General features: G+C 74.0%; 48 protein-coding genes and 1 pseudogene (1 of these 49 cut by a window edge). 21 read left to right on the top strand and 28 right to left on the bottom strand.

All coding sequences use genetic code 11. From position 1 onward, the window contains the following. Positions 1 to 1,477: the 3' portion of an aminopeptidase P family protein gene (locus BS72_RS16005; RefSeq protein ID WP_051951160.1), read on the top strand. Its footprint begins 47 nt before the window's first position; the window shows 1,477 of its 1,524 coding nt (coding positions 48-1,524); its start codon lies off the left edge, out of view; its stop codon occupies positions 1,475 to 1,477. Between the two features lie 204 nt (positions 1,478 to 1,681). Here BS72_RS16005 and BS72_RS16010 read toward each other — a convergent pair whose 3' ends face one another. After that, the gene (locus BS72_RS16010; protein ID WP_037911262.1) at positions 1,682 to 2,125 is read right to left on the bottom strand and encodes an ATP-binding protein; all 444 of its coding nucleotides are present in this window, start codon (positions 2,123 to 2,125) and stop codon (positions 1,682 to 1,684) included. A 573-nt stretch (positions 2,126 to 2,698) separates the two neighbouring features. Here BS72_RS16010 and BS72_RS16015 point away from each other — a divergent pair. From BS72_RS16015 to BS72_RS16060, 9 genes and pseudogenes are all read left to right on the top strand, one after another. Next, on the top strand, positions 2,699 to 3,658 hold the full coding sequence (locus tag BS72_RS16015; protein ID WP_232792429.1) for a hypothetical protein: 960 nt from the start codon (positions 2,699 to 2,701) through the stop codon (positions 3,656 to 3,658). Between the two features lie 300 nt (positions 3,659 to 3,958). Continuing rightward, positions 3,959 to 4,738: a YcnI family protein gene (locus BS72_RS16020; protein WP_051951161.1), complete on the top strand. Its 780-nt coding sequence runs from the start codon at positions 3,959 to 3,961 to the stop codon at positions 4,736 to 4,738. 163 nt (positions 4,739 to 4,901) lie between these two features. Next, a complete protein-coding gene (locus tag BS72_RS16025) occupies positions 4,902 to 5,564 on the top strand; it encodes an SCO family protein (RefSeq protein ID WP_037911264.1) in 663 nt (220 codons plus the stop codon). After that, a complete protein-coding gene (locus BS72_RS16030; protein ID WP_037911266.1) occupies positions 5,561 to 6,076 on the top strand; it encodes a copper chaperone PCu(A)C in 516 nt (171 codons plus the stop codon). The genes BS72_RS16025 and BS72_RS16030 overlap by 4 nt, the downstream gene beginning before the upstream one ends. A gap of 7 nt (positions 6,077 to 6,083) precedes the next feature. Next, positions 6,084 to 8,254, top strand: a pseudogene (locus tag BS72_RS32400) (copper resistance CopC/CopD family protein). A 427-nt stretch (positions 8,255 to 8,681) separates the two neighbouring features. Next, positions 8,682 to 9,986 carry an iron uptake transporter deferrochelatase/peroxidase subunit gene (efeB, locus tag BS72_RS16045; RefSeq protein ID WP_407639044.1) on the top strand — a complete coding sequence of 435 codons (1,305 nt, stop codon included), beginning with the start codon at positions 8,682 to 8,684 and terminating at the stop codon, positions 9,984 to 9,986. Between the two features lie 101 nt (positions 9,987 to 10,087). Continuing rightward, entirely contained in the window at positions 10,088 to 11,017 is a 930-nt protein-coding gene (pheA, locus tag BS72_RS16050; protein WP_037911272.1) for a prephenate dehydratase, read from the top strand. A 727-nt stretch (positions 11,018 to 11,744) separates the two neighbouring features. Then, positions 11,745 to 13,031, top strand: coding sequence for a serine--tRNA ligase (gene serS / locus BS72_RS16055; protein WP_037911273.1), 1,287 nt, complete (start codon positions 11,745 to 11,747; stop codon positions 13,029 to 13,031). Further along, positions 13,028 to 13,903 carry an HAD family hydrolase gene (locus BS72_RS16060; protein WP_037911274.1) on the top strand — a complete coding sequence of 292 codons (876 nt, stop codon included), beginning with the start codon at positions 13,028 to 13,030 and terminating at the stop codon, positions 13,901 to 13,903. Before serS ends, BS72_RS16060 begins: the two co-directional genes overlap by 4 nt. Before the next feature lie 36 nt (positions 13,904 to 13,939). On the opposite strand, the gene BS72_RS16065 is transcribed toward BS72_RS16060, so the two are convergent. The 4 genes from BS72_RS16065 to BS72_RS16080 are packed head-to-tail and all read right to left on the bottom strand — an operon-like array spanning position 13,940 to position 17,535. Then, positions 13,940 to 14,779, bottom strand: coding sequence for an ABC transporter permease (locus tag BS72_RS16065; RefSeq protein ID WP_078901406.1), 840 nt, complete (start codon positions 14,777 to 14,779; stop codon positions 13,940 to 13,942). A 14-nt stretch (positions 14,780 to 14,793) separates the two neighbouring features. Beyond that, a complete protein-coding gene (locus BS72_RS16070) occupies positions 14,794 to 15,711 on the bottom strand; it encodes an ABC transporter ATP-binding protein (RefSeq protein WP_037911275.1) in 918 nt (305 codons plus the stop codon). Next, positions 15,708 to 16,628, bottom strand: coding sequence for a hypothetical protein (locus BS72_RS16075; protein ID WP_051951162.1), 921 nt, complete (start codon positions 16,626 to 16,628; stop codon positions 15,708 to 15,710). The genes BS72_RS16070 and BS72_RS16075 overlap by 4 nt, the downstream gene beginning before the upstream one ends. Next, positions 16,615 to 17,535 carry an ABC transporter ATP-binding protein gene (locus tag BS72_RS16080; protein WP_037911277.1) on the bottom strand — a complete coding sequence of 307 codons (921 nt, stop codon included), beginning with the start codon at positions 17,533 to 17,535 and terminating at the stop codon, positions 16,615 to 16,617. The genes BS72_RS16075 and BS72_RS16080 overlap by 14 nt, the downstream gene beginning before the upstream one ends. Positions 17,536 to 18,076: 541 nt before the next feature. On the opposite strand from BS72_RS16080, the gene BS72_RS16085 reads away from it, so the two are divergent. From BS72_RS16085 to BS72_RS16095, 3 genes are all read left to right on the top strand, one after another. Further along, positions 18,077 to 20,032 (top strand): SDR family oxidoreductase, encoded by a 1,956-nt coding sequence (locus tag BS72_RS16085; RefSeq protein ID WP_037911282.1) that lies wholly within the window; start codon positions 18,077 to 18,079, stop codon positions 20,030 to 20,032. A 218-nt stretch (positions 20,033 to 20,250) separates the two neighbouring features. Next, a complete protein-coding gene (locus BS72_RS16090; protein WP_051951163.1) occupies positions 20,251 to 21,183 on the top strand; it encodes a metal-dependent hydrolase in 933 nt (310 codons plus the stop codon). Between the two features lie 4 nt (positions 21,184 to 21,187). Beyond that, positions 21,188 to 22,294: a MerR family transcriptional regulator gene (locus BS72_RS16095; protein WP_037911285.1), complete on the top strand. Its 1,107-nt coding sequence runs from the start codon at positions 21,188 to 21,190 to the stop codon at positions 22,292 to 22,294. 171 nt (positions 22,295 to 22,465) lie between these two features. Here BS72_RS16095 and BS72_RS16100 read toward each other — a convergent pair whose 3' ends face one another. Further along, positions 22,466 to 22,654, bottom strand: a complete 189-nt coding sequence (locus BS72_RS16100; protein ID WP_037911287.1) for a hypothetical protein — start codon at positions 22,652 to 22,654, stop codon at positions 22,466 to 22,468. Positions 22,655 to 22,991: 337 nt separating this feature from the next. On the opposite strand from BS72_RS16100, the gene BS72_RS16105 reads away from it, so the two are divergent. After that, a complete protein-coding gene (locus tag BS72_RS16105) occupies positions 22,992 to 23,978 on the top strand; it encodes a helix-turn-helix domain-containing protein (RefSeq protein WP_037911290.1) in 987 nt (328 codons plus the stop codon). A gap of 80 nt (positions 23,979 to 24,058) precedes the next feature. On the opposite strand, the gene BS72_RS16110 is transcribed toward BS72_RS16105, so the two are convergent. The 12 genes from BS72_RS16110 to BS72_RS16165 form a co-directional block, all read right to left on the bottom strand. Continuing rightward, positions 24,059 to 24,553 carry a rhodanese-like domain-containing protein gene (locus BS72_RS16110; protein WP_037911292.1) on the bottom strand — a complete coding sequence of 165 codons (495 nt, stop codon included), beginning with the start codon at positions 24,551 to 24,553 and terminating at the stop codon, positions 24,059 to 24,061. Positions 24,554 to 24,569: 16 nt separating this feature from the next. Then, positions 24,570 to 25,106 carry a hypothetical protein gene (locus tag BS72_RS16115; RefSeq protein WP_037911293.1) on the bottom strand — a complete coding sequence of 179 codons (537 nt, stop codon included), beginning with the start codon at positions 25,104 to 25,106 and terminating at the stop codon, positions 24,570 to 24,572. Positions 25,107 to 25,802: 696 nt separating this feature from the next. Further along, positions 25,803 to 27,509: a class I tRNA ligase family protein gene (locus BS72_RS16120; RefSeq protein WP_051951164.1), complete on the bottom strand. Its 1,707-nt coding sequence runs from the start codon at positions 27,507 to 27,509 to the stop codon at positions 25,803 to 25,805. A 233-nt stretch (positions 27,510 to 27,742) separates the two neighbouring features. Then, positions 27,743 to 28,411, bottom strand: a complete 669-nt coding sequence (gene epsC / locus BS72_RS16125; RefSeq protein WP_078901408.1) for a serine O-acetyltransferase EpsC — start codon at positions 28,409 to 28,411, stop codon at positions 27,743 to 27,745. Beyond that, entirely contained in the window at positions 28,398 to 29,606 is a 1,209-nt protein-coding gene (locus BS72_RS16130; protein ID WP_037911296.1) for an NAD(P)/FAD-dependent oxidoreductase, read from the bottom strand. The genes epsC and BS72_RS16130 overlap by 14 nt, the downstream gene beginning before the upstream one ends. Next, positions 29,603 to 30,100 carry a cupin domain-containing protein gene (locus BS72_RS38365; protein WP_265736825.1) on the bottom strand — a complete coding sequence of 166 codons (498 nt, stop codon included), beginning with the start codon at positions 30,098 to 30,100 and terminating at the stop codon, positions 29,603 to 29,605. The genes BS72_RS16130 and BS72_RS38365 overlap by 4 nt, the downstream gene beginning before the upstream one ends. Next, complete coding sequence (locus tag BS72_RS16140; protein ID WP_051951165.1) at positions 29,991 to 31,520, bottom strand: SidA/IucD/PvdA family monooxygenase; 1,530 nt, start codon at positions 31,518 to 31,520, stop codon at positions 29,991 to 29,993. The genes BS72_RS38365 and BS72_RS16140 overlap by 110 nt, the downstream gene beginning before the upstream one ends. A gap of 152 nt (positions 31,521 to 31,672) precedes the next feature. Then, entirely contained in the window at positions 31,673 to 33,112 is a 1,440-nt protein-coding gene (locus tag BS72_RS16145) for a diaminobutyrate--2-oxoglutarate transaminase family protein (protein ID WP_051951166.1), read from the bottom strand. Positions 33,113 to 33,322: 210 nt separating this feature from the next. After that, complete coding sequence (locus BS72_RS16150) at positions 33,323 to 34,762, bottom strand: lysine N(6)-hydroxylase/L-ornithine N(5)-oxygenase family protein (RefSeq protein WP_078901411.1); 1,440 nt, start codon at positions 34,760 to 34,762, stop codon at positions 33,323 to 33,325. Next, positions 34,762 to 36,279: a peptide ABC transporter substrate-binding protein gene (locus BS72_RS16155; RefSeq protein WP_051951167.1), complete on the bottom strand. Its 1,518-nt coding sequence runs from the start codon at positions 36,277 to 36,279 to the stop codon at positions 34,762 to 34,764. The genes BS72_RS16150 and BS72_RS16155 overlap by 1 nt, the downstream gene beginning before the upstream one ends. A gap of 70 nt (positions 36,280 to 36,349) precedes the next feature. Next, positions 36,350 to 37,627: an ATP-grasp domain-containing protein gene (locus tag BS72_RS16160; RefSeq protein WP_037911304.1), complete on the bottom strand. Its 1,278-nt coding sequence runs from the start codon at positions 37,625 to 37,627 to the stop codon at positions 36,350 to 36,352. Next, complete coding sequence (locus BS72_RS16165) at positions 37,624 to 38,967, bottom strand: ATP-grasp domain-containing protein (protein ID WP_051951168.1); 1,344 nt, start codon at positions 38,965 to 38,967, stop codon at positions 37,624 to 37,626. The genes BS72_RS16160 and BS72_RS16165 overlap by 4 nt, the downstream gene beginning before the upstream one ends. Before the next feature lie 371 nt (positions 38,968 to 39,338). On the opposite strand from BS72_RS16165, the gene BS72_RS16170 reads away from it, so the two are divergent. From BS72_RS16170 to BS72_RS16180, 3 genes are all read left to right on the top strand, one after another. Further along, entirely contained in the window at positions 39,339 to 40,640 is a 1,302-nt protein-coding gene (locus BS72_RS16170) for an MDR family MFS transporter (protein WP_051951169.1), read from the top strand. Between the two features lie 89 nt (positions 40,641 to 40,729). Beyond that, on the top strand, positions 40,730 to 41,329 hold the full coding sequence (locus BS72_RS16175) for a DinB family protein (protein WP_037911308.1): 600 nt from the start codon (positions 40,730 to 40,732) through the stop codon (positions 41,327 to 41,329). Positions 41,330 to 41,369: 40 nt separating this feature from the next. Continuing rightward, positions 41,370 to 41,936: a GNAT family N-acetyltransferase gene (locus BS72_RS16180; protein ID WP_078901412.1), complete on the top strand. Its 567-nt coding sequence runs from the start codon at positions 41,370 to 41,372 to the stop codon at positions 41,934 to 41,936. A gap of 72 nt (positions 41,937 to 42,008) precedes the next feature. Here BS72_RS16180 and BS72_RS16185 read toward each other — a convergent pair whose 3' ends face one another. The 5 genes from BS72_RS16185 to BS72_RS16205 all read right to left on the bottom strand — a co-directional run bounded on the left by BS72_RS16185 (position 42,009) and on the right by BS72_RS16205 (position 45,743). After that, positions 42,009 to 42,911, bottom strand: a complete 903-nt coding sequence (locus BS72_RS16185; RefSeq protein WP_037911310.1) for an LLM class flavin-dependent oxidoreductase — start codon at positions 42,909 to 42,911, stop codon at positions 42,009 to 42,011. A gap of 220 nt (positions 42,912 to 43,131) precedes the next feature. Further along, entirely contained in the window at positions 43,132 to 43,680 is a 549-nt protein-coding gene (locus tag BS72_RS16190) for a DUF3592 domain-containing protein (RefSeq protein ID WP_037911312.1), read from the bottom strand. Beyond that, positions 43,680 to 45,125, bottom strand: coding sequence for a hypothetical protein (locus BS72_RS16195; RefSeq protein WP_037911314.1), 1,446 nt, complete (start codon positions 45,123 to 45,125; stop codon positions 43,680 to 43,682). The genes BS72_RS16190 and BS72_RS16195 overlap by 1 nt, the downstream gene beginning before the upstream one ends. Further along, positions 45,118 to 45,420 (bottom strand): SAV_915 family protein, encoded by a 303-nt coding sequence (locus tag BS72_RS35545; RefSeq protein WP_107498803.1) that lies wholly within the window; start codon positions 45,418 to 45,420, stop codon positions 45,118 to 45,120. The genes BS72_RS16195 and BS72_RS35545 overlap by 8 nt, the downstream gene beginning before the upstream one ends. 140 nt (positions 45,421 to 45,560) lie before the next feature. After that, entirely contained in the window at positions 45,561 to 45,743 is a 183-nt protein-coding gene (locus BS72_RS16205) for a hypothetical protein (protein WP_037911321.1), read from the bottom strand. A 233-nt stretch (positions 45,744 to 45,976) separates the two neighbouring features. Between BS72_RS16205 and BS72_RS36550 the strand changes: the two genes are divergently transcribed. Together BS72_RS36550 and BS72_RS39240 are read left to right on the top strand one after the other, a co-directional pair. Continuing rightward, positions 45,977 to 46,603, top strand: a complete 627-nt coding sequence (locus BS72_RS36550) for a DUF6344 domain-containing protein (RefSeq protein WP_051951170.1) — start codon at positions 45,977 to 45,979, stop codon at positions 46,601 to 46,603. Between the two features lie 19 nt (positions 46,604 to 46,622). Then, positions 46,623 to 46,847, top strand: coding sequence for a hypothetical protein (locus BS72_RS39240; RefSeq protein ID WP_037911324.1), 225 nt, complete (start codon positions 46,623 to 46,625; stop codon positions 46,845 to 46,847). An 84-nt stretch (positions 46,848 to 46,931) separates the two neighbouring features. Here the strand turns inward: BS72_RS39240 and BS72_RS16220 are convergent, their stop codons facing one another. After that, on the bottom strand, positions 46,932 to 47,111 hold the full coding sequence (locus BS72_RS16220; protein ID WP_037911330.1) for a hypothetical protein: 180 nt from the start codon (positions 47,109 to 47,111) through the stop codon (positions 46,932 to 46,934). A 700-nt stretch (positions 47,112 to 47,811) separates the two neighbouring features. On the opposite strand from BS72_RS16220, the gene BS72_RS16225 reads away from it, so the two are divergent. Then, positions 47,812 to 48,612 (top strand): Cof-type HAD-IIB family hydrolase, encoded by an 801-nt coding sequence (locus tag BS72_RS16225; protein ID WP_051951942.1) that lies wholly within the window; start codon positions 47,812 to 47,814, stop codon positions 48,610 to 48,612. A 62-nt stretch (positions 48,613 to 48,674) separates the two neighbouring features. Here BS72_RS16225 and cydD read toward each other — a convergent pair whose 3' ends face one another. From cydD to hisC, 4 genes are all read right to left on the bottom strand, one after another. Further along, positions 48,675 to 52,229, bottom strand: a complete 3,555-nt coding sequence (gene cydD / locus BS72_RS16230) for a thiol reductant ABC exporter subunit CydD (RefSeq protein WP_037916193.1) — start codon at positions 52,227 to 52,229, stop codon at positions 48,675 to 48,677. A gap of 100 nt (positions 52,230 to 52,329) precedes the next feature. Next, positions 52,330 to 53,334, bottom strand: a complete 1,005-nt coding sequence (gene cydB / locus BS72_RS16235) for a cytochrome d ubiquinol oxidase subunit II (protein WP_037911332.1) — start codon at positions 53,332 to 53,334, stop codon at positions 52,330 to 52,332. A gap of 28 nt (positions 53,335 to 53,362) precedes the next feature. Further along, positions 53,363 to 54,874, bottom strand: a complete 1,512-nt coding sequence (locus BS72_RS16240) for a cytochrome ubiquinol oxidase subunit I (protein ID WP_037911333.1) — start codon at positions 54,872 to 54,874, stop codon at positions 53,363 to 53,365. Between the two features lie 180 nt (positions 54,875 to 55,054). Beyond that, positions 55,055 to 56,131, bottom strand: a complete 1,077-nt coding sequence (gene hisC, locus BS72_RS16245) for a histidinol-phosphate transaminase (RefSeq protein ID WP_037911336.1) — start codon at positions 56,129 to 56,131, stop codon at positions 55,055 to 55,057. A 301-nt stretch (positions 56,132 to 56,432) separates the two neighbouring features. Here hisC and BS72_RS16250 point away from each other — a divergent pair, with 301 nt between their 5' ends. After that, entirely contained in the window at positions 56,433 to 57,533 is a 1,101-nt protein-coding gene (locus tag BS72_RS16250) for a LacI family DNA-binding transcriptional regulator (RefSeq protein ID WP_037916196.1), read from the top strand. Positions 57,534 to 57,671 lie beyond the last annotated feature (138 nt).

Raw genomic sequence — 57,671 nt, forward strand, 5'->3', positions numbered from 1 at the left:
CCCTGAGGGCGTCCAGGACGGCACCCGGGAGGAGTCCGCCGGCGGTCCCGCCGAGGACAAGCCGGTCAAGCAGCGCAAGAACGGCCTCTACCCCGCCGTCTCCGACGAGCTGGCCGCCGTCATGAAGTCGGGCTGGGCGGACACCGAGCGGCACGGCCTGGAGCCGATACCGCAGGCCGCGTACGTCGCGTCCCGGCGGGCGGCGCTGTCGGCCCGCTTCCCCGGCGAGCGCATCGTGGTGCCCGCGGGCACCCTGCGCACCCGCGCCAACGACACGGAGTACCCCTTCCGGGCCGGCACCGAGTACGTCCACCTCACCGGCGACCAGACCCAGGACGCGGTCCTGGTCATGGAGCCGCTGGCCGAGGGCGGCCACGCCGCGACCGCCTACCTGCTGCCGCGCTCCAACCGGGAGAACGGCGAGTTCTGGCTGGACGGCCAGGGCGAGCTGTGGGTCGGCCGGCGCAACAGCCTGGCCGAGGGCGAGCAGCTGCTCGGCATGCCCTGCGTGGACGTCCGCACCGTCGGCGACGTGCTGCGCGAGGCGACCGGTCCGGTCCGCGTGGTGCGCGGCTACGACGCCGGTGTGGAGGCCGCCCTCCAGGACAAGGTGACCGCCGAGCGGGACGCCGAGCTGAAGACGTACCTCGCGGAGCTGCGCCTCATCAAGGACGAGTTCGAGGTCGCCCAGCTGGAGCAGGCGTGCGAGTCCACCGCCCGCGGCTTCGAGGACGTGGTGCGGGTGCTGGACCGCGCCGAGGCCACCTCGGAGCGCTACATCGAGGGCACCTTCTTCCTGCGCGCCCGGGTGGAGGGCAACGACGTCGGCTACGGCTCGATCTGCGCCTCCGGCCCGCACGCCACCACGCTGCACTGGGTGCGCAACGACGGCCCGGTCCGCCCCGGCGACCTGCTGCTCCTGGACGCGGGCGTGGAGACGAACGAGCTCTACACCGCCGACGTCACCCGCACCCTCCCGGTGGACGGCACCTTCACGCCGCTCCAGCGGAAGATCTACGACGCGGTGTACGACGCCCAGCAGGCGGGCATCGAGGCGGTCAAGCCCGGCGCCGCCTACCGCGACTTCCACGAGGCCGCCCAGCGGGTGCTGGCGGAGCGGCTGGTGGAGTGGGGCCTGGTGGAGGGCCCGGTCGAGCGGGTGCTCGAACTCGCCCTCCAGCGCCGCTGGACCCTGCACGGCACCGGCCACATGCTCGGCCTCGACGTCCACGACTGCGCCCAGGCGCGCACCGAGACGTACGTGGGTTGCACGCTGGAGCCCGGCATGGTGCTGACGGTGGAGCCCGGGCTGTACTTCCAGGCCGACGACCTGACGGTGCCGGAGGAGTACCGCGGCATCGGGGTGCGGATCGAGGACGACATCCTGGTCACCGAGAGCGGCAACCGCAACCTCTCCGCGGGGCTGCCGCGGCGCTCCGACGAGATCGAGGCGTGGATGGCCGGCCTGCGCGGCTGAGCGGCGCCCGAGCCGACGCCTCCCGTCCGGGACGGCGGGCCTCACCAGAGGCCCGAACGGTCCCGGCCGGGGCTCGGCTGCCCGGCTGGGATCAAGCGGCCCGGCCGGGGAAGAGCGGACGGGCAGCTGCGCGCAGAACGGTCAGCGGCAGGCCAGGGACGGTCAGGTCCGGTCGGAATTCGGTCGGGATACCGTCGGGGACGGTCAGGACGCCTTCAGCAGGGCGTCCTCCCGCCACTTCAGCACTTTGTCGAAGGACACGACCGTGCCGTGGCCGGGGCGGTCGTGGAAGTGGACGTGGTCGACGAGGGCCTCGATCAGGAAGAGCCCTCGTCCGTGTTCGGCGTGCGGGCCGCGCATGGCGAGCGGGCGGCCGGTGCCCCGGAAGGGGTCGCGCGGCAGGCCCGGGCCGGAGTCGGCCACCTCGATACGGCAGCGGTCGCCCTCGATCCGGGCGGTGACGCTGTAACCGCTGGCGGTGCCGGCGTGCTCGACGGCGTTGGCGCAGGCCTCGGTGAGGGCGACCGAGAGGTCGAAGGAGATGTCGGGGTCCACCCCGGCGGTCTCCATCGTTCCCAGCAGCAGCCTTCGGGCCAACGGAACGCTCGCAGCCTCGCGCCGCAAATGGAGTGACCACCAGATGCTCATGCTCCAGCCTCCTGGCTGCGGCTCGACATACGGTTACGTATTGCCGCGAATGGCAGTGCGTAAGCGTGGCGTTGACGTGATGCCGCTCATTCGGCGGATGCGTCGATGCGGTGGGCCGGTGTAAGCGGCAGAACGTGCCCCGTTCAGCCCCCTCCATGCCCTCCCCGTGCCCTCTCCGTGCCCTCGGCGTGCCCTCCATACGCCGTCCGTGCCCCTTCGGCATGCCGTCCGTGCCCCGGCACGCCCTTGACGCGTACTCGGAACGCCTCCCAGGCTGTCCGCAGCCGGCTTGGCCGAGCACCCCACCAGGTGCTTCCCCTGCCCGTCGGCCGATGGCCACGGCTGTCCGGCCGATGACCACGGCCGTCCGGCCGACTGCCACGCCCCGGCGGCCGGCTGCCCGCGCCTCTCCAGCCGGCTGCCGCGCCCGGTGGCCCGGCCGTCCCAGAACGCCACCGGCCGCCCCGAGACACCGCCCAGCCGCACCGCCTGCCCCAGGTCGCTCCGCCGCCCCAGGGTGGCCGAAACCCGGCGTTCGCCCGGATTTCCGGCAGTGAGAGGATGACGGTCGTCATGTCTGCGCCCCGCCGCACCGGCCGCCCCGGTCCGCTCGGCCGCGGCCGGCCGGGGACCGCCCGCCGGACCGGCCGGGCCGTACTGCGTGCGCCCGGGGAGCGGCCGGTGCGGGCCGGTGCCGGAATGCGGCTGCTGCGCGCCGCTGTCTTCGCCGCGGTCTGCGTGCTGCTGGCCGCCGCGGGCCACACTCTGGCGTCCGGCCGTACCGTGCCCGTGCTGTCACTGCTGCTGGGCTGGGGCGCGCTGTTCGCGTTCACCGCGCCGCTGGCCGGCCGCGAACGGCGGCTGCCCGGGATCGCGGGGCTGCTCGCGGGCGGGCAACTCGCCCTGCACGTGGTGTTCAGCACCGGCCAGATGTGCTCGGCGGTGGCCTCCTCTCCGCAACGGGGGTCGGCGGACGCGCTGGTGGCCGTGGCCGCCCGGCTGGTGTGCGGCGGCAAGGCCGCCCCGCTCACCCCCGCGGCGGCCCGGCAGCTCCTCGCGCAGGCCGGGCTGTCGCCCTCCGCGGCGATCGCCGGCCATGCGGGAATCTCGGGAGCGGCGGGAACGGCCGGAACAGCGGGCATGGCGGGCATGGCGATGCCCGGCGGGCACCCCGGCGGCACGCTGCCCCCGGTCTCCTCCTCGGTCTCCATGCTGCTGGCGATGTGCTCGCCGGCGATGCTGGTGGGCCACCTGCTGGCCGCGGTGGCGGCCGGATGGCTGCTGCGGCGCGGTGAGGCGGCGCTGTGGCGGCTGGTCGGGCTCTCGGTGCGCGGCGCCGCCGGGCTGGGCGCGCTGACGCCCGCCGCGGCGCTGCGCGCGTACGCGCTGCTGGCCGCGCTGACCGCGGCCGGGACGCCGGGGCCGCGGCGGCGGCCGCGCGCCTGCCGTCCGGTCCCGGCCCGGCACCGGACGGTCTGGCTGCGGCACTGCCTGGCCCGGCGGGGGCCGCCCGCCCTGGTGCTCGCGGCCTGACGCGGCGTCGGCCCCGGTGGGGGGTGCGGCGGACCGCTCGGGCCGCCCGGCCGTCGTCCGGCCGCACGTGCCCGGCATATCCAGGTCCCTAAGTGCCCGCTTTCTTCCGATACTCCGCTTTTCGTCCTGCGGTCTGCCCTCCCAGGAGGGCCGAGTCGCGGCGAAACGCGGCCCCCGGGTGCGTCAGGGACGGCGGGCAGCCATGCGCGTGCCGTGGGCGGCGGGCGACCGTGCCGCACGCCCCGCGCCCACGCGCGTCCACCGTCAACGCACCACTTCACCGTGGAGACAACTCCTGCCATGAGCAGTTCCCGTATGCGCCGCCGCGCGGCCGCCGTCGCCGCGCTCGCCGGCACCGCCGTCGTCCTGGCCGCCGTTCCCGCGTTCGCGCACGTCACCGTGCAGCCGGACGCGGCGGCCAAGGGCAGCTACGCCACCGTCAGCTTCAAGGTGCCCTGCGAGGAGGACGACGCCTCGACGGTCAAGCTGGAGGTGGCCCTCCCGACCGACCACCCGATCGCCTCGGTGTCGATCCAGCCGGTGCCGGGCTGGACCGCCAAGGTGGCCACGACCAAGCTGGCCAAGCCGTTGACGACCGACGACGGGACCGTGGACACGGCGGTGTCCACGATCACCTGGACCGGGGGGAAGATCGCCCCCGGGCAGTTCCAGCAGTTCCCGGTCTCCCTCGGCCCGCTGCCCGACGACGCCTCGTCGCTGGCCTTCAAGGCGCTCCAGACCTACAGCAACGGCGACGTCGTGCGCTGGATCGAGGTGCCGCAGAGCGGGCAGCCCGAACCGCAGAACCCCGCGCCCGTGCTGCGGCTCACCGCCGCCTCCGGTGACTCGGCCGACGCCGCCGCGACCCCGTCGGCCACCGGCAGCCCGGCCGCCGCCCCCGCTGACGACTCCGGCACCAAGGCGTCGGCCGCGGGCTCCGACGGCACCGACGGCACCGCCCGCGCCCTCGGCATCGCGGGCATCGTCGTCGGCGCCGCGGGCGTGGCCTTCGGCGTCCTCGCCGGCCGGCGGCGGGGACCGGACGACCGGCCGGCCGGCACCTCCTCGTCCTCCTCCTGACGGACGGCCGGGCCGGGCTCCGCCTCCGAGGCGGAGCCCGGCCCCGCGCCGCCGGACCCGAACGGCCGCCCGCTCCGCCGGACCCGAACGGCCGCCCCGTACCGCCTCCCGCCACCGCCCTCCCGCCACACCAGCCCCGAGCACCCCGCGAACAGGAACCCGCATGCGTACCACCGCCAAACTCGGCGCCGCCGCCCTGGCCGCCGCCACCGCCCTCGTCCTCACCGCCTGCGGAGGCTCGACCGGCAGCGGTTCCGCGGCCCCGGCCGCCTCGGTCTCCGTCGACGGCCAGGACTCGGCGCAGGGCACCGTCCTGGACACGCCGTTCACCAAGCCGGACCTCGTCCTGACCGACAACCACGGCAAGCCCTTCGACCTGACGCGGCAGACCGCGGGCAAGCCGATGCTGCTCTACTTCGGCTACACCCACTGCCCGGACGTGTGCCCGACCACCATGAGCGACATCGCGCTGGCCAAGTCGAAGCTCCCGAAGGCCGAGCAGGACGAGCTGCGGGTGGTCTTCGTCAGCTCCGACCCGGTGCGGGACACCCCGGCCCGGCTCAACGCCTGGCTGGGCGCCATGGACAAGAGCTTCATCGGCCTGACCGGCACGTTCTCCACCATCCAGGCCGCCGCCCGGTCGGTGGGGGTGGGGATCTCGGCGCCCGTCAAGGAGAAGGACGGCTCCTACACCGTCGACCACGGCGCCGAGGTGCTGGGCTTCTGGCCCAAGGACGACAAGGCGCACGTGCTGTTCATGTCGGGCACCACCGCGGCGGACTTCGGGCACACCCTGCCGAAGATCATCCGGAGCCAGAACCCGTGAGGCGGCCCGCCCGGCCCACCCGGCTCAGCGCCGCCGCGCTGGTGGCGCTGGCCGTCGCCGCCACCGGTACCGGCTTCGCGCTCACCGGCTGCTCCTCCCCCGCCGGGGGCGGCTCCGCCGACGCCAAGGCGGCCGCCCCGGCCCACCTCACCGTGACCGGCGGCTACGTGCCGCGCCCGCTGCTCACCGACACGGCCGCGGCGTACTTCACCGTCACCAACTCCGGCGGCACCGCGGCCCGGCTGACCTCCGTCTCCACCCCGCTGGCCGCGCACGCCACCCTCAACACCACCACCGGCGCCACCATGACCCAGGTCGAGTCGCTGACGGTTCCCGCCGGCGGCCGGCTCACCCTGGCCACCGGAGGCGACCACGTGATGCTGGAGGACCTGTCCCGGAGGCCCGCCGTCGGCGACAAGGTCACCCTCACCCTGCGCTTCGACCACGCCACGCCCGCCACGGTGACGATCACCGTGCCGGTGCGCCCCACGACGTACGTCCCAGGGAGCTGAGCGGCCGATGAAGGAACGGTTGTCCACCCGGACCGCGGCGTCCGGACGGCCCGCGCGGGCCGTCCGGCGGCGCCGCCTCGCCGCCTTCGCGGTGGCGCTGGGCGCGCTGCTGGGCCTGCTGCTGGCCGGGGCCGCGCCGGCCTCGGCGCACGCGGCGCTGATCCGTACCGACCCCGCTGACGGCTCGGTGGTGAAGACGGCGCCCCAGCGGGTCGTCCTCACCTTCTCCGAGGGCGTGCTGCTGTCCGCGGACTCGCTGCGGGTGCTCGACCCGCACGGCACCGACCAGGCGGCCGGCGCCCCCGGTCACGCCGCCGGCAAGGACTCCGGGGCCACCGCCACCGTCGCCCTCAAGCCGGGCCTGGGCGACGGCACGTACACGGTGGCGTGGCGGGCCATCTCGCAGGACAGCCACCCGGTCGCCGGCGCGTTCACCTTCTCCGTCGGCGCGCCCTCGAAGACGAGCGTCGACCTTTCGGGGGTGTCCGCCGTCGGCGGCAACGCGGCGGCCGTGCTGTACGGGATAGGCCGGTACGTCGCCTACGCCGGGTTCGCGCTGCTGGTCGGCGCGTCCGTCTTCCTGTCGGTGTGCTGGCCGCGCGGCGCGCTGCTGCGGCCGACGCGGCGGATCGCGGCCGGCGGCTGGGTGGCGATGACCGCCTCGACGATCGCGCTCCTCCTGCTGCGCGGCCCCTACGCCGACGGCAAGGGGCTCGGGGAGGTCCTGGACACCGGCGTCATGCGCCAGCAGCTGGAGACCCGGCCGGGTGCCGCGCTGCTCTCCCGGCTGCTGCTGCTCGCCGCGGCGGCGGTCTTCCTCGCGGTGCTCTTCGGCTCCTACGCCCGCCGGGAGGACCCCGAGGAACGGGCGGACCTCGCCTGGGGGCTGGGCATCGGCGGCACCGTGGTCGCGGTCGGCCTCGCGGCCACCTGGGCGATGGCCGAGCACGCCTCGGTGGGCGTCCAGCACCAGGTCGCCATGCCGGTCGACGTCGTGCACCTGCTGTCCATGGCGGTCTGGCTCGGCGGCCTCGTCACCCTCCTCACGGCCCTCTGGGCGCCGTCGGCGGCGGACCGGCCCATCGAACCCTTCGCGGTACGGCGGTTCTCACTGCTCGCGCTGGCCTCGGTCACCCTGCTGGTGGGCACGGGCGTCTACCAGGCGTGGCGGCAGATGGGCAGTTGGAAGGCGTTCACCGGCACCTCGTACGGGAAGCTGCTGCTGGTCAAGATCGGCCTGGTGTGCGTACTGGTCGGGGCGGCGTGGGTCTCACGGCGCTGGACAGCGCGGCTGGGCCAGGCACCGACGGCGACGGCGACAGCGACGGCACCGCAGGCTTCGGCCCAGGTCCCGGAGCAGCCGACGGGGTCGGAGTCGGGGGCAGCCGCGCGGGCGGGGGAGGACGCCGACCCGCCGGCGAGCGACGGTGTGAAGGCCGCCACCGGGCAGTCGGCGGCGTCGGACACCGCTGGACCGGCTGGAGCTGCCGGTCCGGCCGCTTCCTCCGGTCCCGCCGGTCTCGCTGGTCCCGCCGGCTCCGCGCTCGCGGGCCCGGGGGAGCGGCCGGGGGTGTCGACGCGGGCCGGGCCGCCCAGCTGCGGCGCCAGCAGGCCGCCCGGACCGCCGCGCGCGCCCGGAAGGCCCTCACCGCCGACCCGGCCCGGTCCGGCCTGCGGCGCTCGGTGCTCGCCGAGGCCGGGGTGGCCGTGGCGCTGCTGGCCGTCACCACAGTGCTGTCCGGCTCGCAGCCGGGCCGGGCGGCGGAGGAGCAGAAGGGGCTGGCCGCCGCGCCGGCCGCGTCCTCGCCGGGGTCGGCCCCGGCTGCCCCGCGCGAGGTGGCCGTCACCGTCCCGTACGACACGGGTGGTGTGAACGGCAAGGGCGTGGCCGGTGTCACGCTGGCTCCGGCCGGTGCGAGCGCCGCCAACGCGGTACACCTGCTCCTGACGGACGACTCCGGCAACCCCGTCGACGTACCAGAGGTGCGGGTGGCGTTCACACTGCCCGCCCAGCACCTGGGACCCATCCCGGTCACCCTGACCCGGGTGGACAAGGGGCACTGGACGGCGGCCTCGGTCCGGCTGCCGCTGGCCGGCACCTGGCAGATGGCGGTGACCGTACGGACCTCGGACTTCGACGAGGTGACGGTGGACCGGAACGTGAAGGTCGGCCCGTGACCTGGGCGGCCCGGTGGGCACCGGGCACGGTCCCCGGTGGCGGGCCGGGAACGGCGGAGCGGCGCGGGGACCCCCGGGGCGCGGTGGAACCCGGGGAACCCGGGATGCGGACCCGGGATGCGGCCCCGGAATCGGACAGGGAGAACGGCACGTGAGCAGCACCAGGAAGGGCGCGGCTGCCAGGGCCCCCAGGGCGGCGGAGCGTCCTGGGACGGCCGGAGCCACCGAGGCGACGGCGGCGGCCGGGGACGAGATCGCGGCCGGAGGGGCGGAGGGGGCTCACGGGTCGCGGGGCCGCGTCCGGAAGGGCCGATCCGGCTCCCTGGGAGGCCGGTCGCGCGTCCTAGGGGGCCAGGTGGGCTCCCTAGGAGGGCAGTCGGGCCCCCCGGAGGGTCGGGCGGACGCCCCGGACGGCGAACCCGGCACCCTGGGAAGCCGATCGGGCGCCCCGGCGCGCGAGCCGGCTTCCGGGGAGGGCCAGGAGGCCGTCCGAGGCCGCGGCGGCCCGGTCGTCACCCGCCGCCGGCTGATCGGCACCGCGGGGGCCGCCGGAGCCGCCGGGCTGGTCGTAGGCGGCGGGGCGGGCGTCGCGGCGGCGGCCGTGGCGCGGGACGAGCCCACCGCCCTGGCCTCGGTCGGCCGCGCGCACATCCCGTTCCAGGGCCCGCGGCAGGCCGGCATCGTGGAACCGGCCCAGGCCCGCGGCCATCTGGCCGCCTTCGACCTCGCGGCCGGCTCCGACCGGCGGGCCGCCGCCGCGCTGCTGCGGCGCTGGTCGGACGCGGTACGGGAGATGACCGCGGCCCGCCCGGCCACCCCGGCCGCCTACGACGACCAGGTCGCCGACGACGCCGGGCCGTCCTCCCTCACGGTGACCTTCGGCTTCGGGCGCGGCTTCTTCACCCGTACGGGTCTGACGGCCCAACTCCCTGACGCGCTGGCACCGCTGCCGCACTTCCCCTCCGACGCGCTCGACTCCGCCCGCAGCGACGGCGACCTATGGGTGCAGATCGGGGCGGACGACGCCCTGGTCGCGTTCCACGCGCTGCGGGTGCTCCAGAAGGCCGCAGGCGACACGGCCCGCGTGCGCTGGCAGATGAACGGCTTCAACCGCACCCCCGGCGCCACCGACCGCCCGCGCACGGTCCGCAACCTCATGGGCCAGATCGACGGCACCAACAACCCCAAGCCGTCGGACGCCGACTTCGACAAGCGGATCTTCGTACCGTCGCACGGCTCCCCCGCCTGGATGGCGGGCGGCTCGTACGCCGTCTTCCGCCGGATCAGGATGCTGCTGGACTCCTGGGACCACCTCTCCGTGGCCGCCCAGGAGCGGGTCATCGGACGCCGCAAGTCCGACGGCGCCCCGCTCTCCGGCGGCACCGAGACCACACCGGCGCAACTGGACGCGTTCAACCCGGACGGGTCCCTGGCCATCGCGGGGGACGCGCACATCCGGCTCGCGGCGCCGGCGTCCAACAGCGGCGCTGCCATGCTGCGCCGGGCGTTCTCGTACCACGACGGCATCTCCGCGGACGGCACACCGGACGCCGGCCTGCTCTTCGTGGCCTGGCAGGCCGATCCGATGACCGGCTTCGTCCCCGTGCAGCGCAAGCTGGACGGCGGCGACGGCCTGTCCCGGTTCCTGCGCCACGAGGCCAGCGGGCTCTTCGCGGTGCCCCCCGGCCCCGGCCCCGGCGAGTACGTCGGCCAGCGCCTCCTGGAGGGCTGAGGTGCGGGAGCCCGGCCGGCGAGCCCGCCGGTCTCACCCTCCGTACCCGCGTACGGGCGGACAGGTACGGCGTGCCGCCGCTGGGCCGATAGGCTGACGGCATGTCATCGGCGAGCCGCTACACCTACCTGGGGCCTGAGGGCACCTTCACCGAGGCCGCGTTGCGCACCCTGCCGGAGGCGGCCACGCGCGAGCTGGTCCCGATGGTGTCGGTGCCGGCCGCGCTGGACGCGGTACGCGGCGGTGAGGCGGCGGCCGCCCTGGTGCCGATCGAGAACTCCGTGGAGGGCGGGATCACCACCACCCTCGACGAGTTGGCGTTCGGGCCGCCCCTGATGATCTACCGCGAGGTGCTGCTGCCGATCGCCTTCGCGCTGCTGGTGCGCCCCGGCACCGCCCTGCCGGACGTCAAGACGGTGACCGGGCACCCGGCGGCCCAGGCGCAGGTGCGCCAGTGGCTCTCCGAGCACCTGCCGAACGCGGCGTGGGAGTCCTCCGCCTCCAACGCCGACGGCGCCCGCCTCGTGCAGGAGGGCCGCTACGACGGCGCCTTCGCGGGAGAGTTCGCGGCGCCCACCTACGGGCTGGTACCACTGGCCACCGACATCCACGACGCCTCGAACGCCACCACCCGCTTCGTCCTGGTCGGCCGCCCCGCGCGGTTGGCGGCGCCGACCGGGGCGGACAAGACCACCGCGGTGTTCTGGCTCCGCGACAACCACCCGGGCGCGCTACTCGACCTGCTCCAGGAGTTCGCCGTCCGCGGGGTGAACCTGATGCGCATCGAGTCCCGGCCCACCGGTGAGGGCCTGGGCCAGTACTGCTTCTCGGTGGACGCCGACGGGCACCTCACCGACCGGCGCGTCGGCGAGAGCCTGATGGGGCTGCACCGGCGCTGCCTCAGGGTGCGGTTCCTCGGCTCCTATCCGCGGGCCGGCGGGGAGGTGTCGGTCCCGCCGCGGGGCGCCGGGGACGCGGAGTTCAACGACGCCACGGACTGGCTGAACCGCGCCCTCGACGGACGCGTCTGACCGCGTCCGGGGCCGCGGGAACCGGCGGAGCCGCCCCCTCCGGCCGGCAACCGGCGGCATCTGTGCGGGTGTTGCCGTCCCAGACGGCGCCGTCCGCAGCGCGTCACGGGCCCGCAACCCCGCAGCGGCCCCACGTCCACCAAGGCGCCGCCGACCTGCCATGTTCGCCTTTGTCCACCGGGTTATCCACAGGCTGGACGGCCGGCCTGTGGGTAACTGGGGACAAGTCGACAGTGGGCCGCGGTCTCGAAGGTGAAAAAATCGACAAACCGGCACACAGGCACCAGCTCGCCCCGGAGCACCCCAGGAGGCCCCTCGTCACCCCAATTCCCCCGCACCATACCCTCGAGTGAAGCGATCTCACTCGAAAGTGAGTGTGGAACGGGTTTGGACGGGGAATCCATGCCCGTTCACTCTCCAGCGGAAATGATCACCCCGGTTCTCCACAGATCTTCCCCACACCCTGTGGACAACGGACGTGAATTCCGCCTCACCCTGTGGATAACCCGGCGCCGGACGGCCTCGCGACCGCCTCGGCCCGCGTCGCCAACTCGGTTTCTCCACAAGCCCGGTGACCCCGGGAGAGGGAGCGCCGGAATGCCGTTGACGACCGAACTTACCCTTCGTTTCCCTCCTTTCCTCGGCTATTGCGTCGTAAGGGGCATAGCGGGCACCGCCCGCGGGTAATTCGTCATGTCCGGCGTCACCGACCGGTAGCCTGGGCCCTGTGATCGACCTTCGCCTGCTTCGTGAGGACCCGGACCGCGTGCGTGCTTCCCAGCGCGCCCGAGGAGAGGACGTCGCCCTCGTCGACGAGCTGCTGTCCGCCGACGAACGGCGCAGGTCCGCCATCTCCCGCTTCGACGAGCTGCGCGCCGAGCAGCGGCAGCTCGGCAAGCAGATCCCCAAGGCGCAGGGGGAGGAGAAGACCGCGCTGCTGGCCCGCACCAAGGAGCTGGCCGAGGCCGTCAAGTCCGCCGACACCGAGCAGCAGCGGGCCGCCGACGACGCGCAGCAGCTCCTGCTCCGGCTGGGCAACCTGGTCCACCCCGACGCCCCGGTGGGCGGCGAGGAGGACTTCGTCGTCCTGGAGCAGATCGGCACCCCGCGCGACTTCGCCGCCGAGGGCTTCACCCCCAGGGACCACCTGGAGCTGGGCGAGATGCTCGGCGCCATCGACACCGAGCGCGGCGCCAAGGTCTCCGGCTCCCGCTTCTACTACCTCACCGGGATCGGCGCGCTGCTGGAGCTGGCCCTGGTCAACGCGGCGATCGCGCAGGCCACGGCGGCCGGCTTCACCCCCATGCTCACGCCCAACCTCGTGCGCCCGGCGGCCATGGCCGGCACCGGCTACCTCGGCCAGGTCGAGGACGACGTCTACCGCCTGGAGAAGGACGACCTCTACCTGGTCGGTACCTCGGAAGTGCCGCTCGCGGCCTACCACATGGACGAGATCATCGAGGCGCCCCAGCTGCCGCTGCGGTACGCCGGCTTCTCCTCCTGCTACCGCCGCGAGGCCGGCTCCTACGGCAAGGACACCCGCGGCATCTTCCGGGTGCACCAGTTCGACAAGGTGGAGATGTTCGTCTACACCACGCCGGAGGAGGCGGAGGCCGAGCACCAGCGGCTGCTCGCCTGGGAGAAGCAGTGGCTCAGCTCGCTGGAGCTGCCCTTCCAGGTGATCGAGCTGGCCTCGGGCGACCTCGGCTCCTCGGCGTCCCGGAAGTTCGACTGCGAGGCGTGGGTCCCCACCCAGGGCAAGTACCGGGAGCTCACCTCCACCTCGAACACCACCCAGTTCCAGGCGCGGCGGCTGAACATCCGGCTCCGCGACAAGGAGGGCACCCGCCCCCTGGCCACCCTCAACGGCACCCTGTGCGCGGTCACCCGCACCATCGTCGCGCTGCTGGAGAACCACCAGCAGGCGGACGGCTCGGTCCGGGTGCCCGAGGTGCTCCGGCCCTACCTCGGCGGCCGGGAGGTCCTGGAGCCCGTCGCGGCAAGCCGCGCGTGACCGCCCCCTCCCGGACCACCGGCGCCGTCCCCGCGCCCGCGGTCCCCGAGAGCCCCGTCACCGGCGCGCCGCCCTACCGGCTCGTCGCCACCGACCTCGACGGCACCCTGCTGCGGCATGACGGCAGTGTCTCCGGCCGTACCCGCCGGGCGCTCGCCGCGGCTGTGGCGGCCGGCGCGGTCCACCTCGTGGTCACCGGGCGGTCGGCGCCCTGGGCTCGCGAGGTCCTCGACACCCTGGAGTACCGCGGGCTGGCCGTCTGCGGCCAGGGCGCACAGCTCTACGACGCCGGGGCCGACCGGCTGCTCACCTCGGTGACGCTGGACCGGCGGACGGCCGCGCAGGCGCTGGCGCGGCTCGAAGAGGCGGTCGGACCGGTCGCCGCGGGCGCCAGCCGGGACGGCATCGCGGGTGAGGTGGTCATCCGCGATGGCTTCTCCCACGCCCACGACGATCTACCGGTCGTCACGGTACGGACGACCGACGAGCTGTGGGCCGAGCCGGTCAACAAGGTCTACGTCCAGCACTCCGTCCTCGACGACGACGCCCTCGCCCGCGCCGCCCGCGAGGTGGCCGGCGACCTGGTGGCCGTGGTGGTGTCGGGCCCGCGCATCGTGGAGATGCTGCCGCTGGGCCTGACCAAGGCGACCGGACTGTCACTGGCCGCCCGGCGGCTGGGCGTCACGGCCGCCGAGACCATCGCCTTCGGCGACATGCCCAACGACGTGCCGATGCTCCGCTGGGCCGGCCGCGGCGTGGCCATGGCCAACGCCCACCCGGAGCTGATCGCCGTCGCCGACGAGGTCACCCTCTCCAACACCGAGGACGGCATCGCCGCCGTCCTGGAGCGGGAGTTCGGCTTCTCCGGCTGACGCCGCTGACGCCGCTGATCCGGTGGGACGGTCGGCCTACTCGTCGGCGACCGGCTTGAGGACGCGCAGCCGCCGCGCCGCGTACCAGGTGGCCCCGACGGTGACGGCGAGCAGCAGCACCACGGCCGTCGGCAGGGAGACCGCGGAGCTCACCAGGTCGCCGCGGGCGGCCCGCGCGCCCACGGCGAGCGCCCACTGCTGGACGCTCAGGGTGCGCGCCCCGGGCACCAGGGAGCCGATCAGGGTCTCCCACACCAGCGCGTAGACCAGCCCGGCGACGACCGCGTGCCGGGTGACGACCGCCAGCAGCAGGAAGACGGCGCTGTAGGCGACCGAGGCCACGGCGGCCGACACCGCGTACGAGACGGCGAGGTCCTGCCCGTTGCCGTTGAGGACGAACCCGGCCACCAAGGTGGGCACGGCGGTGGCGGCCAGCGTCAGCGCGACCGCCACCAGCAGCTTCGTGGTGATGATCGTGCCGCGCCGCACCGGCTTGGACAGCAGGTAGACGATGGAGCCGTCCTCGATCTCCGGCCCGATCGCCCCGGTGCCCACGATGACTCCGGCCAGCGGCACCAGCGGGCTGAGCACGAAGCCGCGCAGCACGTCCTCGGCGGTGCCGTCGTCGGCGCCGCCGATCGCCCGCACGGCGGCCACGACGACCAGCAGCAGGACGACCAGTGCGCCCAGTGGCAGCGCCCGGCGCCCGAGCAGTCCGCGGGCGGTGAGGCGGGCGACGGTGGGGTGGTAGAGAGCCGACCGGGAGGCACGCGGCGCTCCCCCGGCGGGGGTCGCGGTCCACGCATCGGCGCGCGGGCCGGCGTCCCCGCCGGTGCCCACGCGGGTGTTCAGGCGGCTGTTCAGGCGGCTGTTCATGTGGCTCCGCTCCCTCATGCCGTGACCAGGTAGCTGAAGACGCTCTCCAGCGACTCGTCGGCAGGCGAGACCTCGAAGAGCCGGATGCCCTGGTCACGGGCGATCCGGGGCAGGTGGGCGGTGAATCCGTCGAAGTCGACCGCCCGCACGCGCAGACCGCCGCCGGACCGGTCCACCTCGACGCCGGCCGTGGAGGGGTGCGCGATGAGCGCGGCGGCCAGCGCGCGGTCGTCGCTGGAGCGCAGCACGTAGTGGTGCGGGCGGTCGGTCATCAGCCGGCGAATCCGGCGGAAGTCCCCCGAGGCCGCGTGCCGCCCGGCCACCACCACCTCGATGTGGTGGGCGAGCTGCTCGACCTCCTCCAGGATGTGGGAGGAGAAGAGCACGGTGCGGCCCTCGGCACCCATCCCCCGCAGCAGCTCCATCAGGTGCAACCGCTGGCGCGGGTCCATCCCGTTGAACGGCTCGTCCAGCAGCAGCACCGAGGGGTTGTGCACCAGCGCCGAGGCCATCTTGGCCCGCTGCCGCATCCCCTTGCTGTACGTGCCGATCCGGCGGTCCTGCGCGTACTCCATCTCCACGGCGGCCAGGGCGCGCCGGGCGGCGGCCCCCGGGTCGGCCAGGCCGTGCAGTTCGGCGTTGGCGAGGACGAACTCCCGGGCGGTCAGGAAGTCGTAGACCGCCTCCCGTTCGGGCACGATGCCGATCTCGCGGTACACCTGCTCGTTGCGCCAGACGGGGGCGCCGTCGAGGGTGACGCTGCCGCTGGAAGGCGCGAGGAACCCGGCCATCATGGCGATCAGGGTGGACTTGCCGGCCCCGTTGGGCCCCAGCAGGCCGGTGACGCCGGGGCCGACGGCCATGGTGATGTCGTTGACGGCCACCACGTTGCCGAACCAGCGGGACGCGGCCCGCACGTCGAGGACGGTCACAGCAGGCCCGCCTTCCGGTAGCGGCGCAGCAGCAGCCCGAAGCTCCCGGCGACGACGGCCGCCAGCACCACCAGGTAGACGGCTCCGGCGGCGGCGTCGGGGCCGGCTCCGTGCGGGAAGGCGGAGGACGCGTCCAGGAAGCGGCTCTGCAGTCCGTCGATCAGCGTGATGGGCGAGAACAGGCCGAGCCAGCCGACCACCTGCCGGTCCTCCTGGCGGTCGGCCACGAGTTGGAGGGCGGAGACGGCGCCATAGGTGACGGTGAAAAGTCCGATGACCGCCGCGACTCCCAGCCCGCGGCGCGGGGTGACGGCGGCGATGACCAGGCCGATACCGGCGAACAGCACGGACAGCAGGAGGACGGACACCAGGCCCTTCGCAAACCCGGCGGTCTGGTGGGCGAAGCCGAGCTTCCCCAGCAGCGCGCCGACGTAGAGGATCAGCAGGGGCAGCCCGGTCAGGGCCAGCAGTGCGGAGGAGAGCGCCGCGTACTTGGCCGCAACGTAGTCGACGGCCTCGATCGGCCGGGAGAAGTACAGCGGGGTGGTGCGGAAACGCAGGTCGCGTGAGACGGCCTGCGGAGCCTGGGCGGCCGTGAAGAGCGTGACCAGCGCCTGGGTGACGATCGCGTACCGGGTGTACTGGAGCGGCAGGTCGCCGCTCCCGGTGAACACCGTGACGGCCACGATGACCAGCGCGGGCACGCACACCCCCGCGAGCAGCAGCATCGGCAGCACCTTGGAGCGGGCGTTGCGGCCGAGCCCGAAGGCGCCGCGCAGGCTGTGCGCGTAGAGCGCGGCCCGGGCATGCGCGCGGCCCAACCGCGGGCCGCCGTAGGAGCGGAACCCGATGTCGTGGATGACGGCTGCGGACGGGGCGGAGGTCCCCTGCCCCGCCGCGGTTTCAGGTCGCGTCACGGTCCTGGCCGTCCTCTCCGGTGAACAGTTCGGCGATGCGGTGCCGGCGCCGCTCCATACGGACCAGCCCGACGCCGAGGGCGGCGACCGCGTCCCGCACGGTGTCGTACGTGCCGTCGTCCGCCAGGTCGACCAGCAGCAGCGCCCCGGAGGGGCGTACGGCGAGCCCCGCGGCGGCCAGCGCCGCGCACAGCTCCTCCTCGCGGCCGGTGACCTCCACCGCGAGCGCCGCCGTGGCCTGCGTGAAGTCACCGGTGGAGGAGGAGCGCAGCAGCCGGCCGCCGTCGATCACGACGATGTGGTCGCTCGTGCGCTCCAACTCGCCGAGCAGGTGGGAGGTGACGAGGACGGAGATGCCGAAGTCCGTGTGGACGCGCCGGATCAGGTCGAGCATGTCGTCGCGGCCGGCCGGGTCGAGGCCGTTGGTCGGCTCGTCCAGCAGGACCAGCTCCGGGGCGTGCACCAGGGCCTGGGCGAGTTTCACCCGCTGCTTCATGCCCGTGGAGTAGCCGCCGATCGGCCGGTACCGCTCCTCGTAGAGGCCGACGTGGCGCAGCGTGTCGGCGGTGCGTTCGCGGGCGGCGGTGGCGGGCAGCCCCGACATGCGGGCCATGTGGACCACGAACTCGGTGGCGGAGACGTCCGGCGGCAGGCAGTCGTGCTCGGGCATGTACCCGACGAGGGCGCGGATCTCGGCACCCCGCGTGGCGACGTCGCGGCCGAGCACGGCGGCCCGGCCCGCCGTGGCCGGCGCGAGCCCGAGGAGGATCTTGACCAGGGTCGACTTGCCGGCCCCGTTGGCCCCCACCAGCCCGGTCACGCCCGGCGCTATGTCCACGGTCAGCCCGTCGAGTGCGGCCACGGACGGGTACCGCTTACTCAGTTCCTCGGTAGCGATAACGGTCACGGGTTCGACCCTAGGACCGGGTGCCACGGCCCTGCGTCCGCCCGTGGTCTCTTCTTGCCGTCCGCCTCCGGGGGGAGAGCCCGTAGGGGTCGCCACCCGAAAGAGTGGAGTCCGGTCGGGGTTCCCGCAGAGGTCTTGACGCTCACATCAGCCGATGTCACATTGATCACTGTCGGTGTTCGCGCCTTGACGGACCGACAGGCGCGAATCGACGCGTGCGGGCGCAACGCCGGTACGGGCAGCAGGGTCAGCACGGTCAGTCCAGACGGCACGGCCAGCGCAAACAACACGGAGAGCACGGACAGCACGGGCAGCACTAGCAACGAGTGGACGCGGGGAGGCGGCAATGGACAGCGAAGGCGGCAGGGAAGCGGATGCGGCGGGTGGCGCGTCCGCTCCCGGAAACGGCACGGCAGGCGGCAGCACAGCGAGCGGCGTGGCACGGGGCGCCAGTCCTGGAGGCCGCGCCACCGGGCTCGGTTCACCAGGCGCGGGCGCGGCGGACACGGCGGTCAGGCCGGGCTCCGCCCCCGAGTGCGGCGTGCCGGGCCTCGTCCGCGAACGGTTCGTCACCGGCGCGGACGGCGTGCGGCTGTACGTCACCGAGTACGGCCCACTCCCGCGGCGCGGGGGCCCGGAGACCGTGCTGCTCCTGCACGGCTACCCGGACAGCCACGAGGTGTGGAGCCCCGTCGCCGAACGCCTCGCCGCCCGCTTCCACGTGGTCTGCTACGACGTCCGCGGCCATGGCAGGTCGGCCGCGCCCTCCCCGCTCCGGGGCGGCTTCACCCTGGAGAAGCTGACGGAGGACTTCCTCGCGGTGGCCCGAGCGGTCAGCCCCGACCGCCCGCTCCACCTCGTCGGGCACGACTGGGGCTCCGTCCAGGGCTGGGAGTTCGCCACCGTCCCGGCGACGGACGGGCGCATCGCCTCCTTCACATCCGTCTCCGGCCCGTGCCTGGACCACTTCGGCCACTGGCTACGCGAGCGGGCCCGGCACCCCACTCCGGCTAGGACCGCCCAGCTCCTCGGCCAGAGTGCGAAGTCCTGGTACGTCTACGCGCTGCACACCCCCGTACTGCCCGAACTCGCGTGGCGGGGGCCTCTCGGCCGGGCCTGGCCGCGGCTCCTGTCGCGGGCGGAGCGCATCCCGCCACAGGGATCACGGGGATCACAGGGTTACCCGAGTCCATCGCTGCCGCGCGACGCCGCCAACGGCACCTGGCTCTACCGCGACAACGTCCGGCGGCGGCTGGGCCGTCCGCGCCAGGACGCGTTCGCCCGCGTCCCGGTGCAGCTGGTCACACCCACCAAGGACGCCTTCCTCTCGGCGAGGCTCTACGACGACCTGGAGCGATGGGTCCCCCACCTCATCCGGCGCACCCTGCCCGCCCGCCACTGGGTGCCGCGCTCCAGTCCGGATCACCTCACCCGCTGGATCACGGACTTCGTCGACGATGTGTCCTCCGGCGAGGAGCACGGTCCGAACAATCCGGCACTGCCGGCCGAACCGCCTACTCCGCCTACTCCGCCCGCTTTGCCCGCTTCGATCGAGCGGCCCGGCCCGGCCGATCCACCCCGTTCCGCGGCGGGCGACGGAAGCGGGACCGAGCCCGGGACCAGAAGCGGAGCCAGGCTCGGGACCAGGACCGGGCGCCGCGCGGTCGCCGCGCGGGAGCGGTTCGCCGGCCGACTGGTGGTGGTCACCGGCGCGGCCAGCGGCATCGGCCGCGCCACGGCGTTGGAGTTCGCCCGCGCCGGAGCACGAGTGGTGGCGGTGGACCGGGACGCGGACGGAGCCGCGCGGACCGCTCGCGACGCCCTAGCGAAGGGGGCGCGGGAGGCGTGGCCGGAGGAGGTGGACGTCTCGGACGGCACCGCCATGGCAGCGTTCGCCGAGCGCAGCGGCGCCGAGCGCGGTGTTCCGGACGTGGTGGTGAACAACGCGGGCATCGGACTGGCGGGTCCCTTCCTCGACACCACTCCGGAGGACTGGAAGCAGGTGCTGGACGTCAACCTGTGGGGGGTCATCCACGGTTGCCGGCTCTTCGGCCGCCAGATGGCCGAGCGGGGTGAGGGCGGCCACATCGTCAACACCGCCTCGGCCGCCGCCTTCCAGCCGTCGCGGTCGCTGCCCGCCTACAGCACCTCCAAGGCGGCGGTGCTGATGCTCAGCGAGTGCCTGCGGGCGGAGCTGGCGCCGCTGGACATCGGGGTCAGCGTGGTCTGTCCGGGCCTGGTCGACACCCCGATCACCCGCAGCGCGCGACACACCGGTGTGAGTGCCGAGGAGCAGGACCGCCGCAGGGAGAGCACCGCGAAGCTCTACCGACTGCGCAACTACCCGCCGGAGAAGGTCGCCAGGGCGGTGCTGCGCGCGGTGTTGCGGAACACCGCGGTGGTACCGGTCACTCCGGAGGCCAGGGGAGCCCGGCTGATATCCCGGGTCTCGCCGAGGCTGCTGCGCGGCCTGGCCCGGGTGGACCCTCCGCTGTAGCCGCCGCTCGCCGCCACGCGCAACACCGCCAGGCCACGCACTGCCACCCGCAACACCGCGAGGCATCACAGCGCCACGCGCAACACCGCCGCGCACAAGGCCGCCGCACACAACTCCGCGACCGACCCGACCCGATCCGACCCCAGTCACCGTTCCCGTCCGCAGCGGGTGACCAGTAAGGCGTCGTCCCGCCGGATGCCGGGGCAGAAGGAGGTTCTGTGAGCCACACCATCAAGCCGCGCCGCGTCGCGTTCGACTGGCAGCACACCCCGCTGCACTGGATACCCGGCGAGCCGACGGCCACCCATGTCCTCAACGTGCTGCACCTGCTGCTGCCGGCCGGCGAGCGGTGGTTCGTGAAGGTCTTCAAGGAGGCGCTGCCACTGATCACCGAGGAACGGCTGCTCCAGGACGTCAAGGGCTTCATGGGGCAGGAGGCCACCCACAGCGTCCAGCACTCCTACGTCCTGGACCGCCTGGCCGAGCAGCGGCTCAGCACGGAGGGCTACACGCGCCAGGTGGAGTGGATGTTCGACGTGCTGCTGGGTGAACGGCCACCCTTCGGCTTGCCGCTGACACGCCGCGAGTGGCTGCGCTTCCGGCTCGCGCTGATCGCTGCCATCGAGCACTACACCGCGGTGCTCGGCGACTGGATCCTCGACTCCCCGGCACTGGACCAGGCGGGTGCCGACGAGGTCATGCTCGACCTGCTGCGCTGGCACGGAGCGGAGGAGGTGGAGCACCGGTCGGTCGCCTTCGACATGTACCAGCACGTCGGCGGCCGCGGCCTCGGCCGCTACGTGCGCAGGGCCGCCGCCATGGCCCTGGCGTGGCCCACACTGATCTACCTGTGGGTGACCGGCGCCCGCTACCTGCTGTGCCACGACCCCCAGCTGGAGCACGGACGCTACCGCTTCGGTGAGCACCGTGGGGCGGCCCGCCGCGGACTGCTGCCGTCCTGGTCCACGCTGAACGGCGCTGTGCCGCGCTACCTGCGCCGGTCGTACCATCCGTCGCAGGAGGGGTCGATGGACAGGGCCGTCGCCTACCTGTCGGCGTCGTCCGCGGCCCGGTCCGCGGACGACGGAGGGGGCCGTACCGATCGGGGGCCGCGGCAGGCTCCGGACCGGGCAGCGAGGAACGAGGAGTGAGGGCGTGACCACGGCCGAACAGCATCAGGGGTACCGGATCGAAGAGCTGTCCCGGCTCAGCGGCACCACGGTCCGCACCATCCGCGCGTACACCGATCGCGGCCTGCTGCCGAAGCCGGACCGCCTCGGCCGGGCCAACGTCTACGACGACGCCCATCTGGCCAGGCTGCGCCAGATCGCCGACCTCCTGGAACGTGGCTACACCCTGGCCAGCATCAAGGAGCTGCTGGCGGCCTGGGACGCCGGAACCGGGCTCGGCGGAGTGCTGGGGCTGGTCGGGGAGGTCGACCGGCCGTGGTCCGACGAGCAGCCGGCCCGCGTGGGGCGCGCCGAACTGGCGGCGTCCTTCGGCGGCGTGGAGGACGCCGCGGCGGTGGAGGAGGCGCTGCGGCTCGGCGTCCTGGAGCGGCTGCCGCAGGACGACGCCGAGTTCCTGGTGCCCAGCCCCAGCGAGCTGGCGGTGGCGGTCGAACTGCACCGGGCGGGGGTGCCGTTGGCCGCGATCACCGGGCACCTTCGTGAGCTGCGCGGCCAGGTGGAGCACATCTCGGAGCGGCTGCTGGAGTTCACCACGGAGTACGTCTTCCAGCGCTTCCTCCACCATCCGCCGACCGAGGAGGAGGCCGCGGAGGCCACGGACCTGATCCGGCGGCTGCGCCCGCTCGCCCAGCAGACCGTTGACGCGGAGCTGGCACGGGCGATGCGGCTGCGGGCCACGGAGCACATCCGCCGCCACCTCGGTGAGCCCGGTGCCCTGGTCGGCCCGCCGCCCGCCGAGACCGTCCCCGTCGCACCGGGCGCCCCCGTCGCACCGAGCGCCACCGCCGCTCCGAGGGCTGGTTCCGTCGCGGCGGCGGCACCACCGGGCGCGTTCCCGGTCGGCCGCCCGGACGCGGAAGCCGACGGGGTGGAAGCGAGTGGGGCGGAAGGGGGCGTCATCGCTGTCCCGTTGCCGACGGCGACGGCAGCGGCCGTCCGGGAGCTGGTCGGCCACGAGCACATGTCGGCCTTCGTCACGGCGGCCGTCGAACGAGAGGTGGCCGCCCGCCGGATGGACGTCCTGGCCGGGCGGGCACCGCACCACCGCGGAACGGCGGCCCCCACGAGCTGAGCGGCGGACGCCCGCGCCCGCGGGCGACGCCCGGCACCTTGGAGCCCTGCGCCTCGCACCCCGGGACCCCGACGCCCCGTACACGCTCGGCGCGGTGGGTCGAGTGGGTGGGGTGGTTCAGGTGGTTCGGATGGTTCAGTTGGTGCTGTCGTGCGGGGGAAGGCCGGGATATCAGACCCAGCCGTTCTCCAGCGGAACCACGGCGACGGGGGTGGTGTCGTCGGCGAGGACGGTGGCGGCCGGGGCCGTGGTGGCTCGGTGCGTGCTCTGCTGGGCGGTGGTCGCGAGAGCCGGAGCGCCGAGCAGGACGATGGCGGTGACGGCGGTGGCGGCGGCGGTCATGACGGCGGAGCGAAGCATGAGGGGTTCCCTGATCTATGCGGTCGTGGATGCGGCCCGGTGTTCCCCGGCACAACTGATCCTGTTGCCAAGGGCATTGCGGGCGACAGGGAAAACACCTGGCACGAAATGACCGGGCACGACCGTGTCACATGTCGGCCGGGGACCGTCCGCCCCTCGGACAGCCCTTTGCCGTGCGGCGCGTTGTGGCTGAAACTGCGATGGAGTACGGGGGGTTTCACCTGCGCCGATGCGGCGGCAGACCCCCGGACCGCAGGGGTTCGGCCACCGACGAAGCTGGTCGTCGTCATGCATCGCCGCGCACCGCACGGCGATACCGCCGTGGGGGGCTGGTTCCATGCTGACTTCGTTCGGGCTCACCGAACACGCCGACCAGGTGTACAGATTCGTCCTCGGGCAGCCCGGTTGCCCGCCGTCGAAGGCCGCCGCCGAACTCGGCAGGACGCAGGAGGAGATCGCCGCCGCCCTTGAGGAGCTGACCCGCCTGGGACTGCTCCGCTCCTGGTGGGAGGACGACCTGCTCCACGTGGTGAACCCGAAGGCCGCGTTGGACAGCCTGCTGGCCTTCCAGCAGGCCGAGATCGCCAAGCGGAACCAGGCGCTGGCCCGCAGCCAGGCCGCCGCCGAACTGCTGCTGGCCCAGTACACCGCGCAGTACCAGGACAGCGGGGACGAGGGCCTGGGGTTCGAGGTGCTGCACGGCGCCCAGGCGGTACGGGCCCGCATCGCTACCCTGGCCGCCGAACAGCGCGTGGAGGTGGCCTCGTTCATGACCGGCGGCGCCCAGAACCCCCACGCGCTCCAGGAGAGCAGGAACGCCACCGGCGAGGTGCTCGCGCGGAACGTCAAGAGCCGCTCCGTCTACCTGGATGCCATCCGCAACGCCCCGGGCACCCTGGAGCACGCGCAGTGGCTCACCGAGCGGGGAGCGGAGGTGCGCACCGTACCCGTTCTGCCCATGCAGCTGTGGATCTCGGACCGCAAGCTCGCGATGGTGCCGATCGACCCGGCCGACAGCAGCGCCGGAGCGGTGCTGCTGCGCCAGCCCGGTGCGGTGGCGGCCTTCGTCGCGCTGTTCGAGGCGGTCTGGGTGACGGCGGTGCCGTTCGGCGAGGCGCCGCGCCGCAGCATCGACGACCCCGGCTCGCAGCCTCGGGAGCTGCTGCGGCTGCTGGCCCAGGGGTACACCGACGAGGCCGCCGCCCGCCGGCTCGGGATCTCCCTGCGCAGCGAGCGGCGGCTGATCTCGGAGCTGATGGAGAGGCTGGACGCGCAGAGCCGCTTCCAGCTCGGCCAGCGCGCCGCCGAGCAGGGCTACGTCTGAGGGCCATCGCCGAGGGCTGCCCTCCGCGCCGTGTCCGGGCTACCTCCGTGCCGCGTCCGGGACGCGTCCGAGGCCGGTACTCAGCAGGCGCAGGAGGCGCCCGAGACCGGGGCGGTCAGCGGGTCGGGGGCGGAGCGGCGCAGCCCTGCGGCGTCCTCGACCTCGAACCCCTCGCGGGCCCAGTACTCGAAGCCGCCCAGCATCTCCTTGACCTGGTAGCCGAGGCTGGCGAAGGCGTGCGCGGCGCGGGTGGCTCCGTTGCAGCCGGGGCCCCAGCAGTACGTGACGACCAGGGTGCCGGCCGGGACCGACTCGGCGGCGCGGGCCGGGATGTCGTCGGTGGGCAGGTGGACGGCGCCGGGCACGTGGCCCTGGTCCCACGCCGCCTTCGAGCGGGTGTCGACCAGGACGAACGGGGCCTGACCGGTTGCCAGGTCGGCCTGGACGTCGGAGACGTCGGCCTCGAAGGTGAACCGGCGGTGGAAGTGCGCTGCGGCGGTGGCGGGGTCGGCGGCCGGGACGCGCAGGACCTTGGAGACGGCGGTGCCGGCGGCGGCGGATGTGGTGGCGGCCATGGGGACGGGACTCCTTCTACGAGGTGCGAGAGATGCTCGGGAGGTACGGGCTGTGCGAGGTACGTGAGGTACGTGAGGTGGACAGGGATGACGCCGAGGACTCCGTAGACGCAGTGGACGCCGTGGACGACGGGGGCTCAGCGCGGTCCGGCAGCGGGTGGCGGCGGCTCAGGGCAGCGGCGAGGACGACGAGGAACAGGGCGGCGGTGGCGGTGCCGGGTCCGAGCAGGACCAGCGAGGTGCCGCCGGGGAGCAGTCCGAGCGGCAGCAGGACCAGGGCGGTCAGGGCGCCCCGGGCCGCTCCCAGATGTCTGGCGCGGCCGCTGAGGGCAGCCCAACGAACGGACAGGGAGTGGAGGTTGGTGCGGCAGTAGCTCCAGCACAGGGCGGCGGCCGCGAGGGAGGCGAGGGAGCGGACGGCAGGCGGGAGGGTGAGCGGGCGGAACGGGGCGGCGTGCAGCAGCACAGCGTAGCCCAGGGCCGTGACGGCGAGGGCGAGCAGAGTGCCCAGCAGCCGGCGGCGCTCCCGCAGCGGCGGAACCGCGTTCTCCAACCCGACCCAGGTGAAGAGCAGCGGGAGGGCCGCGGCAGCGGTGCCGGCGACCGGGCCGGGGTGCGGCCCCCGGCGCTCGGCGGCCCCCGCCCCACCACAGGCAGACGGCCGCCGTGAGGGCGGCGTACAGGCGCGGCCCGCGCAGCCTGGACCGCAGCGCGGCGGCCGAGCGGAGCGCGGCGGTGAGCAGGAGCAACGCGGCGGTGAGCAGGGGCAACGCGGTCGACGGCAGGACGGCGGCCGGGAGGGAAGCGGCTCGGAAGGGAGCAGACAGAAACGGAGCGGACAGAAAGGGAGCCGACCGTTCCCCGAACCCCAGGGCCTCACCCAGGAACCGCCCTCCGGTGAGCGCCACTGCGGCCTGGCCGGAGGCGAAGCCGAGGACGTAGAGCCACCCCATGGGGCGGGCGACAGCCGGGCCGAGGCGGGAGGTGGCGAAGCCCACCGCTCCCCGGCCCGCGGTGCCGCCGGCCGCCGCCACCGGCAGGCACCACAGCGCCAGCACCGCCGCCACCAGCAGCGAGAGCACGACCGTCCGTTTCCCGGCCGGGCCGAGAGCCGCGGGCACCACCAGGACGCCCAGCCCGAGGACGGCTGTGAAGGTGCCCGACATCCCCGCTGCGAGTCCCCGCCCCTGCCGCTCCTCCCCCTTCGCACCCTTCGCGCCGTTCGCGACTTTCGCTCCCGTCGCGACCCTCACGACAGTTCGTGGAAGAAGGCCGGGACCGACGCGGGAAGGACGGTTCCGGCCGGGACCAGCCGTTCTCCGGCCTCGGCCCAGCGCGGCATCCGGGTCTCCATCTCGACGGGGACGCCCAGGTGGGAGGCGAGGAAGGCGGACCAGCCCGGCATCAGGGGGGCAGCGGCCACCGCGACCGCGGCGAGCAGTTCGACGTGTCCGGCCAGGGAGGCGGCGTAGGCGTCCGGTCGGCCGGGACCGTCGTCGTGGCGCAGCAGGCGCAGGGCGTGCAGGTCCGCGACGGCCCGGTCGACGGTGGCGGCCAGTGCCTCCGCGGCGGCCTGCGGGGAGAAGGACTCGGCGGCCAGGGCGGCGGCCACCTTCGCGGTCAGCTCCTCGCGTTCGGCGACGGTGAAGGCGGCGGGGACGACGGCGGGGACGGCGACGGGGACGGCGGCGGAGTCGGCGGCAGGGACGGCGGCAGGGGTGGCGGGGACGACGCTGGAGAAGTCCTGGGCGAGAAGGTCGAGGACGGTGTCCGTCCACGTCTCCAGGCCGCCGACCAGCACGTCGGTGACGGTCTCGGCGTACTCCTTCATGGAGAAGTTGTTCTGCTCGCGCTCCGGGCCGGTGAGGCAGAGGTGGAATCGGAGCGCGTCGGCGTTGGTGCGCCGCAGGAACTCGCCGCCCCAGATGGCGTGGCCCCGGCTGGTGGAGAACTTGGCACCCTCCAGCCGGTAGAACTCGTTGATCACCACCTGGGCGGGGAGGGTGAGCGACCCCTGGGCGAGCAGCAGGGCGGGCCAGAGGACGGCGTGCGAGAAGGAGCAGTCGAAGCCGATGAAGTTGACGATCCGGGTGTCCGGGTCGGACCAGAGGGCGAGGGCCTTCTCCCGGTCCCCTTGGGCCTCGGTGAGGCGGGCGGTGGCGGCGACGTAGCCCCAGATGCCGCTGAACCAGGTGTCCAGGATGTGGCCCTCCCAGCCGGGCAGCGGCACCGGGACGCCGTAGCCGGCCTCGCGGCTGACCGGGGTGTCCGGCAGGGCGCGCTCGAAGAGCCCGTCGAGGTAGGCGCGCAGCCGCGGACGCCACTCGGCGGCTGCCTGGGCGGTGGCGTAGTAGGAGGTGAGCCGCTCGCGCCACTTCTCCAGCGGGAAGACGACACGCCGCAGGGTGGTGGTGTCCGGGGTCGTCCAGCAGGAGGTGCAGAGGGGGTCGGCGAGACCGGCCGGCTCCTGCGGCAACCCGCACGCCTCGCAGTAGACGCCGTCGGAGGGGTCGTCGCAGTACTGGCACCGGCCGCGGACCTCGGACTCGTAGAGGTAGCGGTCGCAGGGGGCGCAGCGGAAGACGGGCAGTTCCTGGACCTCCAGGGCACCGGCCTCCCACAGCTCCAGGAAGAAGCGCTGGACGTACTCGGTGTGGGCGGTGTCGGTGAGCGGCCGGGTGAACCAGTCGTGGTGCATCCCGCCCAGCGAGAGCGTCTCCTCCATGCGGTCGCCGAAGAGCTTGGCGGTGCGGTGCGCGGTGGAGCCGATCTCGGCGGCGCGGCGCGGGACGTAGGCGGAGTGCTCGTCGGAGTAGCCGACGTAGGCGACCTCGTGACCGCTCCGGCGCAGGTGCCGGGCGAGGACGTCCGCCCCGAGGAAGGGGCCGGAGAGGTGGCCGAGGTGGAGGTCGCCGTTGGGGTTCGGCGGGGCACTGGTGACGACGTAGGAGGTCATGGTGTGGGTCCTTGGCAGAGTCTGATGGGCGCGATGGGCGCGATGGGAACGGAAGACGCGGCGCGCGCAGGTCGACGGAGGTCAGCAGGGGACGCGGGACAGCGGGCGGAGGGCGCCGGACGACGAGCAGGGAGCGGAGGGCAGAGCGCAGAGGGCAGAGGGCAGAGGGCAGAGGGACGTCCGACGCGCGGAGGTGCAGGGCGGAGGGTGCGGGCGGCGGTGCGGGGCTGAGGTCAGTGGTGGGCGGAGAGGTCGGCGGAGGGCGGTAGGGGTACGTCCTGGACGGTGTCCAGCGGAGGCAGCACGGCGGCGGCCGCCGGCACCACCCGGCTGCGCGACGGCAGGTCCTCCAGGACGACGGAGTGCGCGCCGATCAGGCAGTCGTCGCCGACCGTGACCGGCCCGAGGACGCTTGCCCCGGTACCGATCACCACCCGATCCCCGAGGACGGGGTGGCGGCGGGCCCCTGACGGGCGGCGCAGGTCCTTCCACCAGCCGACCGAGCCGAGGGTGACCTGGTGGTACAGCATCACGTCGTCACCGATCCGGACGGTCTCGCCGATCACCACCGCGGTGCCGTGGTCGACGAAGAAGCGGCGGCCGATCCGCGCGCCGGGGTGGATCTCGATGCCGGTGGCGGCCCGGGCCAGCAGCGACAGGGCGCGGGCGGTGGTGCGGTGGCCGCGCCGCCAGAGCCGGTGGGCCGCCCGGTACGTCCACAGGGCGTGCAGGTGAGGGTAGAGGAGCACCTCGCGGCGGGACCTGGCGGCCGGGTCCTTGGCGAGGACGGTGGCGATGTCCTCCTTGATCAGGGCCAGGAGGCCGGGGCCCGCCTCGGCCGCGGAGCCCTGGTCCGCCTCGGCCGCGGGGGCGGCGGCCTCGTCCTCGTCACATGTGGTCATAGGGGGCCTCCGGGCGGATCGGGTGGCCCGCCAGGAACCGCTGGGGCCGGTAGGGGTTCAGCAGCTCCTGCTCGGCCTTCCCGGGTACGGCGCCGCCTTCGAGGATCTCCAGGGCGGCGAGTTCGGCGACGGCGGGGGCCAGCTTGAAGCCGCCGCCGCTGAAGCCGATGGCCAGGTACAGGCCGTCGGGGCCGGCCGCGCCGACCACCGGGCGCTTGTCCGGGGTGTAGCCGTCGACGCCGGAGCGGGTGCCGACCAGCGGCGCCTCGGCGGCGGCCGGAACCCGGTGGGAGATCGCGGCGATCGCGGACTCCAGCTCGGACTCGCTGAGCGGTTCGACGTCGCGGCCCAGTTCGGTGTCGGGCTTGCTGGGCACGCCGAAGTAGAAGCGGTCCAGGCCGTCCGGGCGGAAGTAGCTGCCGGTGGTGTCGTCGATGCAGGTGGGGACGGACGCGCGGTGGCCGCGCCGGCCCGCGCCCCGGAGTTCCGCCTGGGCCAGGCCGATCCGCCGGGCGGTGACCGGTATGTGCAGGCCCAGGTACTCGACGGGTGCCGAGCCCCAGGCGCCTCCGGCCAGCACCACCAGCGGGGAGTCGATCCGTCCGACCGAGGTGAGGACCCCGGTGACGGAGCCCTCGTGCTCCAGGACCTTCACCGCGCGGATGCCCTCGGCGGGTGAGACGCCCAGCCGGTAGGCGGCGGTGAGCAGCGCGGCGGAGGCGGCCATCGGGTCGGCGTAGCCGCCCTCGGGCTCGTAGGCGGCCAGCCCGACGCCCTCGGTGCGCAGGCCCGGGTAGATCTCCCGCAGCTCCGCCCGTTCGACGACCTCGACGCGGCGGTATCCGGCCGCGGCCGCGGCGACGGCGGCGTTGGTGCGCAGGGCGTCCGCCCGCTCCTCGCCGACGATCATGACGAAGCCGGTGCGCCGGTAGCCGCAGTCCCCTCCGATGATGTCCGCCCACTGCTCGAAGACCGGCAGGCTGCGGGCGGCCAGCCGGGTGTCGGCGGACGCGGTGTGGTGGAGGCGGAGCAGTCCGCCGGAACGGGACGTGGCGCCCTGGGCGTTGACCCGGCCCTGGTCGCACAGGACGATCCGGCCGATGCCGGCCAGGGCCAGCTGGTGGGCGATGGCCGCGCCGATCACCCCGCCGCCGACGACGACGGCGTCGGCGTGCGCGTGTGCGACGGGGCTCACGGGGCGACCTCGGCGCCGGCTCCGGCCGGGACCCCGGCGCCCGCGGAGAGACCGGCATCGGCAACGCCGCCCGCGGACGGACCGGCATCCGCCGCGGCGCCCGCGGAGAGACCGGCGTCGGCCGCGGCGGCAGCGCCGGTGATCCCGAACTCGGCTGCCCACCTGGCACGTTCGGCGGCGACCGCCTCGGCGCCGCCCCACCAGACGGTGACGAAGCGGAGCCGGCCGGCGGTGTCGTTGGTGAGGTCGTGGTCCTGGAAGGGCGGGATGAAGACGGTCTCCCCCGCCGTCACCCGGCGGGTCTCCTCGCCGATCCGCATCAGGCCGCTGCCGTCGGTGATGAAGAACATCTCGTTCTCGTCGTGGCTGTGCGCGGTGGACGTCTCACCGGGGGCCACGTCCACCCAGCCCCCGCCCCAGCCGGGCTCGGCGACGGCCTCGGGCCAGGGGAAGATGCGCCGGCTGCTGACGTTGTAGGCGTCCTCGAAGACCATGGAGCCGTCGGAGGCGAACACGTGCATGTCGCGGGTTTCCTATCGGTGCGGTGGGCGGTTCAGACTGCGGCGGAGGCGGCGGGGCGGCGGCGCCCAGGCGGGCCCGCAGGTCGCGGTGGACGGTGTCGGCGCGGTCGGCCATCTGGCTGAAGGAGGTGGCGCTGCCGATGCCGTGCCGCCATTCGGTGAGGCCGTCGAGGTAGATCCCGGCCTCGCAGTCCCCGGTGGTCTCGGCGCGGAAGGCGCGGGTGACGGAGGGCCGGCCGGCCTCGTCCAGGAGCAGGTGCGGCCGCATCGGTTCCAGGGCGGCGGGCAGGGCGGGCTCACGGTAGCCGGTGCACAGGACCACGAGGTCGGCGTCCACGCGCTGCTCGGCGCCGGTGAACACCTCGCGCAGCAGCAGCGGGACGGTGTCCCCGGCCGGGTCGCCCGAGACCGCGGCCTCGGTGCGGCGGTGCAGCCGGAGGCGGGCGCGGCCGGTGAGCCGCTCCGCGTACGCGGCCTGGTACAGGGCGCTGGAGACGTCGGGGTCGACGGCGGCGTAGTTGGTGGCGCGGGACTGGTCCAGGGCGTGGGCGCGCTCCGGGCCGGACAGGCCGTAGAAGTAGTCGGTGGCCTCGGGGAAGTAGACCTCGTTGGAGAAGTGGCCCAACTCGTACATCCGGAAGCCGGCGTGCCGTACCACCGAGTGGATCTCGGCCTCCGGGTAGCGGCCGGACAGGTGCAGCACGATCTCGCCGGCGGTCTGCCCGGCGCCGACCACGACGGCGCGCCGCGGCGGGCGTTCCTCGAACGCGGCGAGCCGGGGCAGCAGTTGCGAGGCGTGGAAGACGCGCTCGCCCAGGTGCGGTTCGAACTCGGCTGGTACGTACGGAACATGGCCGGTGGCGAGAACGACGGTACGGGTGCGGTGGCGGTGCGCGGACCCGTCGCGGGAGTCGCGCGAGACCACGTCCACGGTGCGGACCCGGCCGTCGGCGTCGGCCACCGGCTCCACGGCGACGACCTCGCGGCGGTACTCGACCGGGCCGCGGACCTGGCGCGCCGCCCACTGCACGTAGTCCGACCACTCCAGGCGGCTGACGTAGCCGCCCATCAGCGTGAACGGGTAGAAACGGCCGCTCTGCCCGAGGTAGTTGGGGAAGGTGAAGCGGGACCGGGGATCGCGCGGGGTGGCGAGGTCGCGCAGGAAGTGGTGCTGGATGTCGGTGCCGGGGAGGACCAGGTTGGGCTGCCAGGCGGAGTCGGCGGCCCGCTCCAGGTAGCGGGCGCGGAGCGGGGCCGCGGGCTCCCCCGCCGCCGCGGCCGCGTCCTCGTGGTCCTCGACGGCGGCGGCCAGGGCGATCCCGGACGGGCCGAAGCCGGCCACCACCAGGTCGTGCACCGCGGTCGCGGCGGCGCGCGGGCCGGCGGCGCTCATCGGACGCCCTCCCGCCGCAAGCGGATCAGCGGCGCTCATCGGACGCCCTCCCGCCGCAAACGGATCCGCGGCGCTCGTCGGACGCCCTCCCGCCGCAAGCGGATCAGCGGCGCTCATCGGACGCCCTCCCGCCGCAAGCGGATCAGCGGCGCTCATCGGACGCCCTCCCGCGGCCCGGCGGCGGAGAGGCCGAGGACGTCCAGCGCGGCGGTCAGCGCCACGCGGAGGATGGCTCCGGCGAAGTCGATCTGCTCGGCGGTGCAGTTCAGCGGCGGCAGCATCCGGACGACGCAGTCGTCGCGGCCGCCCAGTTCCAGGATCAGGCCCCGCTCGACGGCCTCGCGCTGGACCCGCCTGGCGAGCGCGGTGGCCGGCCGGCCGGTGGCCGGGTCGGACAGCTCCACCCCGGTCATCAGGCCCAGGCCGCGCACGTCGGCGACGTACGGGGTGAGCGCGCGGAGCTCCTGGAGGTGGACCATCAACTGCTCGGCCCGTGCCCGGACGTTGTCCAGGATCCGGTCGCGGTTGACCACTTCGAGGGTGGCGACGGCGGCGGCGAAGGCGGGCTGGTTGCCGCGGAAGGTGCCGGTGTGCGCGCCGGGGGCCCAGGCGTCCAGTTTCTCGTCGTAGAGGATCACCGAGGCGGGCAGGCCGACGCCGCTGAGCGCCTTGGACGCGCAGATCACGTCCGGCTCGATGCCGTACTGCTCGAAGGCGAACCAGGTGCCGGTGCGGCCGCAGCCGCTCTGCACCTCGTCGACGATCAGCGGGATGCCGAGCTCGCGGGTGACCACCCGGACCCGCTGGACGAACTCGACCTCGGCCGGGATCACCCCGCCCTCGCCCTGGACCAGCTCCATGATGACGGCGGCCGGGAGGGTGATGCCGCCGTTGACGTCGGTGAGGGCGCGCTCCAGGAAGGCCGCGCAGTTGACCTGGCAGGAGGAGCGCTTCAGGCCGAGCGGGCAGGAGTGGCAGTGGGAGTAGGGGAAGAAGTGCACGCCGGGCATCCGGCCGCGCACCGGCTCCTTCTGCTCGACCAGGCCGGTGACGCTCATCGCGGCCATGGTCGCGCCGTGGAACCCGCCCTGGAAGGTGATGATCTCCTCGCGCCCGGTGGCGGTCTTGCAGAGCTTGAGGGCGGCGTCGACGGCGTTGGCGCCGGTGGGGCCGCAGAAGTGGATGCGGGTGCGCTCCCGCATCGGCTCCGGCAGCATCTCGATGGTGGCCCGCACGAAGCGGTCCTTCACCGGGGTGGGGAAGTCCAGGCCGTGCACGAACTCGTCGAGCTGGGCGTGGGCGGCGGCCAGCGGCTCGGGGTGGTTGTGGCCGAGCGAGAGCACGCCGGCGCCGCTGAGGAAGTCCAGGAAGACGTTGCCGTCGAGGTCCTCCACGTAGGAGCCCTCGCCCCGGCGGATCGCGATGGGCAGCCGGCGCGGGTAGGAACGGGCGTTGGACTCGTGGCGGGCCTGCCGGTCCAGCAGCTCCGCGCTGCGCGGGCCGGGCAGGGGGCCGGAGACCCGTGGGCGGGTGTACCGGGGGGCTGGACGGTCGGTGAGGGCGGGTACCGACGGGTCGAAGACTGCGGTCATGGTGCTGGCGGCTTTCTGGTCGGAGCGTCGGGTGGCGGCGGGGCGGCGTCGGGAAGCGAGGCGGCGGGGCGGCGTCGGGAAGCGAGGCGGCGGGGCGGCGTCGGGCAGCGGGTCTCAGCCCGTCCCGGGCAGCGGGGCGCCCAGGCGGCCGGTCTCAGGCAGCCCGTCCCAGGCGGCCCGTGTCAGGCGGCGGGGCCCAGGCGGCCGGTCTCAGGCGGCGGCGAGTTCGGCGCCGCGGTCGGCCCGGGTCGGGGCGGGGCCGGCCAGCCGCTCGGTGAGGGCGGCGGTGAGCGCGGCGGCGCGCAGCGAGAGCAGGCTGAACGAACCGGCGTCGCCGATGCCGTGGCTGGACTCGCACAGGCCGTTGAGGAAGAGCGGCGGGGTGGTCGCGTCCAACGGGTCGAGCGCGTAGTCGTAGCCGACCCTGAGCCGCCCGTCGGGCTCGGTGGCGAAGGCGTGGGCCAGCGGCGCCATCAGCGGCGGGCACGGCTCCTCGTGCCCGCCCGGGCCCATGTTGCGGAAGCCGGTGGCGAGCACCACCAGGTCCACGGTGTCGCTGACGCGGATGCCGGTGTTCCGTTCGACCAGGTCCAGGGTGACCCTGTCGTCGTCGGCGCGGACGGCGACCGCCTCGTGGTTGCCGCGGACGGAGACCCGCTGGTCGCCGTCGAGCTCCTGCTCGTAGATGGTGAGGTAGAGCTCGCGCAGCACGTCGCTGTCGGCGGAGGAGTAGTTGGTCGGGTGCATGTAGGCGTCGAGCGCCGTCTTGCCCGCGCGGGAGGCGTTGAAGTAGTAGTCGGTGAACTCGGGGAAGTAGCCCTCCTCGCTGAACGGGCTGGTGTCCTTCTGCCGCAGCGAGTGCGACCGGGTGTAGACGGTGACCTTGGCCCGCGGGTAGCGCCGGGTGAGGTCCAGGGCGAGCTCGACGGCGCTCTGGCTGCCGCCGATCACCGCGACCGCCGCCGGTTCCGCGCCGGGCCCGGCCAGTTGGGCCAGGCGGGGCAGGTACTCGGTGAGGTGGAAGACCCGGGCGCTGCCGGCGGTGTCGTAGGGGGCGGGGACGTAGGGGGTACGGCCGGGGCCCAGCACCAGGGAGCGGCCGAGGTAGCGGCGGCCGGAGCGGGTGGTGACCTCGTACAGCCGCTCGCCGTCCCGCTCCACGACCTCGACGCCCTGGGCGCGCTGCCCGCAGTCCACCAGGTGCCGGAAGAAGCCGGCGGCCCAGCGGATGTACCCGGCGTACTCCTTCCGAAGCGGGAACTCCGAGGGGAGGTTGAGGTGGCGCAGCAGACGGCCCTGCTCGTGCAGGTAGTTGAGGAAGCTGTAGCGGCTGCGCGGGTTGCGCAGGGTGACGAGGTCGCGGCTGGGGTGGTTCTGGATGTCGGAGCCGTCCAGAAGCATGCCGGGCTGCCACTCGGGACTCGGACGGGCCTCCAGGAAACGGGCGGTGAGCGGGGAGCCGCCCTCCTCCAGCGCGATGGCGAGGGCCAGGTTGGCGGGGCCGAAGCCGATGCCGAGGATGTCGTGGACCGGGCCCGGCTCCGGGTCCGGGACCAGGACCGGGTCCGGGCCCGGGACCGCAGCGGCGTCCGCGGCGTCCGCGGCGTCTGCGGCGTCCGCGGCGTTCTGGTCGAGGGTGCTGGTGCTCATCAGCGGGCCGTCCTTGCGGTCACGGTGGTCAGAGTGGGGTTGCCGTCGAAGTCGAGGCGGAGGCCGGTGAGCCGGTCGGCCGCGAACACCCGCTGGTCGGTGCGGTACCAGAGCGGGATCAGCGCGAGGTCGGCCATCGCGGTGCGGTCGGCACGGCGCCAGGCGTCGGCGCGCTCGTCCGGGTCGGCGGCGGCGCGGGCGCGGGCGATCAGTTCGTCGAAGGCGGCGCTGACGTAGCGGCCCTCGTTGTCGCCGTGGGCGGTGCCCCCGGCGTCCGGGTCGGTGCAGGAGGAGTGGAGCAGCGGGAAGAGCATGTTGTCGGGGGTCGGGTAGTCGCAGGCCCAGCCGGCCCGGCAGACCCCGGAGGCGGCCGCCGAGGTGCGGTGGTCCACCAGCCCCCGGGCGTGGGTGCGGATCAGGCGCACCCGCCAGCCCAGGACCGACTCCAGCTGCCCGGCCAGCGCGGTGACCCAGCCATCGTGCCCGGCACCGGTGTTGTAGGCCAGGTCCACCTCGGCACCGGGGCCGAGCCCCGCGCGCAGGGCGGCCGCACGGGCCCGTTCCGGGTGGTACGCCGTCCAGTCCGCGCCGATCCCGGCGGCGAGTTCGGCGCGCGGGGTGTGCGCCGGACCGAACCACGGGGAGAGCAGCGAGTGGGCGGCCGTGCGGCGGCCGTGGAAGAACTCCTCGGTCAGCGCCTCCCGGTCGATCGCGCTGGACAGGGCGCGGCGGGCGTCCAGCGAGTCCATGGGCGCCTGGTGGCAGAAGGGGATCAGGTAGAAGAGCCCGGCCCCCTCCTGCTCCAGGAAGCCGGGCAGCGCGGCGGCCTCGGCGGTGCGCCGCGGCGGGATGCGGGCGTAGTCGTAGGTCCCGGCGAGGAACCGCTCGAACTCGTCGTCGAGCGCGCTCACCGGGTCGAGGATGTCCAGGTGGACCTCCTCGGCCGCCGGCTGCTGCCCGGCCCAGCGCTCGTTGCGGACCAGCCGGATGGACTCGCCGTGCAGCCAGGGCCCGGCCATCCGGTAGGGGCCGTTGCCGACCGGGAGGTCGTTGTACTCCGGGTTCAGCGCCGGGCCCGCGCACTCGGGCACGGGGGAGAAGACGGGCTGGAGGGTCTTGAGGTCGAACTCGACGTCGGGCGCGGACAGTTCCACCACCAGGGTGGTGTCGTCCACGGCGCGGACGGTGCGGACGCCGGCCAGGTGGTAGGCGGTCTCGGTGTGCGCGGCCGGGTCCAGGGCACGGTGCCAGCCCCGCACGAAGGAGTGCGCGGTCACCGGTTCGCCGTTGCTGAAGACGGTGTCGTCCCGGAGGTGGAAGGTCCAGGTCAGAGCCTGTGCGTCGGAGGTCCGGGAGAGGGCGGTGGCGGGGATCGCCCGGCCGTCCCGGTCGAGCGCGAGCAGCCCGGTGAACAGGGCCTTGCAGACCAGGATTCCCTCGCTCTCCTGCGCCTTGTAGGGGTCGATGGCGGTGGGCTCGGTGATGCCCATCCGGAAGACGGGGTCGTTGCGGTCCATGAAGCGGTGTCCTCCTCCCCGGCGTTGCGGGGGGTGGTGAAGGCGGAACGGGGGCGCGGGCGGGCGGCCGTCAGGCGGGGACGACGACCACGTCGAGCCGTTCGTCCAGGTCGGCGGCGAGTTGCTCGACCCGGTCGACGTCGGCGGCCGACCGGTACGGGGCGGCCACCGCCAGCGAGCCGGCGATCTCGTACCAGCCCTCGGGGGCGCGGCGGAGCCGCTCACCGGTGCGGGAGGCAGGGATGTAGGAGCGGAAGTACGGGGAGTGGGCGGCGTCGCCGGCGTTGTTCCGCATCAGGCGGCCCTCGCGGTAGGCGAACTTGATGCAGGTGGCGGCGCGCGGCACCGCGGCCCGCGGCACCTCGCCGTCCAGGATCGCGGCCCGCGCCGCCGGGTCGTCGCCGGCCAGGACGGCCTTGGCGTAGAGCCGGGCGGCGTCCAGCCCGTGCACCTCGCGCAGGTTGCGGTAGTTCTGGCCCCCGCTCATCCGGGTGGCGAACTCCACGATCCGGTAGCGGCCCTCGGCGTCCTGCCGCAGCTCGGCGTTGAACAGGCAGTGCTCCAGCCCCAGCGCGGCGGTGACGGCCTCGGCCACCGCCACCAGCTCCGGCTCCTCCTCGGGGGTGCGGAACGGGAGGGTGTAGTAGTCCTCCTCGAAGTAGGGCCCCGGCATCTGCATCTTGTTGGTGACGCCGGCCAGGTGGAACCGCCCGGCCAGCACCACCCCGTCCAGGGTGACCTCCCGCCCCGGCAGGAACTCCTCCAGCAGGGCGATCTCCGGGCCGTCGCTGGGGAAGTAGCCGCCCCACTGGCGGACCAGCTCCGTCACGTCGGCCAGCGCCCGGCGCAGCTCCTCCTCGTCGCGCACCAGGCTGACGCCGATGCTGGCGGCCAGCGCGCTGGGCTTGACGATGAACGGGAACGTGAAGGCGCGCGCCGCCGCCAGGCCCTGGGCGGCGTCGGTGACCGCCGCGAACCGGGGGCTGGGCAGGCCGTGCCGCTCCAGGAAGTCGCGCTGGCGGCGCTTGTCGCGGGAGATCTCGTCGGCCTCCGGGCGGGGCCAGGCGTGGCCGAGCAGCAGGTTGACCTGGGAGGCGAGCACGATGTCGCTGTCGTAGAAGGTGAGCGCCGAGGCGATGCCCAGGCGGCGGGCCTCGGCGGCGCAGAAGCGGGCCTGCGCGTCGGTGTCGTCGGAGTCGGGGAGGCGGATCACCGAGGCGAACCGCGCGTCGTCCTCGGCCCCGGGCACCTTGGTGACCAGATGGATCTCCAGGCCGAGCCGCTCCAGCGCCTCGATGTGCTCGCGGTGCCAGGCGTAGGTGTTCCGCATGATCAGCAGGATCTTCACGCCGTGGCCGCCTCTCCGGAGCGGTCGTCGACGGCCGCGGAGGTGTCGGCGGACGGGGCGACCGGGTTCGCGGCGGCCGAGGTGACGACCGTGACGACCGTGACCTTCTGGGCGAGGAGTTCGGCGGTGTGCACTGCCTCGGCGGTGTCCGCGCCGGTGACCAGGACCTGCCCCACCCGGTCCCAGTTGCCGCGCAGCGCGCCGACCGTCTGGCCGACCGCCACGGTGGTCTCCACGTCGATGACGTCGGCGCGCTCCAGGGTCTCGGCCACCCCCTGGATCTCCGTGACGACGCCGGGCTCGGCGGACAGGAAGCGGGTGGCCGCCGAGGACGACGGGACGGGACGCGCGTCGAGCGCCGGGATCAGTCCGAAGGGCCAGGCGACGATCCACTGCTCCAGGTCGATGCCGTAGGCGGCGTCCAGCAGGTCGAAGATCCGGTCGCCGCCCATCCGGTTGTGGCTCTCGATGATCTTCGGGCCGTCGGGGGAGAGCCGCAGCTCGGTGTGGGCGGCGCCGTCGGTCAGCCCCACCGCGTCGAGGAAGGCGGAGACCGCGTCCTCGACCGCCCGCTCGTCGGCCGCCGGGAGCCGGGCCGGCAGCGCGTGCCCCAGCTCGACGAAGCCCGCGTCCGCCGCGGTCCCGTCGCCGGTGAGCTTCTCGGTGACGGCGAGCACGACGTGCCGGCCGGCGAAGGAGAAGGTCTCCACGCTGTACTCGGGGCCGGGGATGTACCGCTCGGCCAGGAAGCCGCCGATGGTGAAGAAGGACCCCCACTGGAGGTCGGTACGGGCCCGCAGGGCCTCCACCTGCTCCCAGGCGGCCGCCGCCTGCTCCGGGCCGTCGAGCCGGGCCACCCCGAGGCTCGCGGTGGCGTCGACCGGCTTGAGGACCAGCGGCCAGCCGTGCTCCTCGCCGAAGGCGGCCAGCTCCCGGGCGTCGTCCACCCCGGCGGCCGGCACCGACAGCGCCCGCACCCGGGGACGCGGGTCGGCGGCCAGGTGGTCGCGCATCGCCCGCTTGTCGCGGAGGAGTTCGGCCACCTGCTCGGAGGTGCCGCCGAGGCCGAGGTGGTCGCTGATCCGGCCGGCCGGCACCAGGCCGGGCTCGGTGATCGAGACGACCCGGGTGAACCCGTAGGACCGGTGCGCGGCCTCGACCAGCGGCCGGGTGGCCTCCCAGTCGGTGTAGTCCGCGATGATCACCGCCTCCGCCAGCCGGGCCGCCTCCGGTACGAACTGGTCCCGGTGCTGGAGCAGAACGAAGCGGATGCCGAGTGCGGCGGCCTTGCGGAGGGTCTGGATCCGGCCGCCGACGACGAGAAGTCTGTGTTCGGTCATGGCCGTCACTCTCCAGCGGCCGGACAGAACGGCGGAAGGGGTTTCGGGTGGCACAGGAATGCCCGGCACGAAAGACCGCCCGAGCCCTCGCGTGAATATCCGCCGCCGCGCGATCGGCCGTGCTCCGCCGATCTCTGCTCCGTCCTACCGCGTCATGGGGCGTCATGCCGCGTCACGGCGCGCGATGTCACGGCGGGCGATGTCACGGGGGGCGATGTCGCGGCGGGCGATGTCACACCCCGTCCGCGGCTCCCCGGCACACTCGTGCCAGGCACGTTCTCCCTGCTCGCAGCGGGTTGTCGGTGCTCCGGGGCGTCGCCACAGTGGTGTTCCACTCCCCTGCCCGCACCCTGTGAAAAGGAGTTCCACCGATGGCGGACACCGTCCCCATGCGCAGTCGGCTGCGCGCCATGCCCGGCAGCGCCTGGGTGCTCTTCGGCGGCATGTTCCTGAACAAGTTCGGGAATTTCCTCAACGTCTTCCTGGTGCTTTTCCTGGTGGCGAAGGGGTATTCCACCGCCGAGGCCGGAGCCGCCCTGGCCGTCGTCGGAATCGGCGCCTTCGTCGGGAACATCGCCGGCGGTGTCGTCGCCGACCGGTTCGGCCGCCGCACCGCGATCGTGATCTCGATGGCCGGCGCCAGCCTGGCCACCGCCTGCGTCCCGTTCACCGGCAGCCTGGTCGCCACCACCGCCCTGGTGGGCCTGGTCGGCGTCTTCGCCCAGCTCTACCGGCCGGCGGCCGGCGCGCTGCTGGTGGACACCGTCCCCGAGGAACTGCGGGTCACCGCCTTCGCGGTGCTGCGGCTGGCCATCAACGTCGGTATGGCCGTCGGGCCGATGGTGGGCGCGGTGCTGTCCGCGTACTCCTTCACCTACGTCTTCTACGGCGACGCGCTGACCTCGCTCGCCTTCGCCGTGCTCGCGCTGACGGCCCTGCCCGGCGGCCGCCCCCCGGCCGCGCCGGACACGTCGGCCGTGCCGGACACGTCTCCCGCCGACGCCCCGGCGTCCGTCCCGGCCTCGGAGCGGGACGGCTACCGCGTGGTCTTCGCCGACCGCCCCTACCTCTTCTTCCTCGCCTCGATGACGGCTGCGACGTTCGTCTACTCCCAGGCGACCGCCACCCTCCCGCTGCACATCGCCGACGCCCACCTCGGTACCAAGGTCTACGGCCTGATGCTGGGCCTCAACGCCGTGCTCTGCGTGCTGATCGAGCTGCCGCTGACCCGCTGGACCGAGCGCCTCAACCCGCGCCGGGTGATCGCCACCGGGCTGCTGCTGCTCGGCGCGGGCATGGCCGCCACCGGACTGTCCTCCACCGTCTGGCTGCTGACGCTGACCGTGGTGGTGTGGACGGTGGCCGAGACCGTCTACACCCCGATCGCCAACGCCTACCCGGCCGAGTTCGCGCCGGCCCACCTGCGGGGCCGCTACCAGGGCGCGGAGGGGTTGGCGCACACCCTGGGCAACACCCTCGGCCCCGCGGTCGGCGGCCTGCTGTACGGACTGTCGACCGCCCTGCACTGGACGTCCTGCGCGGCCGTCGCCGCGGCCGGAGCCCTGCTCGTGCTGGCCGCCCGCGCCCGCACCACCCCGGCCGCCATCTCGGCCGCCGCGTCGGCTCCTGAGCCGGCCCCTGAGTCGGCCGAACTCGCCGACGCCTCCGCCTGACCGAAGCCGCTCCGCCGGTCCAGTCCGGTACGTCCGGTCTGCTCCGCCCGTTCGCCTTTCCACCCGTCCCTTCCGTGAGAGGAAATCCCATGGCCACCGCCGCCGTCCACCGCATCGACATCCCCTCGGCAACCGAGGACCCCTCCGCCTACGTGACCGCCCTCCTGGAGACCGCGGGCGACCGCGACCCCTTCGAGGTCATGGCCATGACCCCGGTGTGGGCCGCCCGGCTCTTCGAGGAGCTGCCCGTCGAGCTGATCGACGAGGTCCCCGAGGCGGGCGAGTGGCCCGCCGCGCACGTCGTCGGCCACCTCTTCGACGTGGACATCGTCTACGGCTTCCGCTGGCGGCTGGTGGCCACCGAGGACGACCCGGTCTACCCCGGCTACGACGAGGAGCTGTGGGCCCCGCTGCCCCGGCTGCCGTTCCGCGCCATGCTCGACGCCTGGACCGGCCTGCGCGCCGCCAACGTGGCGCTGCTCGCCGCGCTGCCCGCCGCCGACTGGCAGCGCACCGGCCGCCACGGTGAACAGGGCGGCGAGACCATGGAGGTGATGATCCGCAAGGTCGTCGGGCACGACATCGCCCACGTCAACCAGATCTACCGGGCGATCCGGCTGGTCCGGCGGAACGCCGGTCTCGACGTGGCCCGCCTGGACGAGACCTACCTCGGCCTCGGCCTCGCGTAGCCCCCGGCCCCGGCCTCCCCCGCAGGAAAGGACCATCCGCATGCCACCGGGCCCGCGCCCTTCCGAACCCGCTGCCTCCCCCGCGACGACGGCGGCCGCCGCGCCCGCCACGGCCGCGCGGGCGGACCGGGCCCGGGTCCGCCCGGCGACCCCGGCCGACCTGCCGCGGATCGCCGAACTCGCCGCCGAGCACGCCGCGTTCGAGCAGGCCGCGCCACCCGCGCCCGACCTGGCCGAACGCCTCTCCGCCCTGCTCTGCCGGCCGTCCGGCGACGCGCCGGACGGGGGGCGGCCCCGGGTGCGGCTGCTGGTCGCCGAGAGCCCCTCCGGGGAGGTCGTCGGATACGCCTCCTGCGCCCCGGAGTTCTCCACCTGGGAGGGGCGCGACTACCTGCACCTGGACTGCCTCTACCTGTGCGCGGACCACCGCGGCCGGGGCGTCGGCGAACTGCTGATGCGCGAGGTCGCCGCGGAGGCCCGCCGGCTCGGCCTGCGCCAGGTGCAGTGGCAGACCCCGGAGTGGAACGAGGGCGCGATCCGGTTCTACGACCGGATCGGCGCCACCGGCCGCCCCAAGCTCCGCTACACCCTGCCGGTCCCGGGCTGACCCCCGACGCACGGGGTAAGGGCCACGCACGGGGTAAGGGCCACGCCCGGGCGGCGGACGCTCCCGCGGAGGTCAGGCGAGCTGTGCGGGCGCCTCCGTGGCGATCCGCTCGAAGACGTCGGGGTCGTAGGCGAAGTCGCTGTTCGGGATAGGCCAGTGCAGGACGATCTCCTCGATACCCGCTTCCGCGTGGCGCCCGGCGAAGTCGACGAACGCGTCGACGGACGCGAAGGGCGTGGCGCGATCGGGGGTGAACCCCGTCAGCAGCACGCGGTGCATGCCCGCCGCCTCCCGGCCGGCCTCACCCAGGGCGGCCTCCAGCCGTTCCACCTGGCCCCGGATCGCGGCCAGGGACTGCTCGGGGGTGCCCTCGTCGTACAGCGCCGGGTCGCCCGTGGTCACCCACGCCTGCCCGTGGCGGGCGGCCAGCCGCATCCCGCGCGGGCCGGTGGCGGCCACCGCGAACGGCAGCCGCGGCGTCTGCACGCACCCGGGGATGGTGCGTGCCTCCACCGCCGAGTAGTGGGTGCCCTGCGAGGAGACCGCCGGCTCGGTGAGCAGCCGGTCCAGCAGGGCGACGAACTCCGCGAACCGGTCCGCCCGCTCCCGCGGCGACCACGGCTCCTGCCCGAGCGCCACCGCGTCGAAGCCGGTCCCCCCGGCCCCGATACCGAGCGTCACCCGCCCGCCACTGACGTCGTCGAGGGTGATGAGGTCCTTCGCCAGCGTGACGGGGTGCCGGAAGTTCGGCGACGTGACCATCGTCCCGAGCCGCATCCGCTCCGTCACCCCGGCGGCCGCCGTCAGGGTCGGCACGGCCCCGAACCAGGTCCCGTCCCGGAACGGCACCCGCCAGGACAGGTGGTCGTAGGTGTACGCGGCCCCGAACCCCAGCGCCTCGGCCCGCCGCCACACCTCCCGGCCCTCACTCCAACGGTAGACCGGCAGGATCACGGTGCTCAGACGCAGACTCATACCGTCGAGCCTACGGGCATCCGCGCGAAGCGGAACGTCGGCGTCCGCACCGCCCGGGAGCCGTGCCCCCACCCGAAACGACGCCTCCCCGGGCCCACGTCCGCACCCCCGGGCCCGTCCGCCAGCCGCCGCGCGGCTGTCCGTAAGCCGTCTCTCAGCTGCCGCGCGGCCGTCCGTCAGCTGCCGCGCGGTTGTCCGTAAGCCGTCTCTCAGCCGTCTCTCAGCCGCCGCGCAGCACCTGTCGGCGCCGCAGTGCGACGGCCGCGCCCAGTCCCAGGAAGAGCACCCCGCCCGCCAGCGTGACCACCATGGCCACGCTCCAGCCGGGCGGGTGCGCGACCTGCGAGGCGAGCATCACCCGGGACGGCTTGCGGCTGTCGTAGACGACGGCGACCGCCGAGCCCTTCGCCAGCCCCTTGGGCAGCGAGCCGCCCGACGGCACGCACAGGTTGCCGTGGTGCGTCCCGGCCGCGTCCTCGAAGGACACCTGTACGTCCGTGTGCTGGCCGTACTTGTTGGTGCCGGCCTTCTCGACGAAGGCCACCTTCTGCGTCCCGTGGTCGCGGAGGGCGTCCACCGTGGAGCCGCAGTCGGACCGGAAGGCGAAGAACATGCCGAAGCACAGCACGCTGAAGACCAGCAGGACGGCGATCAGCCCGCGCTTCGGCGCACCGGCCGCCACCCGTGCGCGGAGCGGGACCTCCTGTGATCCGGTCCCGTCGGACGCACCGGGCCGCGTCCAGTCGTCCCTCTTGACCTTGCGACCCATCACAACCCCAACCAGTGCCCGACGCTCTTGGCCGCATGGCCCACGTCCTTGGCCGCGTGCCCGACGTCCTTGGCCGCGCCCTCGACCGCGTGTTCGGTCCCCTTGATCGCCTTCTGGCCGGTATCGCTCTCCAGGAAGCGGTAGGCCCCGTACCCGACCCCTGCGGCGACCAAGATACCCGCACCGGCCGCCCATCCGACGGGACCGCCGGCGATGGCGACCGTGGCCGCCTCCATCGCCCAGCCCGCGCCCGCGCCGACGGCGAGCGACCCGACGTTCGCGGTGACGGCGACGTCCGGGTCCGTCCCGTTCCTGATGTCCCACCAGGTGCCCGCGGCCGTGAGCACGGCGCCGACCGCGGGCACCTTCTCACCGACCCGCAGGAACTTGCCGAGTACCTCGCTGTCCGACGCGGCACCGTGCAGCAGCGGCTTGGCGGCGTCCGTCACGGACACGTTCATCAGCTTGGACAGGCCGCCGAGGTTGAACTTGGCCAGCACCCCCTCCGCCTGGCGGAGGTCCGACTCGGAGGCCTTTCCGAAGGTGCCGGTGAGCTTCTTGATCGCTCTCCGCTGCGCGGCGGTGAGGCCGGGACTGTTCACCCGGTACTCGTGGAGCGCCTGGGCCGCCTTGGCGAACCGGTCCGCCCGCTCGTTGATCAGGCTCGCGTACTGGGCCTGACCCGCGAGGACGCCCTGCAGGATGCCGCCCTCGGTCGACCAGTTGTCCTTCGGGACGAAGAGGTCCTTCAGGTCGGCCCACGCGATGTCCCACAGGTCCGGGTCGTCCTGCTGCATCAGCGCGCGGTTCCACACCGCGGACGGGTCGTCCTTGGGTACCGGCCCCTGGAAGAGGGCGAGCGTCTTGGAGAAGCCGGGCGCGGGCGGGTCGGCCGCCATCGCCGAACGGAACGCGTCGGCGAAGGTCGCCATGTCCTGCTTGGCCGTGGTGCTGTGCGTGGCGGCCACCACGGAGGGCAGTTGGGAGGCGAGTTCCGGGTCGAGCCCCGCGTAGAAGGCGGAGGTCCAGTCCGGGTCGTCCTTGTGGGCGGCCAGCTCCGACGCGACCCGGTGGAGCTCCGTTCCCGCCGGGCCCGAGGCCAGTCCCTCGGCGGCGTCGGCCTCCTTCGCCGCCTTGCCGCCGGCCGCTCGGGCCAGCTTCACCGACATCACCGGCTCGGGGACGTTCACCATCCCGTGGACGACCCCGTCGCCGGCCTTGCTCATCGCGGCGGCGAGTCCGTGCCGGCGGCGCAGCATCGGCAGCTGGTCGTCCGCCCACCGGCTGATCCCGATCAGTTCGTCGAGGGGGCCGGTCTCCAGCCCCAGCGAGGCGAACCCGGTCCGAAACGAGCGCGCCTTCGCCCCCAGATCGGACGAGTCCTTCGTGAAGGACGTGACCATGCCGCCCAGCGCGTCCGGATCTATGCCGGAGAACTCACCCACCGGCCACCACCGGATCGACGAGGACGGCCTCCGCGCCGGAGCCCTCCAGCGCGGCCACGAGCTTCCCCGCGGGTACCGCGGCCCACGGCTGGGCCTCGCCCATAGCCTCCACCAGGCCGACGAGCGTGCTGAACACCGGCAGCGTCAGGTGCGGTTCCCCCTCGGCGTCCAGGACATGGCGGAGCATCAGCTGCACCTGCCCCTCACGCACGGGTGCTCCGTCGACGGTCGGCAGCGATCCGAGCAGCGGCACGACAAGCACGCTCTCGGCGTCCGGCGGTGCCCATCCAGTCATCTCCACCACGGCGCCAGCCTAGAACCGGCGCGACGGAACAGGGATAGGGAGAGGCGTCAAGATTTCCGCCCTCCGGCTCCGTGGGCGGACCCGGCCGGCCGGCACGCTTCCCGCACCGGTCAGCCCGCGCCGTCCACCCGTCAGCTCGGGTCGGTTCGCTGGAAGGAGGCGAGGTAGCGGTCGACCTCGTCCCGGTCGTAGCCCCGCCGCACGAGCATGAACCCCGCGAAATCCGGGGCCAGGCCCAACCCGGCCCGCAGGCGTTCGACCTGGATGTCGACCTCGCGGGGGTCGTACCCCCGCCGCTTGATCGAGAAAGACATACGTGGACGGTAGTTGAGTACGCGTCGGCTGTCTCCCCGCCCGGCACGGACGCCGCACGCACGGCTCCACGGAGGGTTCGCGCGCCTACCCGACCTGACCGAATTGCACCATCCGGGTGGCGTTGATGTGAAAATCCCCGAACTCGACGTGCGGGTCCGTGAAATCTGTGCTGGCTTCCTCATGATCGGACTAGTCAGTTCACCGCATCATGACGCAAGGAAGCGAGAGGACCATGGCTACCGACATCAGGACGTTCTGGAGCGCGCTGCTCAGCGTGCTGCTGAAGTGCCTCGCCGGACTCGGGTTCGCCCCGGCCGCCCGTGCCGCCGCCCGCCGGCAGGCGCAGGTCACCACCGCCGCGGTGGTCGCGCCCGCCGCGCACACCACCCGCACCGCCCGCACCGCCGGGAGCCGCGGTGCCCTACCCGTCGATGCCGGGGCGGTGACCTCCGCCACGCCGCCTGGGAACCCGCGCGCCGGAGCCCCCGCGCTGCCCGCGCAGAAGGCCCGGATCTCCCGTGGCACCGGCAGGAGGACACCCGCTGCCACCCGTCCGGCCGCATCCGGCCCCGGAGCCGCGTCCGCGGCGCCGTCCGTGCCTGGTGCCCGCCGCCGCACCGACGTCCACGTCCCCGCGCCGCGTACCCGCGACTCACGCAGCTTCCGCCGCATGGCCGGCGGCACCCTTCCGCCGACGATGAAGCAGCGCATCCGGGCCGAGGCCCACGGTGCCACGCCGAGCTCTCGCAGCCTGCCGGTCGGCCTGGACGCGCTCGAACTGGCCGGGATGGGCGCTCTGGCCTCCGTCGCGACCTCCGGCACGGGTCGTACCCGCGCCGAACTCGCCCTGTGCGCCTGAACCCGCAGGTCATCCACGCGTGCGCATCCGTCCGGACCCCGCCCAGGGCGTCCCGCGCGAACGGCACGTGGAGACCGCACCCCGGAACCAGCCGCAGGCCCGAAACCACCGGCACGCACGGTACGACCGGTACGACCGGTACGACCGGCACGACCGGCACGCACGGCTCCACCGCCACAGCGTGCCCGACGACGCCGGCCAGGCAGACCAGGTACGCCGGATCCACCGGGCCCGCAAGCTGTGAGGGCTCTCCCGGATCCACCCGCCGCACCGGTTCCACCCGCCGCACCAGTTCCACCGGGCCCATCGGCTCCACCAGCGAGGTCAGCTACACCAGCTCCATCGGTTCACACCGCGCCATCGGCTCCCACCGCGCCATCGGCTCCCACCGCGCCGCCGGCTCGGTCAGCTCCACCGTCCGGACCGGGTCCATCAGGCCCACCGGACATACCGGTCCGACCAGGCCCACCAGCAGCAGCCGCTCATGCGGCACGTTCAGCCGGACCACGGCGAGCGTCCCGGCCCCAGTGCGGCAGCCCACCGAGCACCTCACGAGCGGCCGACCCCGCCCGAAGCTCCGGTGAGCGGATGTCCGCACCTGTGTGCGGTACGGCCTGCCGGTAGGCCAGGATGGGGCGGTGACCCCAGCCATCGAGCCAGCCGAACCGCCAGACCAGCAGTCCGACGACAACCGGCCCGACGCCCCGACGGGCACCCGGACCGGGACCCCCGACACGGGGATCACACCGCGGCACCCCGGCAGCGGCGGCACCACCGACCGGACCGGGCTGGAGGAACGGGCCGAGCAGACGGGCCCGAGCGGACGCCCCACGGCGACCCGGCGGAACTCCGCGTCCAGGACCGGGAACACCGGAAACAGCAGGACCACCAGCACCACGAGCGCCACCGAACGAACCGGCGGCACCGACAACCCTCAGGACGCCCAGGAGAACACCCAGGGCGCCAAGGACGACAGGGAGCGCCAGGAGAGCGACGACCGCGAGAGCGCCGAGAACGCGAAGAGCCCCACCACTGCCTCCCCGGACACCGCCGGCAGCACCAGCCCGCGCGGCCACGACGAGCAGCACCCCGACGAACATCTCACCTCCGGACACCGCTCCGCCGAGCAGCACTCCTCCGCGGTCCACTCCGCTGAGCAGCAGCACCCACAACCGCACAGCCAGACCTTCGCCGACCCCGGTACGCGGCTGATCGCCACCGATCTCGACGGCACCCTTCTGCGCAGCGACCGCACGGTCTCGCCGCGCACGGTCGCCGCCCTGGCCGCCGCCGAACGGGCAGGCGTGGAGGTCTTCTTCGTCACCGGCCGCCCCCTGCGCTGGATGGGTGTGGTCGCTGAGCACCTCGCCGGCCACGGCCTGGCCATTCTGGCCAACGGCGCCGGCGTCTACGACCTGCGGGCCGGCACGCTCATCGAGGCGTTCCCGCTGCCCGAGGCCGACGCGCTCGCGATCGCCCATGCCCTGCGCGCGGCCCACCCCGAGACGACGTTCGCGGTCGAGCGCGTCGGCGGTTTCCGACGCGAGCCCGCGTACCCCGAGTTCGAGCCCGACAGCACCGGTGCGCCGTCGCCCGTCGGCGAGTTGCTCGCAGCCGACCGGGACCAGCCCGTGCTGAAGCTTCTCGCCCACCACCCCTCAGCCGCCCCGGACGAGTTCCTGGCCCACGCCCTGGCCCTGGCCGGCGACCGGGTCGAGGTCACCCGGTCCAGCCCCTCGGCCCTGCTGGAGATCAGCGGCGCCGGGGTGAGCAAGGCCACCACCCTCGCGAAGTGCTGCGCCGAGCGCGGGATCACCGCCTCCGAGGTGGCGGCCTTCGGGGACATGCCGAACGACCTGGCCATGCTGTCCTGGGCGGGCACCTCGTACGCGGTCGCCAACGCGCACCCGCACGTGCGGGCCGCCACCACCCACCGCACCGCGTCCAACGACGAGGACGGCGTGGCCCAGGTCATCGAACGCATCGTCGCCGCCCGCACCACGGCCTGACCCCGGCCCGCCACCGCCGCCGTACCTCTCGCCGCCGTCCGCCCGCCTCCGCAGGCCGCCCGTCAGCGGCCCACCAACTGCGCTGTGCGGGACGACGGTTCGGCCGCGCGCTCCCGCTCCAGCGCGCGGCGGAACGGACCGTCGGCGGTGGCCAGCTCCGACCAGCCGCCCCGCTGCACCACCTGTCCCCGGTCCAGCACCAGGATCTCGTCGACGGCGCCGTCGGCCAGCCCGGCCAGGCGGTGGGTGATGATCAGCACCGTACGGCCGCGGGTGGCCGCCAGCAGGTCGGCGGTGAGGGCGTCGGCGGTGGGCAGGTCCAGGTGTTCGGCGGGCTCGTCCAGGACCAGCACGGGGAAGCGGGCGAGCAGCGCCCTGGCCAGGGCGAGCCGCTGCCGCATACCGCCCGAGAGCCGGGCGCCGTGCTCCCCGACCTCCGTGTCCAGGTCGAGGTCCAGCCGGGCCGCGGCCAGCGCGTCGCGCAGTTCGCCGTCCGAGGCCGTCGGCCGGGCCAGCCGGAGGTTCTCCCGGACGGTGCTGGCGAAGACGTGCGCGTCCTGCGCGCACAGCCCGACCAGCCGGCGGACGTCGTCCCCGTCGAGGTCCGCGGCGGCCTGCCCGGCGAGGGTGTAGGAGCCGCTCTCCGCGTCGAGGAACCGCAGCAGCACGTGGGCCAGCGTGGTCTTGCCCGCCCCCGAGGGGCCGACGACCGCGATCCGGCGGCCCGGGGTGAGGGTGAGGTCGACGCCGCGCAACGCCGGTTCCGCCTGCCCCGGGTGGCGGGCCGTCAGCCCGCGCAGCACCAGCGGGTACGGCGTCGCCGGCGGCTCGGACGGCTGCTCCGGTTCGCTGACGGGCACGGGCGCGTGCAGGACGTCCCGTACGCGGGCCGCGGCCTGGCGGCTGCGGCGCCGCTGCTGGGCGGCCGCGGGCAGCCCGGCGACCGACTCGAAGGCGGCCAGCGGCAGCAGCACCACCACGGCGAGCACCACCCCGTGGAGTTCGTGCGCGGCCACCGCCCGCACCCCCGTCCAGGCGCAGACGGCCACGGTGACCCCGGTGACCAGTGCGGTGAGCCCGGCGCCCAGAGCGGTGGCGGCGGCCGACCGGGCGGCGAGCACCCGCAGCGCGCGGTCGGCGCGGTCGGCCTCGGCCCGGCGGCGCGGCAGGGCGCCCGCGACGGCCAGTTCGGCGGTGCCCGTGAACAGGCCGAGCACGCGGGCGGAGAGCTCTCCGCGGGCCGGGGCCAGCCGTCCCTCGGTGCGGTGGGCGACGGCGACGGCGAGCGCCGGCACGCCCACACCGGCGGCGAGCAGCCCCACGCCCAGAACCGCCCCCGCGGCGGGCAGCAGCCATGCGGTGAAGGCGGCCGCCCCCAGCGCTGTGGCACCCCCGGTCACAGCCGGCAGCAGCCAGCGCAGGTAGTGGTCCTGGACGCCGTCCACGTCGGCGACCAGCCGGGACAGCAGGTCACCGCGGTCGGTGCGGCCGAGGCCGGCGGGGGCGAGGCGCTCAAGCCGCCGGTAGACGGCCGCGCGTACCCCGGCGAGCGCCCGGAAGACGGCGTCGTGCCCGACCAGCCGCTCGCCGTAGCGGAAGACGGCCCGGCCGATCCCGAAGGTGCGGGTCGCGGTGACGGCCACCATCAGGTACAGCACGGGCGGCTGCTGCGCGGCACGGCTGATCAGCCACCCTGACGTCCCCATGAGCCCGACGGCGCATCCCAGCGCCAGTACGCCCAGCACACAGGCCCAGGCGAACCGGCCGCGGAAGCCGCGCGCGGTGCCGACGCCGAGCAGCCCGCGCCGGCCCGTGCCCGGGTCCCCGTTCGAGTCCGCGCCCGAGTCCGTGCCCGAGGCCATGCCCGAGACCGTCGCCGACGCCGCATCCGGCTCCGCATCCGGTACGTCGCGCCTGTCCCCGTCCCACTCCTGCACCGCGCCGGGCCGGGCCTCCTCCGACAGCGCCTGGGCGCTGGGGGATTCACCGGGAAACGGGAGGGGGGAGGGGATGGCGTGGACGCGATCGGCGAGCGGGAGGAGCGCGGGCCGGTGGGCGATCAGCAGGACCGTCCGAGGAGCGGCCAGGTCGCGCAGCGAGGCGATGACCTCGCCCTCGGTCTCGCCGTCGAGGTTGGCGGTCGGCTCGTCGAGGAGGAGCAGGGGCCGGTCGGCGAGGAAGGCGCGGGCGAGTGCGAGCCGCTGCCGCTGGCCGGCGGAGAGCCCGGCGCCGTCGTCCCCGACGAGGTCGCCCGGCGCGGCGAACCCGTCGGCGCCCGCGGCGGTGAGTGCGGCCCGGACCTCGGTGTCGGTGGCGTCCGGCCGGGCGAGCCGTACGTTCTCCGCGACGGTGCCGGCGAACAGGTGCGGGTGCTGCGGCACCCAGGCGATCTGGCGGTGCCAGGACGCCGGGTCGATGGCGGCCAGGTCGGTCCCGTCGACGGTGATCCGCCCGGCGGCGGGGGTGGCGAAGCCGAGCAGCGCCCGCAGCAGGGTGGACTTGCCCGCCCCGCTCGGTCCGGTGACGGCGACCGTCTCGCCGGGGGCGAGCCGCAGCGTGGTCGGCGCCAGCCGCCCGTCGAGCCGTACCTCCAGGTCCTGGACCTCGACCACGGCCGTCCGCAGGTCGGGGGCGGGGAGCCCGTGGCCGGCGGTGGCGGCCTGCGGCGTCTCCAGGACGGCGAAGACCTCCTCGGCCGCCGCCAGGCCCTCCGCGGCGGCGTGGTACTGCGCGCCCACCTGGCGCAGCGGCAGGTAGGCCTCGGGGGCCAGGACCAGCACCATCAGCCCGGTGCGCAGGTCGAGTTCGCCGTGCACCAGGCGCATGCCGACGCCGACCGCGACCAGCGCCACGGAGATGGTGGCGAGCAGTTCCAGCACGAAGGAGGAGAGGAAGGCGATGCGCAGGGTGCGCAGGGTGGCCTTGCGGTAGTCGTCGGTGATGGCACGGATCTTCTCCGCCTGGACCTTGGCGCGGCCGAACACCTTCAGCGTGGGCAGGCCGGCGACCACGTCGAGGAAGTGGCCGGACAGCCGGCTGAGCAACTGCCACTGGCGGTCCATCCGGTCCCGTGTGGTCCAGCCGACGAGGATCATGAAGAGCGGGACCAGCGGCAGTGTCACCACGATGATGACGGCGGAGATCCAGTCGGCGGTGGCGATCCGGGCCAGCACGACGGCCGGTACCGCCACCGCGAGCCCGAGTTGCGGCAGGTAGCGGGCGAAGTAGTCGTCGAGGGCGTCGATTCCCCGGGTGGCCAGGGTGGTCAGCTCTCCGGAGCGGCGCCCGGTCAGCCACCCGGGGCCCAGCTCGGTGGCGTGGGCCAGCAGCCGCCGTCGCAGCTGCGAGGTGACCGCCGCGGCCGACCGGTGGGCGCAGAGCTCGGTGAGCCAGGAGACCAGGGCCCGGCCGACGGCGACGCCGCCCAGCGCCAGCAGGTCGCCGCTGAGCGCGGCCGTCCCCTCACCCTGTTGGAAGGCCCGCACCACGAGGTCGGCGATGAGGAGCGCCTGCGCGATGACCAGCCCGGAGCCGGCCAGGCCCAGCAGCACGGTGCCGGCCAGGAAGATCCGAGTGGTCCGCGCGTACCGCAGCAACCGGGGGTCGACCGGTTTCACGTGGAACATCCCCTTTCGCGTTTCACGTGGAACATCCGGAACATCGGGTTCACGGCCGGCCGGGCACGGTGACGGCCCGGCCGGCCGGCGGTGGAGATCATCAGTGCGCCGCGTTCGCGAGGTGCTGGGTGCCGATCCGCTTGCGGAAGACCCAGTAGGTCCAGCCCTGGTAGAGCAGCACCAGCGGGGTGGCCACGGCGGCGCACCAGGTCATGATCTTCAGCGTGTACGGCGTCGCGGAGGCGTTGCCGACGGTCAGGCTCCAGGAGCTGTTGAGCGTGGACGGCATCACGTCGGGGAAGAGCGCCAGGAAGAACGTCGCCACCATGGCGGCGATGGCCACGCCCGAGAACCCGAACGCCCACCCCTCGCGCCCGGCGCGGTTGGCCGTCCACGCGGCGGCCAGCGCCACCACCGCCAGCGCCACGGCCGGCAGGCTGCGCCCGTTGCCGCTGTGCACCTGGGTCCACACCAGGTAGGCCGCCACGATCAGCACCGTCCCGGCTCCCAGTCGCCCGGCGAGGGTGCGGGCGCGGTCCCGGATCGGCCCGACCGTCTTGAGCGCCACGAAGACGGCGCCGTGGAAGGTGAACAGCGCCAGCGTGGCCAGGCCGCCGAGCAGCGCGTAACCGCCCAGCAGGTCCCACAGGCCGCCGACGTACTCCTGGTTGGCGTCGATCTTCACCCCGTGCACGATGTTGGCGAACGCCACCCCCCACAGCAGCGGCGGCAGCAGCGAGGTCCAGAAGATCGTGTGCTCCCAGTTGCGCTGCCAGCGCTCCTCGGGCCGCTTGGCGCGGTACTCGAAGGCGACCCCGCGCAGGATCAGGCAGACCAGGATCAGCAGCAGCGGCAGGTAGAAGCCGGAGAAGAGCGTCGCGTACCAGTCGGGGAAGGCCGCGAAGGTGGCGCCGCCCGCGCTGAGCAGCCACACCTCGTTGCCGTCCCAGACCGGGCCGATGGTGTTGATCAGCACCCTGCGCTCGGCCCGGTCGCGGGCCAGCAGCTTGGTGAGGACGCCGACCCCGAAGTCGAACCCCTCCAGGAAGAAGTAGCCCGTCCACAGGACGGCGATGATGACGAACCAGGCGTCGTGGAGATGCATGTCCCGTTCCTCCTTCTACGCGGCCGGGTCAGTACGAGAAGGCCATCGGGCGGTCGGCGTCCTGGTCGGGGTCGCCGCCGATACGGGTGGGGGAGCGCCGGTCGTCGTCGGTCAGCTCCGGCGGGCCGGCCTTGGCGTACTTCACCATCAGCCGGATCTCGACGACGGCGAGCAGCGCGTACAGCGCGGTGAAGGTGATCAGCGAGGTCACCACCTCGCCCGTGGAGACGCCCGGGGAGACCGCGTCCTTGGTGCGCAGCACTCCGTAGACCACCCACGGCTGGCGGCCGGTCTCGGTGAAGATCCAGCCCCAGGAGTTGGCGAGGAGCGGGAACACCATCGTCAGCAGGGCTGCTCGCCAGTACCAGGGGGACAGGCGCTCGCCCAGGCCGATGCCGCGGGTCAGCATCAGGTGCGGCACCTCGTCCTCACCGGTGCGCTTCTCCGGAGCCAGCCAGAACCTGCGCCGGGTCAGCCACAGCCCGGCCGCGCCCACACCGATGGAGACGACGCCGAAGCCGATCATCCAGCGGAAGCCCCAGTACTCGACGGGGACGTCGGGCCGGTAGTCGCCGGGGCCGTACTTCTGCTGCTCGGCCTTCTCGACGTCCTTGATGCCGCCGACGTAGGAGGTGAAGTTGTCGTCGGCGAGGAAGGAGAGCAGGTTCGGGATGTCGATGGCCACCTCGTTGTGGCCCTTGTTGACGTTCCCGACCGCGAAGACCGAGAAGGGCGCGCCCTTCTGGCCGTCCCACAGGGCCTCGGCGGCCGCCATCTTCATCGGCTGCTGCTTGAACATGACCTTGCCGAGGGTGTCGCCGCTGATCGCGGTGAGCGCTCCGGCGACGACGGCGACGACCAGGGCCAGCCGCAGCGAGGACCGCATCACGCTGATGTGCCGGCGGCGGGCCAGGTGGTAGGCGGCGATGCCGATCACGAAGGCGGCACCGGTGAGGAAGGACGCCGACATCGTGTGGAAGAACTGCGCGAGCGCGGTGTTCTGGGTCAGCACCGCCCAGAAGTCGGTCAGCTCGGCCCGCTTCGTCCGGGGGTTGTAGGTGTAGCCGACCGGGTGCTGCATCCAGGAGTTGGCGGCCAGGATGAAGTACGCGGACAGGATGGTGCCGATCGACACCATCCATATGCAGGCCAGGTGGATGCGCTTGGGCAGTCGGTCCCAGCCGAAGATCCACAGGCCGACGAAGGTGGACTCGAAGAAGAAGGCGATCAGCGCCTCGAAGGCGAGCGGAGCGCCGAAGATGTCCCCGACGAAGCGCGAGTAGTCGGACCAGTTCATGCCGAACTGGAACTCCTGCACGATGCCGGTGGCCACGCCCATGGCGATGTTGATCAGGAAGAGCTTCCCCCAGAACTTGGTCGCTCTGAGGTAGGTGTCCTTCCCGGTACGCACCCAGGCGGTCTGCAGCCCCGCGGTCAGCGCGGAGAGGGAGATCGTCAGGGGGACGAAGAGGAAGTGGTAGACGGTCGTCACGCCGAACTGCCACCTGGCGACGTTCAGTGGCTCCAGAGCGAGCTGCACGATACGTCTCCTTTACTGCGATACGCGTTCCGCTTGTGAACGTGAACGCATTCACAAGCTCATCCATATGGAGTATCGCGCACACGTTTTCGCCCCCTGCCACCGGGGGTGGTCAAGGGGCGAAAGAGCAGCTCAGGTGGGATATGGAGACGAAAGCGACAAGGGCGGACGCGAGGCCGGTCAGAGCAGCCCGCGGAAGTCCGCCGCGGTCCGCAGCACGAGGTCGTTCGCCTCGCTCTCACCGATGGTGATCCGCACGCCCTCGCCGGGGAAGGGCCGTACCGTGGCACCGGCCCGTTCGCAGGCCGCCGCGAACTCCGCGGTGCGCTCCCCCAGCCGCAGCCAGACGAAGTTCGCCTGCGTGGGCGGCACCGTCCACCCCTGCGCGGTCAGCGCCGCCACCACCCGGGCGCGCTCCTCGACCAGCCCGGCCACCCGCTCCAGCAGCGCCGGCTCGGCCCGCAGGCTGGCGATCGCCGCGTCCTGCGCGAGCTGGCTGACGCCGAAGGGCACGGCGGTCTTGCGCAGCGCCTCCGCCACCGGCTGGTGCGCGATGGCGAAGCCGATCCGCAGGCCGGCCAGGCCGTACGCCTTCGAGAACGTGCGCAGCACCGCCACGTTCGGGCGGTCCCGGTAGAGCTCCACGCCGTCGGGCACCTCTGGGTCGGTGATGAACTCCCGGTACGCCTCGTCCAGCACCACCAGGACGTCGGAGGGCACCCGGTCGAGGAAGTGCTCCAGCTCCGCCCGGCGGATCGCGTTGCCGGTCGGGTTGTTGGGGTTGCAGACGAAGACCAGCCGGGTCCGCTCGGTGACCGCGGCCAGCATGGCGTCCAGGTCGTGGTTCTCGCCGGCGTCCAGCGGCACCTCGACCGCCGCCGCGCCGCTGATCCCCGTGATGATCGGGTACGCCTCGAAGGACCGCCAGGCGTAGACGACCTCGTCGCCCGGGCCGGCTGTCGCCTGGAGCAGCTGCTGCGCCACGCCGACCGAGCCGGTGCCCGTCGCGACGTGCTCCACCGGCACCCCGAACCGCTCCGCCAGCTCGGCGGTCAGCTCGGCGCAGGCCAGGTCCGGGTAGCGGTTGAGGCGAGCCGCCGCGCCGGTCGCCGCCTCCAGGACACCCGGCAGCGGGGGGTAGGGGTTCTCGTTGGAGGAGAGCTTGAAGGCGGGCACGCCCTCCGCCGCCACCGGCGGCCGGCCGGGCTTGTAGGTCGGGATGCCGTCCAGCGCCGCGCGCAGCTTGGGAGTGCTCATGCCGCCACCTTACGAGCGGAGGACAGCCGAGGGGAGACCTCCCGACCGTGCGTTCGGTCGATGGTGCCCGGGTGGCGTGCGCCCTGGCGCGCGTCCCCCGTAGGGGTGAGTCGGACCGGCCTGCGAGGGGGCGACAATCGGCGGGAGATCCCCTTCCGTACAGGTGTATCCCGCACAGGAGTCGGCCTGCCGCCTGCATATTCCAGTCGCATACGGTTTTCGATCTTGCAGAAACCGTTCTGCCGAGGTGCCGTCGCCGCGGCGACCTGGCAGAGCGGTGCCGCCCTACTATCGGCTCGCCATGACAGCAGCAGGGAACCACCAGGCGAGCCGGCCGGCCGGACGCAGGCTGGAGCGGGCAGGCATCAGGGATGTCGCCGCGGCGGCCGGCGTCTCGATCACGACCGTCTCCGACGCGCTCAACGGCAAGGGGCGGCTGCCCGATGCCACCCGCCGCCATGTCCGCGAGGTCGCCGACCGGCTCGGCTACCGACCGTCGGCGGCCGCCCGTACGCTGCGCACCGGGAGATCCGGGCTGATCGGCCTGACGGTGACGACGTACGGCGAAGAACCGTTCACCTTCACCGAGTTCGCGTACTTCGCGGAGATGGCCAGGGCGGCCACCTCCGCCGCCCTCGCGCGCGGCTACGCGCTGGTGATCCTTCCCGCCTCGTCCCGCCACGACGTGTGGGGGAACGTGGCGCTGGACGGCACCGTGGTCATCGACCCCTCCGACCAGGACCCGGTGGTCGCCGAACTGGTCCGCCAAGGCGTGCCGGTGGTCAGCGACGGCCGGCCGGGCGGCAGCCTGCCGGTGCACGCCTGGGTGGACAACGACCACGAGGAGGCGGTCCTCGGCATCCTCGACCACCTGGCCGCGGCCGGCGCCCGCCGGATCGGCCTGCTCACCGGCACCAGCACCGACACGTACACCCGGCTGTCCACCACCGCGTACCTGGAATGGTGCGAACGGGTCGGCCAGGAACCGGTCTACGAGGCGTACCCGGCCCACGACCCGTGCGCGGGCGCCGTGGCGGCCGACCGGCTGCTGGCCCGGCCGGACCGCCCGGACGCGGTCTACGGCCTCTTCGACCCCAACGGCACCGACCTGCTCGCCGCGGCCCGCCGCTACGGGCTCCGGGTGCCCGACGACCTGCTGCTGGTGTGCTGCAGCGAGAGCGGTGGCTACGCGGGCACCGACCCGCCGATCACCACGCTGTCGCTCCAACCCCGCAGGATCGGCACGGCCGTCGTGCAGCTGCTCATCGACGCGATCGAGGGGGTCGGCCCCGGCCACCCGGTGCAGCAGGTGATGCCGACCGAGTTGATCGTGCGCGCCTCCTCGCAGCGCCGGGCACACCGCACCACCGTCAGCCCGCCACGCGGACCGTCCGGCGGGTAGCGGAACCGTGCCCGCGTGCGGGCCGACGGACGGGCAGAGGAGCCGCGCCCGTCGCCCTCCGGAGCGGCTGCCCGGGAGCACGTACCCGAACGGTGCTGCCCGGCCCCGGCGATCCGGCGGAGACCGAGCGCGGCGCGT

Source organism: Actinacidiphila yeochonensis CN732 (assembly GCF_000745345.1).
Taxonomy (GTDB): domain Bacteria; phylum Actinomycetota; class Actinomycetes; order Streptomycetales; family Streptomycetaceae; genus Actinacidiphila; species Actinacidiphila yeochonensis.

Bases quoted from the DNA above. Each gene is read 5' to 3' on its own strand.
- BS72_RS16165 (WP_051951168.1), bottom strand. From the start codon at position 38,967: ATGACCGAACACAGACTTCTCGTCGTCGGCGGCCGGATCCAGACCCTC.
- BS72_RS16140 (WP_051951165.1), bottom strand. From the start codon at position 31,520: ATGAGCGCCGCCGGCCCGCGCGCCGCCGCGACCGCGGTGCACGACCTG.
- BS72_RS16105 (WP_037911290.1), top strand. From the start codon at position 22,992: ATGCTGACTTCGTTCGGGCTCACCGAACACGCCGACCAGGTGTACAGA.
- BS72_RS38365 (WP_265736825.1), bottom strand. From the start codon at position 30,100: ATGGTCTTCGAGGACGCCTACAACGTCAGCAGCCGGCGCATCTTCCCC.
- BS72_RS36550 (WP_051951170.1), top strand. From the start codon at position 45,977: ATGGCTACCGACATCAGGACGTTCTGGAGCGCGCTGCTCAGCGTGCTG.
- BS72_RS35545 (WP_107498803.1), bottom strand. From the start codon at position 45,420: ATGACTGGATGGGCACCGCCGGACGCCGAGAGCGTGCTTGTCGTGCCG.
- BS72_RS16120 (WP_051951164.1), bottom strand. From the start codon at position 27,509: ATGACCTCCTACGTCGTCACCAGTGCCCCGCCGAACCCCAACGGCGAC.
- BS72_RS16205 (WP_037911321.1), bottom strand. From the start codon at position 45,743: ATGTCTTTCTCGATCAAGCGGCGGGGGTACGACCCCCGCGAGGTCGAC.
- BS72_RS16180 (WP_078901412.1), top strand. From the start codon at position 41,370: ATGCCACCGGGCCCGCGCCCTTCCGAACCCGCTGCCTCCCCCGCGACG.
- BS72_RS16250 (WP_037916196.1), top strand. From the start codon at position 56,433: ATGACAGCAGCAGGGAACCACCAGGCGAGCCGGCCGGCCGGACGCAGG.
- BS72_RS16175 (WP_037911308.1), top strand. From the start codon at position 40,730: ATGGCCACCGCCGCCGTCCACCGCATCGACATCCCCTCGGCAACCGAG.
- BS72_RS16100 (WP_037911287.1), bottom strand. From the start codon at position 22,654: ATGCTTCGCTCCGCCGTCATGACCGCCGCCGCCACCGCCGTCACCGCC.
- BS72_RS16190 (WP_037911312.1), bottom strand. From the start codon at position 43,680: ATGGGTCGCAAGGTCAAGAGGGACGACTGGACGCGGCCCGGTGCGTCC.
- BS72_RS16145 (WP_051951166.1), bottom strand. From the start codon at position 33,112: ATGACCGCAGTCTTCGACCCGTCGGTACCCGCCCTCACCGACCGTCCA.
- BS72_RS16155 (WP_051951167.1), bottom strand. From the start codon at position 36,279: ATGGACCGCAACGACCCCGTCTTCCGGATGGGCATCACCGAGCCCACC.
- BS72_RS16065 (WP_078901406.1), bottom strand. From the start codon at position 14,779: ATGAACAGCCGCCTGAACAGCCGCCTGAACACCCGCGTGGGCACCGGC.
- BS72_RS16010 (WP_037911262.1), bottom strand. From the start codon at position 2,125: ATGAGCATCTGGTGGTCACTCCATTTGCGGCGCGAGGCTGCGAGCGTT.
- BS72_RS16110 (WP_037911292.1), bottom strand. From the start codon at position 24,553: ATGGCCGCCACCACATCCGCCGCCGCCGGCACCGCCGTCTCCAAGGTC.
- hisC (WP_037911336.1), bottom strand. From the start codon at position 56,131: ATGAGCACTCCCAAGCTGCGCGCGGCGCTGGACGGCATCCCGACCTAC.
- epsC (WP_078901408.1), bottom strand. From the start codon at position 28,411: ATGACCACATGTGACGAGGACGAGGCCGCCGCCCCCGCGGCCGAGGCG.
- BS72_RS16025 (WP_037911264.1), top strand. From the start codon at position 4,902: ATGCGTACCACCGCCAAACTCGGCGCCGCCGCCCTGGCCGCCGCCACC.
- pheA (WP_037911272.1), top strand. From the start codon at position 10,088: ATGTCATCGGCGAGCCGCTACACCTACCTGGGGCCTGAGGGCACCTTC.
- BS72_RS16170 (WP_051951169.1), top strand. From the start codon at position 39,339: ATGGCGGACACCGTCCCCATGCGCAGTCGGCTGCGCGCCATGCCCGGC.
- BS72_RS16150 (WP_078901411.1), bottom strand. From the start codon at position 34,762: ATGAGCACCAGCACCCTCGACCAGAACGCCGCGGACGCCGCAGACGCC.
- BS72_RS16020 (WP_051951161.1), top strand. From the start codon at position 3,959: ATGAGCAGTTCCCGTATGCGCCGCCGCGCGGCCGCCGTCGCCGCGCTC.
- BS72_RS16185 (WP_037911310.1), bottom strand. From the start codon at position 42,911: ATGAGTCTGCGTCTGAGCACCGTGATCCTGCCGGTCTACCGTTGGAGT.
- cydB (WP_037911332.1), bottom strand. From the start codon at position 53,334: ATGCATCTCCACGACGCCTGGTTCGTCATCATCGCCGTCCTGTGGACG.
- BS72_RS16015 (WP_232792429.1), top strand. From the start codon at position 2,699: ATGTCTGCGCCCCGCCGCACCGGCCGCCCCGGTCCGCTCGGCCGCGGC.